The following is a 51,350-nucleotide window of genomic DNA, read 5'->3' on the forward strand; positions in this document are numbered from 1 at the left end:
AAATAATATATTTAAATTATATTAGATAATTATATAAAATTAAAGACTGCTGACACTTTGTCAGCAGTCTGAAAAAAAATTATAGGATGACCTATAATTTTTTTTGTTTAATATAAGTTTTTTTATTTTATTTATAAATATAAGTTATAAAATGTTATGTTTTTATAACTTTTTTGTAGAATAATAATGAAAATAATGGTATAATAAAACAAAAAATATGATAAATAGGAGGAGTTATTAATGGCTTTGTATAATTTAATTGAAAAGAAAAGAAGAGAGAAAAAAAGAAAATTAGTTAAAACTGCAACAGTTTCAACAATAGTTGGTGGAGCATTAGGAGTTTTATCAGGAGTATTATTGGCTCCTAAGTCAGGAAAAGAAACTAGAAATGATATAAAAGAAAAAGTAGATGAAGTTAAATCAATTACTGTAGAGCAAACAAAGAATTTAAAAAGTAATGTAGAAGAAGCTAAATCAAAAATAAAAGATTATTTAAAAGATAAAAAAGATGGTCTTAAAAAAGAAGAATTAGTAGAAGTTGTTGAAGATATAGAAGAAAGTGAAGAGTTATAGTAGGTAGAAAATGTATATTAGTTTAGATTTATTTTGTAAATTTATAATTTTTTCCTTGTTAATATTTGCATTAGTATATGGTGTTATTGTATTATTTAAGATAAATAAATTAATTAATTGTATTTTAAAACTAATAGAAAACAATAAAAATAATATTAATAATACATGTAGGGATTTACCTATCATAACGAAAAATATGAGTGAAATAACTGAAAATATTAAAGATATAAGTGAAGTGGCAACTGAATTTACAGCTGATGCTATTGTAACTAAAGAAAATATAGTTAATAATTATGAAATTTTAAAAGATATTTTAAATATAATTAAATCTATATTTCTAAAATAATTAATATATAAATTAAAATTAAAGGGCCTTATTAAGAGAGGCTCTTTTTATTTTTTAGGAAATTATATCTAGGGACAAGTTGCGGATAATTTTATTAGAGTATTAAAATTCGTAGTGTAAGAATTAGAGCTTTTATAATTTCCTTCCTTCAGTTTACAAAGAGATAAACATTGTATGAGGTTGACTTGGAGCGTATGCGACGGAGAAAGGAATATAATGTTTATCTCTTATTTTATATAGAGCAAATTAAATATATTTTTTACATTACGATAAGTTTATTATATAATATAAAATGAAAAGGATTTATAAAAGGGTGGATGTTATGGTAGAAATAGTTATATTATTAAAAGCATTATGTAAAGATACAGAATTGAGAGTAAGAGTTTTAGATGAAAATAACAATAAAATATTTGATAATTTACCCAACACAGAATCAAATATTACAAGAAAAATATGTATAAATGGAAGAAAATTGAAGATAACTTTAGAGCAAGATAATATTAAATTAATTCCAATGATTGAATATACATTAAATAAACTTATAGATAAAGAAAACGTTATCCAAGAGCTAATAGAAGGAAGAAAACAATGGGATTCTTTAGAGGATAATAACATAAAATATTCAACTAAATTATTACTTATAGAAGTTAATAATAAAAATGAGGCTTTTGAGATAGTGGAAAATACTTATGATAGAAATGAAGTTTATGTAGGAGAAATATACGATAGGATAATAGTTTTAGGAGATTTAGAAGATGAATTAGATCATGCTTTATCTTTAAAAGGAACTATAGATGAGGTATTAGGAGTAAAATCTAAAGTAAGTATATCAAAATTAGATAAAAGTTTTGAAGGATTTATTAAAGGATATAGAGGAGCTGTACAAGCTTTAGAAATTGGTAATAAATTCAAGATAAAGCCAGAAGTATATAATATAAATGAAATGTTTTTAGAAAAGGCAATATTTAATTTATCAAAGGAATATACTGATGATTTAATTAAAGAGTATAAGAATATATTTAATAAATTTAATTATGAGCTTATTCAAACATTAGAAGAGGTTTTAAAGTGTGATTTATCTCTTACCAAAGCAGCAAAGAATCTATATATACATAGAAATACTTTAATGTATAGAATAGAAAAAATAAAGAAAGAAACTGGATTTGATATACGTAATTTTAAGGAGGCAACATTTATATATATATTATATATGAATAGCAAAGCAAACGTATAAGATTACGAAGCAATCTTTAAATTGAGAATGTAGAATTAAGAATGTAAAATTGAGGATGTTTTGCATAGCAAAACTTAAATTATATTGGTGCAAGGCACCTTTTAATCAAAAATCCGAAGGATTTTTTTCCTTAATTCTTCATTCTTAATTTTTAATTTTTCATTATAAAATGTTCACATTTTTATATAAGGGGGTTAATTATGCCAATAAAAATTCCAAAAGAGTTACCAGCCTTTACGGTATTATCTAAAGAAAATATATTTGTAATGAATATAGAAAGAGCTAAAACCCAAGATATAAGACCTTTAAAAATAGCAATTTTAAATTTGATGCCAATGAAAATTCAGGCAGAAAACCAGCTTTTAAGGTATTTATCTAATACTCCAATACAAGTAGAGATTACTTTATTACAGACCAAAACATATACATCACAAAACACTCCTATAGAGCATTTAGAGAAATTTTATAATTACTTTGATGAAGTAAGGGATAAAAAGTTTGATGGATTAATTATAACTGGGGCACCTGTTGAAACTATGGATTATGAGGATGTAGATTATTGGGATGAATTAAAGGAAATTATGGAGTGGAGTAAAAATAATGTTTTTTCTACACTTCATATATGTTGGGGAGCTCAAGCAGCACTATATTACCATTACAATATAGTAAAAAAGATTTTAAAAAATAAGATTTTCGGAGTATTTGAACATAGGATAAATAAAGAAAAGGAAGATTTAACAAGAGGTCTTGATGATATATTTTATGCTCCTCATTCAAGGCATACAACAATATCTAAAGAGGATATCGAAAGAGTTAAAGAATTAGATATACTGTCTGAATCAGAAGAAGCAGGAGTATTTATAATTATAACTAAGGATAAAAGACAAATATTTATAACAGGTCACTTAGAGTATGATAGAGATACTTTAAAAAATGAATATTTAAGAGATTTAAATAAGGGGTTAAAAATAGATATCCCTAAAAATTATTTTCCAAAAGATAATATAAAAAATGAACCTTTAGTTAAGTGGAGGGGGAGTGCAAATATAGTATTTGGTAACTGGCTAAATTATTGTATTTATCAAAATACTCCATTTATGATTGAAAATATAAAATAATATTTAGTTATATATAGAATTACTTTTTATTTATATTGAAATTTTTCTTAATAAGTTATATTATTATATAAAATCATTATTAAAAAATAACTTTTATTGAAATATGGAGGTAGTAATGAAAAAATATTTTAATTTATCAACTTGTTATTTAATTTTAGGATTAATTATGGGAGTGTTCTATAGAGAGTTTACAAAACTTAATGGATTTGAAGGACAAACAGTTTTATCAGTTGTTCATACACATGCATTAACTTTAGGATTTATATTTTTTATTTTAGTTTTACTTTTAGAAAAAAACTTCAATATATCAAAAAATAAAGGCTTTAATGGATGGTTTATACTTTATAATGTTTCATTAGTATACGTATTAGCTACGTTAACTGCTAGAGGTATTTTACAAGTATTAGGTACTGATTTTGCTGGGTTAAGTCATATAGCAGGACTTGGACATGCTATTCTAGGCGTAGCATTAATTTGGTTTGTAATTATAGTAAATAAATCTTTAAAAAATTAATAAAAATTAACGTACATCTATAGGTATATGATTATTTGGAGTATATAACTAAATAATTCATAATTATATAGATGTACTTTTTTATTTTTTAGGAAATTATAAAATATTACCCTATAAATAAGTTTTTATAATTTCCTTCCTTCAGTTTTCAAAGAGATAAACATTGTATGACAGCGACTTGGAGCACATGGGACGGAGCAAGGAATATAATGTTTATCTATTTTTTTTATATTACTTTGAAATATTTAATAGGATAGTATATAGTTATATTATAAATCTTGTAAGATTAGGTGTGATAAGATGAAAGAATTAGTAAAAATTCAATTAGATAAAATGGATTTATTTAAAGGGGTAAGTGAAGAAGCTAAAAAGGAATTATCTGATTTTGGCGAGAGTAGATGCTTTATGAAGGGTAGCCATATATTTAGAGATAAAGAAAAAGTTAATAAAATTCATATTATATATAGTGGAAAAGTTGCGTTATATAAATTAAACGAATCAGCTCAAAAGAAAATAATTTTTATTTTAAATGAAAGTTCTATTATTAATGCAGTAGTTTTAGATGATTTAGCATCTTCTATAAACTGTGAGGTTTTTGAAAAAGCTGAAATATTATCTTTTGATAAAGTTAAGTTTGAAGAAGTAATGAAAAGTGATTTTGAATTAACTAAGATAGTTATATCTTCTTTAACTAAAAAAGTTAGACGATTATATAGGCAATTAAAAAACTCTACACCAATAAAAGTTGAAAAAAGAGTTGCTGCAAAACTTTGGAAGCTTTCTAAAGATTATGGAATTAAAGTTGAGAACGGGACTTTAATAGATTTAAATGTGAGCATAACTTATCTAGCAGATATGTTTGGAACTCCAAGAGAAACAATATCAAGAGCGTTGAAAATTTTACAAAAAAATGATTTGATAATTATGGAAAAGAAAAAAATAGTAGTTAGAGATAGAGATAAACTTTCACAATTTTTTAGGGGATGTTCTTAAAAAAAATTTGTGGAATATTTAACTATTTAAAAGTTTAAAAAAGTGTTAACAATTATTTAATTTTATTATATATATAGAAAAAAGTAAAAATCGTGATGAATATCACGGTTTTTATTTTTATAAAGAACTATAATTTATACATAAGATTGTTATAATAATAACAAATTAGGGAGATGAAATATTAAAGTTTTTAATAAAGAGTTTAATGCTGATTTTCAAAAAAGAAAAAATAAAGGCTAAGAGGTGTTAAAGATGGGATATAAACTTAAAGTAGAAGATTTCAATAAAGGATTAAGTGAATTAAGTAAAAAATATAAAATATATGCTCCAAAGATTTTTGAAGGACAAGGAAGATTTTCAGATACTGATATAGTAAGATATGGAGAAATATCTAAAGTTGAAGAAATAGAATTTGATAAGAAATCAGCTTTTTCATATAAAGAGGTTCTTCTTCCAATAACACAAACTTTATTTTTCTTTACAGAAAAGGAAGTAAAAGAACCAGATGTAGATGAAAAATCAATACTTGTATTTTTAAGAAGTTGTGATATTCATTCATTAAGAAGAATTGATGATATATATTTAAGAAACGGATTTGAAGATCCATATTATAAAAAATTAAGAGAAAAAGCGAAGTTTGTTCTTATAGGATGCGAGAAAAGCTTTGATAATTGTTTCTGTGTAAGCATGGGAAGTAATAAAACAGAAGAATATAATGCTTATGTAAAACAAGATGGTAATGATATTTATTTAGATATTAAAGATGAGGAATTTGTTGATATATTTGAAAAATTAAATAATGAAAAGTTAGATGTAAAACCAGATTTTGTTGAAGATAACAAAGTAAAAGTTAATATTCCAGATAATTTAGAGTTAAAAGTTATGAAATCTACTATGTGGAATGAGTATAGAGAAAGATGTATAGCATGTGGAAGATGTAATTTTGTTTGTCCGACGTGTACTTGCTTTACAATGCAAGATATATTCTATAAAGATAATGGAAAAGTAGGAGAAAGAAGAAGAGTTTGGGCATCTTGTCATGTTGATGGATATACAGATATGGCTGGAGGACATAGCTTCAGACAAGATAAAGGACAAAGAATGAGATTTAAAGTTCTTCATAAAGTACATGATTACAAAAAGAGATGGGGATACCATATGTGTGTTGGATGTGGTAGATGTGATGATATATGTCCAGAATATATTTCATTCTCAAATTGTGTAAATAAATTAGGAAAAGCTATGGATGAGGTGAATTCAAATGAATAAAAATGAATATATACCATTTATATCAGAAATATTAGAAGTTATAGAGCATACAGAAATAGAGTACACTTTTAGAATGGAGTTTAAAGGTGATGTAAAGCCAGGACAATTCTTTGAAGTATCATTACCTAAGTATGGAGAAGCTCCAATATCAGTAAGTGGAATTGGAGAAAACTATGTAGATTTAACTATAAGAAAAGTTGGTAAAGTAACTGATGAGATATTTAAAAACTATGTAGGTGATAAGCTATTCTTAAGAGGACCTTATGGAAATGGCTTTGATATAGAAAATTACAAAAATAAAGAAGTTATAGTAGTAGCAGGAGGAACTGGGCTTTCACCAGTTAAGGGAATAGTAGATTATTTCTCAAGCAATAAAGAAGACTGTAAGTCATTTACTTTAATATCAGGATTTAAATCTCCAAAGGATATTCTTTTTAAAGAGGATATAAAAACTTGGGAAAAGAATATGAACCTTATTTTAACTGTAGATGGAGCAGAAGAAGGATACAAAGGTAATGTTGGACTTGTTACAAAATATGTTCCAGAACTTGATATAAAAGATAAAGAAAATGTACAAGTAATTGTTGTAGGACCACCTATGATGATGAAATTTACAGTATTAGAATTCTTAAAACTTGGAATTAAAGAAGAAAACATATGGATTTCACAAGAAAGAAAAATGTGCTGTGGAATAGGTAAATGCGGACATTGTAAAATAGATGATACTTATATTTGTTTAGATGGACCGGTATTCAATTATGTAAAAGGAAAAGAATTAATAGATTAGGAGGAATACACTATGGATATAAATACTAAAAAGCTGAAAAAAAATGCCTTTAGAGTAACTAAAAATAGGGGAGTAACAGCTTCTAGAGTGAGAGTTCCAGGTGGATTCTTAAAGGCTGAATATTTAGGATTAATTCAAGAAATAGCAGACAAGTATGGTGATGGAACTGTACATTTAACAACAAGACAAGGATTCGAAATTCCAGGAATAGATATGGAAGATATTGCAGAAGTTAATTTATTACTTCAACCAATAATAGAAGGATTAGAAATAAATCAAGAAGTTCCAGGAAAGGGATATACAGCAGCAGGAACAAGAAATGTATCTGCATGTATAGGAAATAAAGTTTGTCCTTTTGCTAACTATCAAACAACTAATTTTGCAAAGAAAATTGAAAAAGCAATTTTCCCAAATGATCTTCATTTTAAAATAGCATTAACAGGTTGTCCAAATGACTGTATAAAGGCAAGAATGCATGACTTTGGTATTATAGGAATGACTGAACCACAATTTGATAAGGATAAATGTGTTTCATGTGGAGCTTGTGTTAAGGCTTGCAAAAAGAAATCTACAGCAGCTCTTCATCCAGAAAACTATAGACCAGTAAGAGATCATAGTAAATGTATAGGTTGTGGAGAATGTGTAATTAATTGTCCAACTGGTGCATGGACTAGAAGTAAAGAAAAATATTATAGATTAGCTATAATGGGTAGAACGGGAAAGAAAAATCCAAGACTTGCAGAAGATTTCATAGTTTGGGTTGATGAAGAAAGCATAATTAAAATAATTTTAAATACCTATAAATATGTAGAACAGTATATAGACAGAGATGCTCCAGGTGGAAAAGAGCATATTGGATATATAGTGGATAGAACAGGATTTATGGAATTTAAAAAGTGGGCTCTTGAAGGTGTAAACTTATCTGATAAGGCTATACTTAAAGATAACATCTACTGGAGTGGAATAAGATACTAATTATAAGTAAACACTTATAATTAAAATAAATATTACCTATTTGACAAAGTTTAGAATATATAGGTAAAATATAGTAGAAGAATTGATGAGTAGTTTAATAAAATTTTATAATAGAAATTAGATTATTTAAGTAATTTGCATTAAGGGGCTGTTTTCAGTCCCTTATTTGTTTTTATGATATAATTAAATAGTAATAATATAAATGAAAAAAATTATTAATAGCAGTATAATAAGGGTAAGATAACTTAAAGATATATGTAAAGTTTAGGAGTAATAATATGATTCAGCTTTTAGGTATAAAAAAACACACTAGTGTAGAAATAAGAGAAAAACTAACGTTATCTCCAAAAAAAAGAAAAGAATATACAAAAGAATTACTTAAATATTTTGATGAAATAATTATTTTAAGTACATGCAATAGAACAGAAATTTATTATAATGGATCTTTAAAGGGTGAGGAAAGCTTATTAAAGATTTTTGCAGTTTTAAATTGGGATATTAATCTTAAGGAGAACTGTTTTTACTTAGAAGAAGAAGATACTGTAAAGCACTTAATGGAAGTAGTCTGTGGATTCCATTCTAAAATATTAGGTGAAGATCAAATTTTAGGTCAAATAAAAGAAGCATATTCAGTAGCTATGGAGTTAAAGTCTATAAATAGTTACCTACAAAGATTATTTCAAGAGGCTATTACTTGTGGGAAAAAGTTTAGAACAGAAGGAAAATTATATGAAATTCCAGTATCATCAGCATCTATTGCAGTAGATAAAGCAATGAAAAATAATGCAAAGAATATTATGGTTATAGGATATGGAGAAGTAGGAAGTTTAGTAGTTAAATATGTACTCTCAAATAATATAGAAAAATTAGTTTTAGTAGTTAGAAATATAGAAAAAGTTAAAGATATAACAGATAAAAGAGTGATTATTACAACCTATGATGAGGGAAAGAAATCGATAAATGAAATGGATTGTGTAATATCCTGTACATCGGCTCCACATTTAATTATAGAAAAGAAACATATTAATGAATATGGAAAAGATATTATAATTTTTGACTTAGCGATGCCAAGAGATATAGATGAGAAAATAAAAGAATTTAAAAGAGTAAGACTTTATGATATTGATGAAATAAGTTCAATGGATGATGAAAATAAAAATTTAAGAAAAGAAAGAATGTTAAATTATAAATTCATTATTGAAAATTATATAAGAGACTTTTTTGAATGGAAGAATATTAGGGAAGTTTCTAAAGTAATAAGAGATATAAAGAGTAATAGTAATAAAGTAATAGAGGAAAGAGAAAAGACGCTTCAAAATAAATGTCACAATGAAAAAGACTTAGAAATTGCAAGAATGCTTATAAAAAGCACTTCTGATTATTATGTCAATAGAGCTATTGAGGTATTAAAAGAAGAGCAATTAAAGGGGCAAGGAGAAGAATGTGTAAAAATACTAGAAAAGATATTTCTAAAGAAGATATAGATTATACTTATCTTTCATTAATTTCTAAAAAACTTAATGTTGGAATAATAGGTGGAGGGAAAGTTGGATATATTAAATGTAAAAATTTCTTATCTAAAAAATGTAATGTAGAAGTATTATCTTTAAATTTTATCGATGAATTTAAAAGTTTGAGTAATGTTAAACTTATACATAATTCTTACTATAAAGAGTTTATAATGAATAAGCACTTGATAGTAATAGCTACTAATGATAAAAGTATAAATAATATAATTAAAAATGATTGTGAAGAGTTTTATAAAATATACATATTTGCAGAGGATTATCTAGAAAGTATGGCAATTGCTCCAGTACAAAGAAATTTAAAAAATATAAGTTTTGCGGTGAATACTAATCATGGAAATCCAAAGGGATCCCTTTTATTATCAGAAAAAATTATTGATACATTAAAGGATTATGATGAATTTATTGGATATTCTTCAACAATAAGAAATGAGGCAAAAATAATAAAAGAACATAAAAAAGATATAATTAATTTTGTTTGTAGTGAAGATTTTAAATATTTTTATGATAAGAAAAAAGATGAGATTATTATTGAAATGTTTTTTGGAAAAGAAATATTGAATAAACTATATAAAAAGTTGTAGGAGAAGTTTTATGGAGATTATTATAGCAACTAGAAAAAGTAAATTAGCTCAAGTGCAAACAGAAAGAGTGATGGAGCTTATTAAAGAAACAAATAATATAAATTCAAAAAAATTACTAGTAGTTACAGAAGGTGATAAAAGATTAGATGTAACTTTAGATAAAATAGGTGGCAAGGGATTATTTGTAAAGGAAATAGAATATGCACTATTAAATGGAGAAGCACATGCAGCTGTACATAGTATGAAGGATGTTCCATTTGAATTACCAGAAGGTTTTGAACTTATAGCCATTCCAGAAAGAGAAGATATTAGAGATGTTTTTGTTTCTAGAAATAATATTCATTTTGAAGAATTAAAAGAAGGAGCTATAATAGGAACAAGTAGTATAAGAAGAGCAGCGATGCTTAAAGAAATAAGAAAAGATATAAAAATTGTTCCTATAAGAGGAAATGTTCAAACAAGACTAGAAAAAATGAAAAATGAAAATATGGATGGTATAATTTTAGCAGCAGCAGGATTAAAAAGATTAAATATGGAAAATATCATTACTGATTATTTTGATCCTAAAGAATTCTTACCGGCTATAGGGCAAGGAGCATTAGGAATAGAAGCATTAATTAATGGAGAATATAACTCATATTTAAGAAAATTAGATAACAAAGATGTTAGAATATCTGTAGAAGCTGAAAGAAGCTTTATGAGAAAATTAAATGGTGGATGCCATAGTGTAATTGGTGTTTACTCAGAAGTTAAAAATAATGATTTATATATGATAGGTACTTTTGATGTTGGTGGAGGAAGAATAGTAAAGAAAGATATATTAGGAAATATAGAAGAAAATATTGAACTTGGAATTAAATTAGCTAATAAGATAATGAAAGGATAGTAAGATGAGTAAGGTTTATATTATTGGTACAGGGCCAGGAGATGAGGATTTATTAACAATAAAAGCAGTAGATGCGCTACAAAAATGTACAGCAGTTTTATATGACAGATTAGTTTCAAATAATATATTAAATTACTTAGATGAAAAATGCATAGTATATTATTGCGGTAAGGAGCCAGGATCTCATTACAAAACCCAAGAAGAAATAAATGAATCTTTAGTTAAATTAGCTAAAGAAGGCCATATAGTAGGAAGAATTAAAGGTGGAGATCCTTATGTTTTTGGAAGAGGTGGAGAAGAAGTTTTAGCACTTATAGATGAAAATATAGATTTTGAAGTTATTCCAGGTATTACATCTCCTATATCAGTTTTAAATTATGCTGGAATTCCTATTACTCAAAGAGGAATGGCTCAAAGCTTTCATATAATTACAGGAATGACAGCAGGCGTTTTAAATATTAATTGGGAAGCAGTTGCTAAAGAAAAAGGAACATTAGTATTTATGATGGGGCTTAATAACTTAGGCGAAATTATTAGAAATCTAGTAAGTAATGGAAAAGATGAGGATACTAAAGTTGCTGTTATAATGAGAGGAACATCTTCAAAGCAAAAGAAAGTTGTTGGAACAATAAAGGACATTGAAGAAAAAGTAGAAAAGGCAAAATTAAAATCTCCATGTATTATAGTAATGGGAGACGTTGTTTCATTAAATGATAAATTAAATTGGTATGAAAATAAACCTCTATTTGGATCAAATATTTGTGTAACAAGATCTAGAGAACAATCATCTAATTTAAAGAAAAAATTAAGGGATTTAGGTGCAGAAGTAACTGAAATAAACTCTATAAAAATTAAATCTACTAATGAAAATTTAAATGAAGTAAAAGATAAACTTGGAGAGTATGATCATATATTATTAACTTCAGTAAATGGAGTAGACTTATTTTTTGATTATATAATAGATAATAAGATAGATATAAGAAGTATAAAAGCAAAATTCTCAGTAGTAGGAAAAGCAACTAGGAAAGCTCTTGAAAAGAGAGGAATTCAAGCTTTTATTATGGCAAGAGAATTTGTAGGAGAAGGTTTATTTAATGCTTTAAAACCTTATTTAAAGAAAGGTGAAAAAGTATTATTACCTTGTTCATCAGGAAGTAGAAACTATTTAAAAGATGAAATTGAAAGCCTTGGGTTAATTGTAGATAGAGTTCATACTTATGACACTATTTGTGGAGAAGTTAAAAATAAAAGAGTATTTGATGAAGTAGATTTTATTCTATATACAAGTCCAAGTACTGTAAATAATATGATATCCTTATTTGGAGTAGATAAAATTAAGGGAAAGCAAAATATTGCAATAGGACCTCAAACATTTAAAGCGTTAAAAGAAAATAATGTAGAAAGTCATATGTGTAAAAAACATTCAGAAGATGGTTTCTTAGCTGAAATAGTAGAAATATATAAATTACATAAAGAAAGTAAAGGTGAATAATATGATTAAAAGGGGAAGAAGATTAAGAGCAAATTCAGCAATTAGAGATTTAGTAAGAGAAAATACATTAAGTTCTAAGGATTTTATTTTCCCAATTTTCGTTGTAGAAGGAGAGAATATAAAGGAAGAAATATCATCAATGAAAGGAAATTATCATTGGTCTTTAGATAGACTTCCTGAAATAATAAAAGAAGTTGAAGAGAATAATATTAGAGGAATTATTTTATTTGGAATTCCAAATGAAAAAGATGATTGTGCTTCAGAAAGCTATAAAGATGATGGAATTGTACAAAAGGCAATTAGAAAAATAAGAGAAGTTTCTAAGGATTTATATATAATTGCAGATGTTTGTATGTGCCAATATACTAGCCATGGTCATTGTGGAATATTAAGTGGTAATGAGGTAGATAATGATAAGTCTCTTGAAGTACTTGGAAAAATATCATTATCCTATGCAAAGGCAGGAGCACATATGGTAGCACCTTCTGACATGATGGATGGGAGAATTGGACATATAAGAGCTGTTTTAGATGAAAATGGATTTGAAAATGTAGCTATAATGAGTTATGCAGCTAAATATTCATCAGCTTTCTATGGACCATTTAGAGAAGCAGCTCATTCAGCACCACAGTTTGGAGACAGAAAAACTTATCAAATGGATCCAGCAAATTCAGATGAAGCATTAAAGGAAATAAAATGGGATATAAATGAAGGTGCAGATATAATTATGGTAAAACCAGCAATGTCTTATTTAGACATAATAAGTAAGGCTAAAGAGATAGTAGATGTTCCAATTTGTGCTTACAATGTAAGTGGTGAATTTGCAATGGTTAAGTCCGCAGCAGAAGCGGGACTAATAAATGAAAAAGCAGTTGCATTAGAAATGTTACTTTCCATGAAAAGAGCAGGTGCAGATATTATAATAACTTATTATGCTTTAGATGCAGTGAAATGGTTAAAGGAGAACTAAGCTATGAGAAATGAAGTAATATTCCATGAATCTAAAAAATATATGCCTGGTGGAGTAAATTCACCAGTTCGTTCTTATAAAAATACTGGTATGACACCTCCAATTATAAAAAGTGGAAAAGGAGCCATAATAGTAGATGAAGAGGGAAAAGCGTATGTGGATTTTGTTTTAGCTTGGGGTCCTATGCTTTTAGGACACTCTGATAAAGATGTAGTAAAAGCTATTAAAGAAACGTCAGAAAGTGCAATAGCTTTTGGAGCACCTACTGAATTAGAACTTATGATGGCAAAATTCCTATGTAAAAACTTAGAAAATATTGAAATGGTAAGAATGGTTAATTCAGGAACTGAAGCAACTATGAGTGCAATAAAGCTTGCAAGAGGATATACTAAGAAAAGTAAAATTGTAAAATTTGCAGGTTGTTATCATGGTCATTTTGATGGATTTTTAATAGAAGCTGGTTCAGGTGTTCTAACAAATGGAATACCAGGATCTTTAGGAGTTCCTGAAGAAAGTATAAAAAATACTTTAATAGCAAATTATAATGATAAAGAAAGTATTAAAGAAATATTTAATACATATGGTGATGATATAGCTGGAGTAATCATTGAGCCAGTTGCAGGAAATATGGGAGTTATTAAAGCAGAAGATGAATTTATGAATTTATTAAGAGAACTTTGTGATGAGTATAAAGCTTTATTAATTTTCGATGAGGTTATGAGTGGATTTAGAGTGTCTTTTGAAGGTGCTCAAAAATTATTTAAAGTTAAGCCAGATTTAATTACATATGCAAAAATAATGGGGGGAGGACTACCTTGTGGTGCATATGGTGGAAAAAGAGAAATAATGGAATGGTTATCTCCAGTAGGGGGAGTGTATCAAGCTGGAACTATGTCAGGAAATCCAATAGTTATGGCAGCTGGATTAGCTACTTTAAATAAAATAAAAAATAATAAAGAAGAATATTACAATAAGATTGAAGAACTAGGTAAATTATTAGAAGATGGAATGAAAGAAATAGCGAAAGAAAAATCTATTCCATTAACTATAAATAGATGTGGTGGAATGATGACCATTTTCTTTACAGAGTTAGAAAATGTTAAAAAATATGAAGATGTAAAAACTTGTGATGAAGAAATATTTAAGAAATATTTTAAACACATGATTAGTAGGGGAATTAATATACCACCATCTCAATATGAAGCTTTATTTTTAAGTGTTGCTCATACAGAAGAGGATATAAATAAATTTTTAGAAGCCTTTAAAGAATTTAATATTTAAAGGAGATGACTTTATGTCAAGTAAGGCAGTTATAATAGTTTCTTTTGGAACAGCTAATTTAGATGGGCTAAATTTCCTTGAGAAGTTTGAAGAGGAAGTAAGAAGTTCATTAAGTGAAAAGTATTACGTGTGTAAGGCTTTTACATCTAGTGCAATAGCAAATGTTTTATTAAATAAATATGGTAAAATAGTTCCAAGATTAGAAGAAGTATTGTTTAGTTTAGGAAATGAAGGATATAAAGAAGTATATATAAGGCCTTTACATATAATAGAAGGTAGTGAATTTTTATCAGTAAAAAATGTTATAAAAGAATATAATTATTCATTTTCTAAAATAAATTTAGGAAAACCTATCATGGGAAAGGATGAAAAAACTTTAATAGAAGGATGCAACCTAATAGCTAATTCTATAGAAAAGAATTTAGAAAAAAATAAGAGTATAGTTTTAGTAGGTCATGGTTCTAAAACTATAGATACTGAAAGTTATGATAGGCTAAAAGATACCTTTAATAAAAAAGGATTTAAAAGTGTATATATGGGAACATTGGAAGGAAAGATAAGAAAAGAAGATATATTAAAAAAGCTTTTAAAGGATAATATCAAAGAAGTTTTAATATCCCCAGTTCTTATGCTACCTGGAAATCATATAAAAAAAGATATATTAGGAGATAAAAATTCTTGGAAAGCCTTATTTGAAGAAAATAATATAAAAGTAAATTATACTTCAAAATCTCTTATAGAATATGATGAAATTAGAAAATTTTATATAGATAAAATTAAATCTTAATAAGAATAAAGTTTAATTTGCAAAAACTTAAGTTTCATTGTAAAATGTGATAGGTAAAAATAGAATAAACATAATAATTATTTTTAAAAAATTGACTATATAGTGGGGTGTATCATGTACAGTAAAGAAATTCATAATTTAGCCCATTCAGCAGAGGTTAAAAGTAATTTATTAAAGAGAAGTAAGGCTAGATATTTAGTTAGTGCTGCTTTGGGAAGTTTATTTGTAAGTTTAGGAGTTATGCTTATTTATACTATAGGTGGCATAATGCATCATAATGGAGTAGAAACTTACAAAATTTTAATGGGAGCATCTTTTGGTGTGGCTCTTAGCTTAGTTTTAATGGCTGGGGGAGACTTATTTACAAGTAATGCTATGATTATGACTATGGGAGCATTAGAAAAAACAGTTACCTGGATAGATGCAATTAAGATTTGGTTTGCAAGTTGGATTGGAAACATTTTGGGTGGAGTTCTTGGAGCAGTATTATTTGTTCAAGCAGGCTTAACAAGTGGTAAAAGCGATTATATTGGAGAATTTATAGTAAGCAATGCTTATACTAAAATTAACGCACCAGCAGGACAATTAATAATTAAAGGTATATTATGTAACATATTAGTTTGTTTAGCAGTATGGATGTGCTATAAGTTGAAAGAAGAAACAGCAAAAATATTAATGATATTCTGGTGTTTATTCACTTTTATAACAGCAGGATTCGAACATAGTGTAGCTAATATGGGATTCTTAGCTATGGGATATTTAATTGATCCATCAACAATAACTTTAGGTGGATATACATATAACGTAATATTAGTATCAATAGGAAACTTTATTGGAGGAGCTTTATTCTTAGCTTTACCATATTACTATATTACAAGTGGAAATAGAGAAAAGTAAAATATAATATTAGAAAAGTCCAGCAAAATCGATTTGCTGGACTTTATTTTTAAGAATTTTGTTAGAAATAGTATAGGTTATTTTAAAGTTTATATCTTATTATAAAAGTATAGATGGTATAATTTACATATGTTAGTAAATATAAAGGAGATAATTAATATTATGGGAAAATATAATGTTTTAGTAGTTGATGATGAAAAAGAAATAACAGATGCAATTGAAATATATTTAAAGAATGAAGATTTAAATATTATTAAAGCTTATGATGGAATAGAAGCATTAAATATAATTAAAGAACAAGAAATACATTTAGTTATTATGGATTTAATGATGCCTAAAATGGATGGAATGAGGGCTACTATAAATATAAGAGAAGAAAAAAATATACCAATAATCATTTTATCAGCTAAATCTCAGGATACAGATAAGATTTTAGGGTTAAATATTGGTGCAGATGATTATATAACCAAACCTTTTAATCCTTTAGAACTTATAGCTAGAGTTAAATCTCAATTAAGGAGATATGTTGATTTTGGGAATTTTGGAAAAGAAGATAATAATGATATTTTATCTTATGGAATTATAAAATTAGATAAAAGTAAAAAATTGTTAGAGGTAGATGGAAAAGAAATAAAAATAACTAAAACAGAGTATGGAATATTAGAACTACTTTTAAGTAATCCAGGAAGGGTATTTTCTTCAAAGGAAATATATGAAAGGGTATGGGAAGAACCTTGTTTCAATACAGATACAGTAATGGTACATGTAAGAAGGATAAGAGAAAAAATAGAAGTAGATCCTAAAAAGCCAAGATATATAAAAGTGGTATGGGGAGTAGGTTATAAGTTTGAAAAGTAAGATAGAAAGATTGAAATATTTAAGTTTTATAGTTTTAGCTATTATAACTATACTATTAATTTTTCTGTTTCCTAATTATAAAATTTTAATATTAATAATTGGAAGCTTAGTAATATCTAATATATTTATGTTTATGAAATTATTAAAAAATAATAATATGAGTTTTTTTATTTGGAGTGGAATTGAAAAATGGATAGATAATTTTACTAAAGAAGAAAAGGAAAGTCTTTTTATTAAAAGAGAAATATTTAATAAAGAAGAAATTAAAATACCTATAAATAGTCAGTATTTAAAGTTAGTAGATAAAATAAATTATATATCTTTGAATGTAAAAAAATCTGCTATAAATATCAAGAAAAATGAAAAAGTTAATATGGAGCTTATAAACAATTTAACAGATAAATTAAATAAACCATTAGAAGATATTCTCATAAATATAGATAAGATAAAATCAGAAGAGGATGATAATGAAGCAGTAAATATTTTAAAGACTAAATCTAATAATTTAAAAAAGTTAGTTGAAGAATTATTTGAAGCATCAAAGACTGCTACAGGAGATATGAAAGTAGAATTAGATGATATTGAAATAGTAGAATTTCTAAAACAAGCTATAGTGGAAGTAGAAGATAAAATATTTGATAAAAATCTAATTATTAGAAGTATTTTTCCAAAGGAAGAAGTATTTTTATCCTGTAGTGGAGAAATGTTATGGAGAGTATTTGAAATTCTTTTTGAAAATATTATAAAACACTCACTAGAAAATAGTAGGGTTTATTTGGAAGTAAAAAAAGAAGATAATAAGCTATATATAATTTTAAAGAATACTTCTAAAAAAGAATTAAATATAGAACCTAAAGATTTAGTACATATAATAAATAATAATAAAAGTGAAGATGTTTCAGGTCTTGGTTTAGAAATAGCAAAGAATTTAGTTTTATTACAAAATGGAGATTTTAAAATTGATATTGATGGAGATTTATTTAAAGTTATCATTAGTTTTAATATAAATAATAAAGCTAAAACTTCCTTAGATAAGGTGGTGAAGTAATGCTATTGGATAAAGTTTTACTTAAAAATAAGATACGATGGCTTAAGGATTATGAAGTTAAAAATTTAATATTAATAAATGAAAAAGTATTATTAGAAACAATTATAGGTAAAACATTAATTTTAATAAATTACTTTGTAGTAAGAAAATTAGTAAATACAACAGGAGGAGAATTCTTACCAAACTATAATACAGAAGGACCTAAATATATAGTTTTATTAACTTGGATAGTTTTTTCTATAATAGTGGCTATTTCATTAATTCAAATAGTTTTAAAATGTAGAATATATAATAAAAGTAACATGGAAGAATATGAAAAAAAGTTCTATAAAATTAAAGTGTTCGATAGATTTATTAATCTTGTTATGTATGTTATTTTCTATATGATTTTTTATCAAATTCTTTTTCAATTAACAATGAGTGGAATAGATATAAAGATTACTATATTAGTTTGGGTAATTATATTAAATTTAATAATTGCTACGTATCTTTATACTAGCCTTTTGAAGAATAAATTAATAATAAGAACTTTAAATTTAGTTTTAGATAAAACCATTAAGTATTTAGAAGAAAATAATATTAATAAGATAATAGAGCTTTTAGAGAATAATAAAAATAATTATGTAGTATTCAATGGACTTGAATTTAATATATTAAAGAAGGCTATATACGAAATTATTTCTATGTCAAAGGATATAGAAGATAAGGAAGCTATATCTAATATAAATAAAATTGATTTAATAACTAATATATCACATGATTTAAGAACACCTTTAACTTCAGTGCTTAATTATGTAGATTTTTTAAGTCAAGAAGACGTAGATAGTGAATGTAAAAAAGAATATTTAGATATTTTAGAAAGAAAAACTAATAGAATAAGTGTATTATTAAAGGATTTAAAAGACTCTATTATTGCAAATTCTAATACAATTAATTTAGACATAAAGGAAATAGATATAAAAGAAGTATTAAATCAAGCTTTACTTGAAGGAAATGAAAGATTAATAGAGAAAAAATTAAATATAAATATAAAACTTTATGTTAATTCTAAGGAAGTTGCTATTAAAGATAAAAGAAAGCTTATAATTACTGGAGATTATAATAAAATTCTTAGAATATATCAAAATCTAATATCTAATATTATAAAATACTCTTTAAGTCCATCAGATGTATTTATAGTAATTGAATATGATGAAAATAAAGTGAATAAAAGAAGCAATATTACCTTTATTAATAATATAAAAGAAAAAATAAATATAGATGCAGAAAGGTTATTAGAAAGGTTTATAAGAGGAGATATATCAAGAAGTACTGAGGGGTCAGGTCTTGGATTAGACATTGCAAAAGGTTTAACTGAATCACAAGGTGGAGAATTTAATATTGAAATAAAAGAAGAGAAGTTTATTGTAAGTGTAATTTTATAATTAAAATAAATTCTATCTTATAAATATTAAAGTGAGGTAATTTTTAAATAACCTCACTTTAATATTTTTTATATAAAATTACTAATAATAGTTTTAAACTTCAAATATCCAGCCTTCTGGTGCTTCAACATCACCAAATTGAATTCCACAAAGAATTCTGTAAAGTTCTTTTATAACAGGTCCAACTTCTTTTTCACTATGGAAAACATGAAGTTCATTTTTATATTCTATTCCTCCAATAGGAGTAATAACAGCTGCTGTGCCACAAGCACCAGCTTCTTTAAATTCATCTAAATTATCTACAAAAACATCTCTTTCATATACTGGCATATTTAAATAATCTCTAGCAATATCCATTAGGGAGTATTTGGTTATACTTGGAAGAATTGATGGTGATTTTGGTGTAACAAATTCATTGTTTTTAGTTATACCAAAGAAATTAGCAGCACCAACTTCTTCTATTTTAGTATGAGTTGCAGGATCAAGATAAATACAATCTGCAAATCCTTTTTTAGCAGCAATTAAATGAGGGTGTAATGAAGCTGCATAGTTTCCACCTACTTTTTGAGCTCCTGTTCCTTGTGGAGCAGCTCTATCATAATCTGCAATCATAAAGTTGCATGGTGCTAGGCCTTCTTTAAAATATGGACCTACAGGAACAGCAAATACACAGAATATGTATTCAGGGGCAGGTTTTACTCCTATATTATCACCAACTCCTATCATAAAAGGTCTTAAATATAATGTAGCACCAGTACCATATGGTGGAACATAATGTTCATTAGCTCTAACAACTTGCATACAAGCATCTATAAATTTTTCTTCTGGTATTTCTGGCATAAGTAATTTTTGAGTGCTTTCATTCATTCTTTTAGCATTTCTATCAACCCTAAATAATTGAATTTTACCATCTTTTCTTCTGTAAGCTTTTAATCCTTCAAAGCATTGTTGACCATAATGTAGAGCTGTAGAAGCTTCACTTATAGTTAACATATTATCTTCAGTAAGTTTACCTTCGTCCCATTTTCCATCTCTCCAAACTGATACATATCTATAATCAGTTTTAATATAACTAAAACCAAGGTTATTCCAATCAATATTAACATTTTTATCCATAAATACTTACCTCCCACATGGTTTTTATATTATTTTAACACTTGTTAATTAATTAATAAACTTTTTATGTGAAAAATATATAAATTTATTTAATATTGAAGTTTTTTCTAAAAAACTGTATAGTAGTATTAGGAAAAAAATCCAAAGATTACTTTTTATATTAATTTAAAAAAATACATAAAAGAAAGGATGTACATTAAATGCAAAAAGAAATTATTTCAACAACTAATGCTCCAGCAGCAATAGGACCTTATTCACAAGGAATTAAAATAGGAGATATGGTGTTTACATCTGGACAACTTCCAGTTAATCCAGCAACAGGTGAGGTTGTAACTGAAATTAAAGCAGCTACTAAACAATCTTTAGAAAACGTTAAAGCTGTTTTAGAACAAGCTGGTAGCAGTTTAGACAAAGTAGTTAAAGTAGTAGTATTTATTAAGGATATGAATGACTTTGCTCAAGTAAATGAAGTTTATGGACAATATTTCACTGAAAATGCACCAGCAAGAAGCTGTGTTGAAGTTGCAAGACTTCCTAAAGATTGCGTAGTAGAAATAGAAGCTGTTGCATCATTATAATTGTAAATAGGAGCCTTAGGCTCCTATTTTTAATTAAAAATGAAAAGTTAAGAATGAAGAAGTAAGGATGATGTAATTCGTTCCAAATTGCTAAAAATTATAATTTTTATGACTTTTTAAGTTCTGTTAAGTTATTCCAATATCTTTTTGGCATGGAGCGTTTTTGAAGTTTTAAATTGACTCTTTCTTTTATTGTTGTAGATTTAAAATAATCTCTCCATAAATTTTCAAATTCATCATTATGATTTTTTAATAAATTATATATATCATTATTCATTTCTGTAATTTCAAAGGTATCTTTATTATAGATAGAAGCTAAGTTTCTTTTAACATCATGAATAATCCAATACTCATTTTTAAATCTGTTTTGAAAGTGAGGAGAAATTAATTCAAGAATATTATTATCAGGCTCTATAGAAGAATATAAAAATTTATCATTAATTAATGAAAATCTAACAAAGCCTGTAAATCTATGAGATTCTAATTTTACACGTCTTTCTATTAAATCTAATTCTCTAACTTCATTTAAATGTAAATATTTATGTATATCACTACCTATTTTAAAAGCTAACTTTAAATATTTAAAACATAAAAGGCCTTTATCCTTATAATTAGATAAATGTAGTGTATATATTTTACTTAATGCATAAGGATCAATTTTACATACTATGGCATCCTTAACTTTGTTGTATTTAATTAAATCTGTTTCGATATAAACTTGTCTAGTTAACATATCTAAAGGAGTGGAGTCATCAGTTCCTATATAAATTATTTCTTCTTTAGAATAAAAAGCATAATATATTGCAGAGAGAAGTCCCTCAAAAGAATCTTCATAAATTAATTTTAACACTTAATCACCTCTTAAAATTCACCAGTAATAGATGTTATTTTATCCTTTGGAAGAAGGATTTGCTTAGGCTCTGGAAGTAGTATATTATTAGAAGAAATATATATATTATCGAAAAAAGATAATTGTGATGAGTTTTCATCATCAATTTTAGGCTTATCCATATAAAGGAGACGAGTTCTTATTTTTTCATCATTAAAGGAAACATCTCCATAATATTTTCCCTTGCAGGTAATAAAGTATTTAGCTCTTTTTAATACAACTCCAATTTTCTTTAAATCTTCAAAGGAAAGACTATGAACTTTTCTTGCAGTTAATATTCTTCTAGCAGAACGAACTCCAATTCCAGGAATTCTAAGTAATTCATCATAAGAAACTTTATTTACTTCCATTGGAAAGTTATTTATATTATTTAAAGCCCAAGAAGTTTTAGGATCAAAATTTAAATCAAAATTTTCATTTTCATCTTTTAATAGCTCTTTAGCTTTAAAGCCATAAAATCTTAAAAGCCAATCAGCTTGATAAAGTCTATGTTCCCTAACTAAAGGAGGATGGATTATATCAGGCAGTGCTTTTTCATTTTTAACTACAGGAACATAAGCAGAGTAATAAACTCTTTTTAAATTAAATTTATTATATAAATTCTCTGATAAATTTAAAATTTTAAAATCACTTTCTGGTGTAGCACCAACAATAAGTTGAGTACTTTGCCCACCAGGAACAAATAATGGGGTAGACTTTATCTTTTTCTTTAAATCTTTAGTTTCTAAAATATTATTTTTAATTGTATTCATAGGAGTTAATATATTTTCTTTAGTTTTTTGAGGAGCAAGAAGTTTTAAACTGGAAGAGGAGGGTAATTCTATATTAACACTCATTCTATCAACAAATTTACCTGCTTCTTTTATTAAAGCTTCATCTGCACCAGGAATAGCTTTTAAGTGAATATATCCATTAAAATTTTCTTCTAATCTTAATTTTTTAACTACTTTAAGTAATAATTCCATTGTATAATTAGGATTTTTAAAAATTGCAGAGCTTAAAAATAATCCTTCAATATAATTTCTTTTATAAAAATTAATAGTTAAATCAACAACTTCTTCAGGAGTAAATGCAGCTCTTTGAACATCTTTAGAAGAAGCATTTACACAGTATTTACAGTTATAAATACAATAATTTGTTAATAATATTTTTAAGAGAGAAATACATCTTCCATCAGCTGTGAAACTATGACATATTCCACTATTTGCTGCATTACCTAAGCCATCATTGATATTTTTTCTTTTAGAGCCAGATGAAGAACAAGAAACATCATATTTTGCAGCGGCTGAAAGTATATTAAGCTTTTCTTTTATATTCATATAATCACCTACAATAAGTATTTATAAATATTATACAGAACATATGTTCATAGTTCAATAGATTATTATAATTAATATATTTTACATATTCCTTCCTTCAGTTTTTAAGTGTTAAAGTATCATAGCAAGGTGACTTGGAGCGTATGCGACGGAACATGGATATGATACTTTAACACTTATTTATTAATTTTCCTATTAGTTAAAGTTAATACTATAAAATGCATAAAAGAATAAAAAAGATAATATTGGAAATTATAATAATAGAGAAGTGATAAAATAATTATATTTATAGGCAAAATAAAATATATATAATAATTGGGTATTTTTTACTTGCAAATAATTTTATTGTATCTATAATTATTGTTGGTAAATAATAATTATTAAATAAAGAAAGGAAGATAAAAATGAATAAATTAAAGAGAATATCTGTATTACTTTTTAGTATATTATTCACTGCATCACTTTTCGTAGGATGTAAAAATAATGATAAGAAAACTATTAATGTATTAAATTATGGAGAAAATATAGCCGATGGCTTAATTAAAGAATTTGAAGAAGAGTACAATGTAAAAGTAAATTATAAAACTTTTGATGATATGGAAACTATGTATATAGAAGTAGCTTCAGGAAAGACTAACTGGGATGCAGTTTTAGTAGCTGATTATATGGCAGATAGAATGATACAAGAAGGATTACTTCAAAAGATAAATAAAGATAATATTCCAAACTTAAGTGAAATGAGCGAAAATGACATGGGTCAGCCTTATGATCCGAGTAATGAATACACTGTACCATATATGAATGGAACTATAGGTATTATATATAATAAAGATTTAGTAGATGATACAGTTGATAGCTGGGATATAATGTGGAATGAAAAGTATAAAAAACAAATATTTGTTTTAGATGCTCAAAGAGATGCTATAGGAATGGCATTAAAAAAATTAGGCTATTCATTAAATACAACTAATGAAAAAGAGCTTGAAGAAGCTAAAAACTTATTAATAGAACAAAAGCCTTTAGTATTAAAATATGGTGCTGATGAAGTTAAGGATTTAATGACATCAGGAGAAGCAGCTATTGCTATGATATGGTCTGGGGAAGGTTTAACTTTAGCAGATGAAAATGAAAACTTAGAATATATAATACCAAAAGAAGGTGCAAATTACTGGTTAGATTCATGGGCAATTCCAACAAATGCAAATGATAAAGAAACTGCTGAAAAGTTTATTAACTTTGTAAGTAGCAAAGACAATGCTTATAAAATTGCAGAAGAAATAGGTTATACTACTCCAAATAAATTAGCAATGGAAGAGCAACCAGAGGAAGTAAGAAATAATGAAGCAGCATACATGCCAGAAGAAATTATGGAAAGATGCGAAGTTTATCAGTACTTACCTCAAGAAAAGCTAAGATTATATGAAGATGTTTGGAGTGCTGTAAAAACAGCAGATTAATTAGAAATTGATAAAAAAATATTAATATTACATTAAGTAAATAGAATAAATAAACTATTAATAGTATAATATTAATAACATCTATAAATAACATAGGAGTTGATTAGTATTATGGATAGAGTTATAGATTTTAATGAATTAAAAAATAGAGTCAATGATAAAGATATAGATAAGTTTGAATCTTATATGTATACTTTATATTATGATATGTCTTCAGGAAAATTAAATATGTCTGATTTTACCAAGAAGATAATGGAGTACATGGAAGAAAACAATATATCTCAAGATAAGTTTTTAAAAATGCAAACAAAGCTTATGGAGAGATATGGTTTTGATGCTTCAGGTATTGAAGAACAAATTAAGTCTTTAGGGTTAGACAATGTAATTCCAGGTGGTGGAGATATAGAAAAAATAAGAAAAAATATGAGTTTCCAAGAGAAATATAAAGATAGAATTAAAGTTTCAACAGTTAATAATTACTTTATAAAAAATGAAAAAAATAATGTGGATATAATAACTGATGGAGAAAAAATAATTCTAACTAGTGAAGGAAAAATAGATTTAAATGATTTAGAATTAAATGATTTCTTATGCTCTTATAAAAAGCTTATAGATAATAAAACTCTAAAAATTAATATTTGTGAAAATACTAAAGAATACGAATACTAGAATTGTTAAAAAAAATCTATTTATTTTCTTACATTATAGTTTATAATAAGTAAGGTATGATATTAATCATACCTTATTTTTGATTTTAAGTACTTCTATTAATTTTTTAATAATTTGAAAGTAATTAAATTAATAAATTAAAATTAAATAGGAGAATTTTTTACTAATAGATGTAATTTTCAGGAGGATAATAATGAGCGTATTAACAGTTAAAGATATGAGCCATGGTTTTGGTGATAGAGCAATATTTGAAGATGTGTCCTTTAGATTATTAAAAGGAGAACATGTTGGATTAATTGGTGCTAATGGTGAAGGTAAATCAACATTTATGAGTATAGTTACAAATAAACTTATGCCAGATGAAGGAAAAGTTATTTGGTCTAATAATGTTAGAGTTGGATATATGGATCAGCATGCAGCTTTAGAAAAAGGACAAAGCATTAGAGATGCTTTAAGAGATGCATTTAAATATCTTTTTGATTTAGAAACAGAAATGAATACTCTTTATGAAAAAATGGGAGATTGCACACCAGAAGAATTAGAAAAAATGCTTGAAAGAACAGCAGTTATTCAAGATCTTTTAGATCATAATGGATTTTATATAATAGATGCAAAAGTTGAGGAAGTAGCAAAGGGGCTTGGACTTTTAGATTTAGGATTAGATAGAGATGTAGATGATTTATCAGGAGGACAAAGAACAAAAATACTTTTAGGTAAGTTATTACTTCAAAATCCAGATATATTACTTTTAGATGAGCCTACTAATTATTTAGATGAAGAACATATTGAATGGCTTAAGAGATATCTTCAAAATTATGAAAATGCATTTATATTAATTTCTCATGATATACCATTCTTAAATTCAGTAGTTAATTTAATTTATCATGTTGAAGAAAGAAAGCTAACTAGATATGTTGGGGACTATAATGAATTTAAGAGATTATATGAAGAAAACAAAAAGAGATTAGAAGCAGCATATGAAAAGCAACAAAAAGAAATAGCTAGATTAGAAGATTTCGTTGCTAGAAATAAAGCAAATGTTGCAACCGCAAATATGGCTAAATCAAGACAAAAGAAATTAGATAAAATGGAAGTTATAGAACTTTCAAAAGAAAAACCAAAGCCAGAGTTTAACTTTAAACCAGCAAGAACATCAGGAAAAACTATTTTTGAAACTAAAGATTTAGTTATAGGATATGATTCACCATTAACTAAGCCTCTAAACTTATATATGGAAAGAGGTCAAAAAATAGCTTTAGTTGGTGCAAATGGACTTGGAAAAAGTACCTTATTAAAGAGTTTACTTGGAAAAATACAACCTTTAAGTGGAGAAGTACATTTAGGAGACTATCAACATATAGGATATTTTGAACAAGAAGATAGAGAAAAAAATACAAATACTTGTATAGAAGAAGTGTGGCAAGAATTTCCAAGTAAAACACAATACGAAATAAGAGCAGCCCTTGCAAAATGCGGATTAACAACTAAGCAATTAGAATCAAAAATAATGGTTTTATCAGGTGGAGAAGCAGCAAAGGTAAGATTATGTAAAATATTAAATACAGAAACAAACATATTAATCCTTGACGAGCCTACAAACCACTTAGATGTAGATGCAAAAGATGAATTAAAGAGAGCATTAAAAGAATATAAAGGATCAATTTTATTAGTATCTCACGAACCAGAATTCTATAGAGATGTAGTAACAGAAATATGGAATTGTGAAGAGTGGACTACTAAGATTGTGTAGTTAAATATTAAAAGAGTTAGCGTGAAAGCTAACTCTTTTTATAAAATATTACATAATTAATAGTTAATTCCTGCTGACTTTATGTTATTAATATCACCTTGAGAGCATGGAGTAATTGCATAAGTCATTTTGCAATTTGGACAAACGGTTACAAAAGTCTCCATTACCAATTCTTCTTCACATGAGCATTTTATTGGATAAGGAGTATTTAATTTTAAATCTGCTTTTCCTTTTTGTCTTAATCTATCAACAATAGCTTTTCCGTCTTTAGTATTTGTTCCACAACCACAACTCATAATTTGACCTCCTAAAATTTAAATTAATAGTATCTTAATATTAATTATATATAAAATATTAATTTAAGTATGTAACAATAGTTACCTAGGAGAGTTTTATTTATTTTGAGATAATTTATCAAAGCAAGATTTACACATGCAAGCTTTTCCTCTTTTTTCTTCTGGAACCATTTCTAAAATTTCTTTTGTAAATTTAACAGTATGGCACCAACATTCTTTTTGTCCAACTTGACAGTTGTTATATTCCCCACATATAGGACATGTTTTATTTGGTTTATGTTCGATCATTATATCACTCCTTAGTAAATAATATAACTTTAATATTACTATATAATAGTACTATAAATTATAAAATTTTTAAATGGAATCATACAAGGTTTGTTATTTCTTTGATTTTTTTATTGTCTTTACATAGATAGATATTTATGCAATAAATAATATATGGTAAGAAGAATTTTAATTTAAGTTATAAATAGAGATATATAGAAGTAAAAATGAGGTATTTGGATATGGCTATAAGTGTGAAAGAAATTCTAGCTAACGGAATGTTAGAATTATGTGAAATAAAATCTTTAGAAAAAATAACAATTAAAGAGCTTTTAATTAAAACTGGAGTTAGTCGTCAAACTTTCTATAATCATTTTTTAGATAAAAATGATTTAATTCAGTATATTTATTTAAGTAAGATAATACCTGAATACAGTGATAATCAAGTAGAGAATATGAACTTTCATGATTCTTTACTAGCTTCACTTAAAAGAATGAAAGAGTATCATAATTTTATGAAACAAGCTTGTTTAATAGATACTCAAAACTGTTTAAAAGATTATATATTTGAACATTGTAAAGAATTTGATTTAAATTGGCATCAAAAGCTTTATGGTAAAAAGGAAATGCCGAGTGCTTTACGTTTTGCAACTGAATATCATGCAATGGCATCAAGTAGTATGGTGCTATCTTGGATATTATCAGATATGCCTTCTTCTTGTGAGGAGATGGCAGAGTTAATTAATCAGCTTAGAAGTATAGGTATGGAAAAACTATTTAAGGATGGAGATATAGGAAAAAATCCATATATAAGATAGGTTGACATTTTTAAAAGAATGTCAAGATGTAGATTTTATTTTAGCTTTGTAAATTTTATTATTAGTTAATCCTTTTTATAATAAATTTATAAATGAAAGGTGGTAATATTAATGGAATATATAAGGCTTGGTAATTCAGATTTAAATGTATCTCGTATTTGTATGGGGTGTATGGGTTTTGGAGATTCGACAAAAGGTCAACATACATGGACATTAAATGAAGAGGAGTCTAGAAAAATAATTAAAAGAGGTTTAGAGCTAGGAGTGAATTTTTTTGATACTGCTATTGCATATCAAAGTGGAACTAGTGAAAAGTATTTAGGAAGAGCACTTAGAGATTATGCAAAAAGAGAAGAGGTAGTTGTGGCTACAAAATTTTTACCTCGTACAAAAGAGGAAATAAATAAAGGTATAAGTGGGCAACAACATATTGAAAATAGCCTTAATAAAAGTCTTGAGAACCTAGGTATGGATTATGTAGATTTATATATCTATCATATGTGGGATTATAATACTCCACTTTATGAAATTATGGATGGACTAAATAGAATGGTAAAGGCAGGCAAGGTTCGTTATATTGGTATTTCTAATTGTTTTGCATGGCAAATAGCAAAAGCAAATGCATTAGCAGAAAAATATGGATTTGCAAAGTTTATTTCTGTACAAGGACATTATAATCTTATTTTCAGAGAAGAAGAAAGAGAAATGGCCCCTTATTGTAAGGAAGAAAATATTGCAATGACTCCATATAGTGCGTTAGCTGGGGGAAGACTTTCTAAGTATCAAGGAGAAAAATCTAAGCGATTAGAAGAAGATAATTATGCAAAATCTAAATATGATGTTACAAAGGAAAAAGATGAGATAATAATTGATAGAGTAGCAGAATTAGCTAGAAAAAAAGGCGTAACTATGACTGAGATATCATTAGCTTGGTTACTAACTAAAGTGTCTTCACCAGTAGTTGGAGCAACAAAAATGCATCATATTGAAGGGGCTGCTATTGCCGTAGATGTAAATTTAACTGAGGATGAAATTTTATATTTAGAAGAAGCTTATGTTCCACATAGCTTAGTAGGAGTTATGGCGGAAAATAGAAGTAAATAAAAATATAATAAAGATGAACTAAAGTAGTTATAAATGTGTGAAGGTTGCTATGAAAAATATGATTCTATTTGCTATTTTCTTTGAATAAGAAAATAGAGAGAAAAGTATAATACGAAATAAGAACATCCCTTATAAATATGGATTAATAACTAAAATAATATAATCATTAATATTAAATATTTTAATATATTAAAATATATCCTGTAGAGTAGATATTATAAAAAAGTCTACTTTATAGGATTTTTATATTTATAATAGCTTTGTAAAGTTATATATAAATGTTATTTGAATAAAAATTATTTTTATCCGATATTTTATGTTTAAAATTAGTGATAAAATAGCAAAAAAAATTTTAAGAAAATTATAGAATAATTTAAGTTTTTTAGTATAATTATGTATAATTTTAGTATTAATGGAGGGATAATTTTTGAATAAAAAGAAGATTTCAAGGATAATAGCTGGAGCTTTAGCGGCTAATGTAGCTCTGAGTACTTTATCTGATGCTAAAACTGTTTCGGCTTTAGAGTTATCTGATGTATCTACAAGTTCTAATGATAAACCAAATAGTTCTGATTCATCTAATGAGTCGGGTGAACTTAGTAATTCAGGAGTTGATTCAAAGAAAACACTTAATGGTGTTTCAGTTGAACAAATGCAATCTGATTTTGAAAGTGTGGCGAATAATGCAGGGAATTCAAATGAAGGTATTAGTTTGTATAGTGAAGAGAGTGATGATGGTTCAACTAATAATTCAGTTGTAGACAATCACGATTCAAGTGCTGATTCATCTGATTATGCACAAGATACTTCTATTTATCTATCTGATTTAACTTATGATAGTTTAAGTTATCTTCAATGGAAAGCAGTTAAAATAAATAAGAGTTCATCAGGTGATAATATTCATCTATTAGTGAATGGTAAAGAAAAAGTGTTCACTAAGGGGATAGGTGTTGATACAGATGCTCAAGTTGTTTATGACATTAGTCAATACTCCAAAACACATACACACCTAGTTGGTTATTTAGGAGTTGACTATAGACAAAATGGTAAAGGTGATGGAGTTGACTTTACAATAGAGACTTCACAAGACGGTGAAACTTGGAAAACAATAGATGATGTAGGAGTTAAAAAAGCGTCTAATGAAGCTTACATGGTTTATGTAAAAGTTGAAGGTGCTAAATATGTTAGATTAAGTGCTATGTGTGGCCCTAATGATAATAGATCTTATGACCACGCTGTTTTTGCTAACATCAGATTAGTAGATTCTAGTTATGATCCTTCTACTGAAGAAAGTTATAATGGATTTATGACTGTAACTCAGTATGATGAAATTATATCTAAAAGAAGTGTAGAAGAGAATTATGATAGTTATAAGCAACAAGTACTAGAAAGAGAATTTGTTAGAAGAATTGGATATGATACTATATCAAGTCTAATAAACACTCAACCTGGTGTTAAAGAAGCTTTAAATTGGCTATTCTCTGATTTTAATTCTTTAGAGATGTTTATACAAGCTGGTGATTATTTTAGTGGTACTGGGTATAATGCTTTATTAGCCCTAGGTAAATTATATAATGAGTTTAAAGGTGATTTAGGTAATTTACAATACAAGAAGATGTTATTGGCTACTGCGGCTGCTTATTCTAAAGATTTAAAACCTTTCATGGTTGATTACGGCGGTAATTGTGTTGGTGCTAATCCCGTTGAAACTTATAAGAACTTCAAAAAGTTGTATGACGAAGATAGATTCGTAAGGAAGTCTGAATTTGAAAATTACAACATGGAATTAGTTCGTGCTGTAATGGATGCTAGAATTAATTACGATGAAATGATTTGGTTAAGAGATTACATAGACAAGAAGTATCCTCCTGATACTTCACTTAGTGACTGGAAAAGATATAATGGATATGGATATGCTGGATATGTTAATACTGGTTATGGACAAAGTAGATTCTATTCTGAAGAAAATAAAGATACTTGGAATAAGAAATATGGATTCCTAGATTATGGTATTAGCTATGGTAATACGAATTTATATCGTGCTTGGATGTTTATGGAGGCAGGTGCTATCTGTTGGGGACTTTCAGGATTGGGTATGGTTGTTAATGAACTTCAAGGTATACCTGCAATAGGTACTTATCAGCCAGGACACGAAGCCTATTTATTATATTCTGTGAATTCTCAAGGAAAAGGTATTTGGTCTATATCTGATGATATTGGTGGTTGGCAGTCTTCATTTACTAGATGGGGAAATACTATACAAACTGAGCATAGATTACCATTAGGATGGGGTCAAATGGAATATAACACTTTAAATAAAAGTGGTTATGCTAATAATACATCTTATATACTTTTAGCCCAAGACGCTATGAATGATTATTCTAATTACATGAAATCATTTTATTATAATCTGATAGCTAATAGTTATGATGTTGGAAGTGAAGAGTATAAAAAAGCTCTAGATTTATCTCTAGAATCTTATGATAAGAACCTAGATAGTATTTATGCTAAGTTTAAAATGTATAAATTAGATTCATCTACAACTGACAAGCAATGGTTCGAGTTTGCTCAAATGGTTGCAGATAAGTATACTTACTACCCTGCTCCAATGGTGGATTTATTGGATCTTATAAGAGCACAAATGAGTGATAGTACTCTTAAAGCCACTGTAGACATAATCGAAACTTCTACACTTACGAAGGCTAGTGTTGCTACACCTGCACAAAGTTTACAAAATAGTGCTTGTCAAAAAGTAGCTAAGTCGTTATTAGGTCAAGCAACTACTCCATTAGCAAGCTTCTCATTTGATGGTGAAAATGCTAATAAGATTATTATTAATGAGAGCTATGATAATTCTACAATACAAATAAGAGTTTCTCTAGATGGTGGTAATACATGGGAGAAATTTGAAGATGGCAAGGAGTTTACTATTAACCATGTAATAGAACTATCAGATGAACAAGTGAAGAAAATAAACTCAACTGATGACATTCTAGTAGGGTTAATGGGTACTGAAGAAAATTATACTATAGATATAAAAGATGGTTCTAAAATAACAACTAGTGTTCTTTATAAGAATGACGAAGAGAATAAGTTATTTGGTAACATATCTAATCTAGAGTATAGTGAAGATGGAGTTAATTGGTATACTTATACTTCTGATATCAGATTTCCTAGCACAGAAGACAGAGTAATTAAATTTAGATATAAGGCTTACGGTGTGTATCTTCAAGGTCCTTCAGATCAATTTACATTTAAAGCAGACAAAGATACAGATACTAAAAAATATATTACCATAGATCATTTATCTTTAGCTGGTTTTTCCACAGAACTTTCTAGTGATAAGGCTTCTAATGTTTTAAATGGTAATGGGAATAATGGATGGCATGCTGATGGAGGTAAAGAAGATACTTTATCTGATTCTAGATACCTAATAGTTAAGTTAGATAAAGTTAGATACATTTCTGCTTTAGAATATTATTCTGCATACAATAACGGTAAAGTTAAAAATGGTACAGTTTATACTAGCTTAGATGGAGTTAATTGGACTGAAGCTGGAAAGGCAACTGGTTGGGATAATAGTGCTACATTCAAGACTATAGACCTAACAAAATCAATGCCAGCAAGATATGTTAAATTTGTTGGTAATGAAACTTATGGTAGCCCTATTATGTCTTGTAGAATATTAAACTTGTATGAAGATACTACCCAAGAGTACAAAGCTGAAGCTAAAATAGATTATGTTACAAGTGATGATAAATTAACTGTTACTGCTAAATTGGTTTTACCTGAAGGTTGTAATGTTGTTGGTGATTCAGAACATGTATTTGACAGAAATGGTAAATTTATATTTAAGTTTACAGATGCAAATGGAGTAGAACAATCTATAACGGCAGAGGTTAATAATATTGACGAGAATCTTCCTAGAATGGATTATGAATTTGATTACCCTAGCATTACAAATAAAGATGTTACACTAACAGTAAATTCATTCTCTAAAGAAGGAGTTAGTGTTGTTGAAGTAGATGAGAATCCTAGCTTTGATGAACATGGTAATTATATAATTAAAGGTGATTCTAGTTCATCAACTGATTCGGAAGAAATAGTAGTTTTTTCAGATGATAGTGCTGATTCTAATGATTTAACTGACTTTAGTGATTCAAATTATTCAGGAGATGCTATTGAGTCTACTAAAACACTTTATAGCTACAAGTTTGAGAAGAACAAGACAGTAGTGTTTATCCTAGAAGATTCAGCTGGAGTAAGAAATTATATACCAGTTACTGTTGATTGGATAGATAAGGAAGCTCCAGAGTTTGATATAGTGTTTGATGTTGAAGACCCAACTTATGACCCAGTTATTGCTACTGTTACTGGTCTTGGAGAAGGAGAAACAGTTATTAGTGAAGGTGGAGGAACTCACAAATTTACTAAGAATGGTGAACATGAATTTATAGTTACTGATGAAGCTGGAAACATAACTAAGAAGATTGCTAAGGTTACTTGGATAAGAGAAAACAGCTCTGATAAAGATGAGAATTTAGATTCTGATTATGGAATAGAAGACACTAGAGACTTTGAAGTTGAGTTCAATTATGATTACTTAACTAATCAAGATGTTACAGCAACTCTAATAGGTTTAGATAGTACTGATAAAGTTGTTAGTCAAGGAGGAGAAACTCATACCTTTGTTAAGAATGGACAGTTCACATTTGTCATAGAAGATAAGTATGGTAATCAATTTGAAAAGATTGTAAAGGTTGATTGGATTGATAAAGATGCTCCAGTTTTTGAGATTAATTATAGTACTGAAGAACCTACTTATGATGAAGTAGTTGTTACTATAGTTGGGGTTAAAGATGATGAAGAGATAATAAGTGATGGTGGAGATACTCATGTATTTACTAAGAATGGAAGACATACATTTAAAGTAAAAGATAAAGCAGGTAATGTTACTGAGAAGGTTGCAGAAGTTACTTGGATTAGAGAGAACAGTTCAGATAAGGATGAGAACTTAGACCCTGATTATGGTATAGAAGATACACGTGATTTTGAGGTTAAGTTTAACTACGATAAGTGGACTAATCAAAATGTTATAGCAACTATAGAAGGATTAGACACTAGTGATCAAGTTATAAGTGATGGTGGAAATTCTCATGAGTTTGATACTAATGGGAAGTTTACTTTTGTAATAAGAGATAAATATGGTAATGAATTCAATAAAGAAGTAGAAGTAAATTGGATTGATAAAGATGCTCCTACTGCAAATATAGCTTTAGACTATTCTAAAGCACATGAAGGTATAGTGATAGCTAGACTTACTAATGTAAGTGAAAAAATAGAGATTACTACTGCTGAGAAATTAGATTATCATGAATTTAAAACTAATGGTAATTATACATTTACTTTTGTAGATGAAGCAGGAAATACTGGTGAAGTGACAGCTAATGTTGATTGGTTTAAATTCGAAGAAATTACTTCAATGGTTTCTTATGATGAAGTTTTCGAAAATGAATCTGTAGATAGTGAACCTAACAAGGTAATAGCTACTGTGGACATAGATGAAGAGAAAATGGAAGTACTTAATAACAATGGTTCTAACAAAGTAACATTTATTAAGAATGGTGTATTCCACCTTAAAGTTAGAATGAGAGATTCAGGGGAGGAATTCTATGTCATGGTTGAAGTTAATAGTTTATCAGAAACTGCTGATGAAGATGAAAGCCCTGTATTACCTCCTAGTGTTGAAGATGGCTCAACTGATACAGATGATTCAACTAATGATGGAAACTTAGGTGGAGATAACTCTACTGATCAAAATAATCCTGTAGTACCGCCAGTTGTTGGGGGAGATGGTTCAGATAATGGAAGTATATCAGATGGATCAATTGAACAAGCTCCAGTAGAAGATGGAGAAAATACTTCGAATGATGGAGACCTAGATAACTCAACTGCTGATGATTCAAGCATTGGAGATGCAGATGTATCTAATGATTCTGATAGCGATTTATCTAATGGTTCAGATATTGTAACTGTAGCTCCTCCAGTTACAACACCTCCAGTAACAAATCTAGACAATGGAAATACAGGTTCAGGTGGTAATGTTTCAGGAAGTGGCTCTAGTTCAGAAGGAAACTCTGGAAATGGAAACTCAGGTAATGGATATGGTAATTCTTCAAATAATAGTTTCTCAAATGTAGGATTAAATAGTAATAATATTGCATCAAATAATTTAAATTCAAATAATAATTCTATTGGATTTAATGGCTCTTATAATGAAAGATTAGAGGAGAGTGATTCTAATAAAGAATCTAATGTAACGCATAATGATGAAGAAGCTAATAGAGAGTCAGAAACTAATTCTTCTAGCGATTTAACAAATAGTGAAAATTCTTCCAAAGGTTCGGTTGAAGAAGATAATAGTCAAGAAAATAAAGTGAATAAGGGCGTAGTTGCTACAGTTATTGCTACTACTACTGCATCACTTAGCGTATTATATGTTTGGCTTAGAAGATTATTTGGATTAAAAAAATAGTTTATTAATTGAGGACGTTGTCTAATGTTGATTTATTCAACGTCCTTTGTTTAGTAAATTTATTTGGAGATTTAAATGCTTTTATAAAATAAAAGTGCAATTTGTATTTTAAATTTTTAGGTATAGTTATTGGCATGATAAATTAATTAAAGGAGTGATTTATTTTGAATAATTTAGATTTTAATAAAGATAATGTGTTAGTATGTGGTGAAGTAGATTCTTGTAAATCTTCATTTGTTCAGGATATTTATTATAATAGATTCTCAGAAGAGAAAGAGGTTTTTTTCTTTGATGAGTTTTTTAATGGAGTTGAATATAAACCAGAGAATCCTAGTCTAGGTGGAATAATTAAAATGAGAAATAATTCAATAGATGGGCTAAAGACTATTTTAATCAGTATAGTTATAGGTGGTAGAACAGGATTAACTTTAATAATTGATTTCTCTTTTGATATTTTAGTAGAAAATAATTGTTTAGATATGTTAAAGGATCTAACAAAATCAAGTAATGGATGCAATTTAATTATGACTTGTAGAGATTTTGAAGAATTAAAAGATTTTAATTTTGATCATATTTTAAGAGTTGATAATTAACTAATTTTAATTTATGTTTTAGAGTAGTGTTTTTAAAAAGTTATATAAATTTAAGTATTTATATTTTGAAAATATAAGTAACAAAGTATTTTAAAGTAAAATAAATTGGAAAATAAAACTTGTTGACATAATTCGACATAAGAATATATAATAATGCCGAGAAAACTAGTCCTTTAAATTTAGTACAGAGATACTAATAAGGTCGGAATATATACGGCAGATAAAATAATTAGATGTAGTAAATTATAGATATAAATTTACTATACCTAATTTTGAGTATTAACGACCTTTCTTAATAGAAGGGTCATTTTTATTTTATAAACAAGTACTGGTTTTCCTAAAGATAATATTTAGGAGGATATGAAAATGGAACAAAAGATAAGAGCAGAAGAAAGTATTAATGATCATGATTATGAGCTATCACATGTACATAGAAGGGATAAAAAAGGGTTCTTTTCAATGTTTGTGGTTATGCTTGGATTTACATTTTTTTCAGCAAGTATGCTTACAGGAGGAAATTTAGGGACGGGATTACCTCTTAAAGACTTCTTTATAGCAGTAATTATAGGTAATTTAATATTAGCTTGTTACACTGGAGCCTTAGCATATATAGGAGCTGATACAGGACTTTCAATGCATTTACTTGCTAGATATTCATTTGGGAAAAAAGGTTCATATTTAGCATCATTTATAACTAGTGTTACACAAATTGGTTGGTTTGGAGTTGGAATAGCAATGTTTGCAATACCTGTTGCAAATAGATTTAATATAAATTTATATTTACTAGTAGGTATCACAGGATTATTAATGACAGCAACGGCTTACTTTGGAATGAAGTCACTAACAATATTAAGTGCAATAGCAGTACCAGCAATAGCAGTCTTAGGTAGTACATCAGCAGCAATGGCAGCTAATTCAGTAGGTGGAGTTCAAGGATTAATGAATATTGAACCAACTAATAAAATGGCTTTAGTAACAGCAGTAACTTTATGTGTAGGTTCATTTATAAGTGGGGGAACTGCTACACCAGACTTTGCAAGATTTTCAAAAAATAAAAAAGTTGCTGTATCAACAACTGTTATAGCATTCTTTATAGGAAATTCATTAATGTTCTTATTTGGAGCAATAGGAGCAATGGTTACAGGAAACTCAGATATAGCAGATGTAATGTTCTCACAAGGTTTAATAATACCTGCAATATTAGTATTAGGACTTAATATTTGGACAACAAATGATAATGCAATATATACAGCAGGACTTGGTCTTTCTAATATAACTAAGTTACCTAAAAAGAAATTAGTAATTGTAAGTGGGTTAGTAGGAACTGTAGGAGCAATTTGGTTAAATAATAATTTTACGGCTTTCTTAACTTTTTTAAACTCAATGTTACCTCCAGTAGGTGGAATAATTATCGCTGATTTCTTCTTTATAAAGAAAAGAAAATATGATAACATTGAAAATACAAAATTCAAAGAAGTAAATTGGGTTGCTATAATAGCATTTTTAGCAGGGTTTATAGTAGCCAATGTTATAACAGTTGGAGTTATAGCATTAAATGCAATAATTACAACAATTTTAGTTTATGTAATAGGAACAAAAATAACTAATAAATAAGGTGATGATAATATGCTAATTAAAAATGTGAGACTTTTAGATAGAGAAGGATTATTTGATATAAGAATAGTAGATGGAAAGTTTAAAGAAATAGATAAAAATTTAAATGAATTAGAAAATGAAGAAATTATAGAAGGAAATGGAGCCTTAGCTTCAGCTCCTTTTATAGAACCACATATTCATTTAGATACAACTCTTACAGCTGGTGAGCCTAAATGGAATAAGAGTGGAACTCTTTTTGAAGGAATTGAAAGATGGTCAGAGAGAAAAGAGTTTTTAACTAAGGAAGATGTTAAAACTAGAGCAAAAAAAGCTATAGAATGGCAAGTAGCAAATGGAATTCAATTTATAAGAACTCATGTAGATGTTACGGATGAAAGCTTAATTGCATTAAAAGCAATGATAGAAGTAAGAGAGGAAGTAAAGAATTATGTTACATTACAAATAGTAGCATTTCCACAAGAAGGAATACTTTCATATCCTAATGGTTTAGAATTAGTAGAAGAAGCTATAAAGCTAGGAGCAGATGTAATAGGGGCAATACCTCACTTTGAATTTACAAGGGAGTATGGAGTAGAATCTATAAATAAGATTTTTGAATTAGCTAAAAAATATGATGTTTTAGTAGATGTTCACTGTGATGAAATAGATGATGAACAATCAAGATTTTTAGAAGTAGTGGCTGCAAGAGCTTTAGAAACAGGACTAAAAAATAAAGTAACAGCTAGTCATACTACTGCAATGGGATCTTATAATAATGCATACACATATAAGTTATTTAGATTATTAAAAATGTCTGGAATAAACTTTGTATCTAATCCTTTAGTAAATACACATCTTCAAGGAAGATTTGATACATATCCTAAGAGAAGAGGTATTACAAGAGTTAAAGAGCTTAATGAAGCAGGAATAAATGTATGTTTTGGACATGATGATATATTTGATCCATGGTACCCAATGGGGACAGGAAATATGTTAGAAGTAGTTCATTTTGGATTACATGTGTGTCAAATGATGGGATATGATGATATAAATGAATCTTTAAAATTTATATCAAGCAATAGTGCAAGAGCTTTAAATATTGAAGATAAATATGGAATAGAAATAGGTAAACCAGGTAATTTAATTTTATTAAATGCTGAAAGTGGTTATGATGCTGTTAGAAGAAGAGCTGAAGTTTTATATTCTATAAGAGAAGGAAAAGTTATAGCTAAAACCATTCCAAGTAAGGCATTTATAAATATAAATGAAGAAAAAGAAATTAATTTTAAAAAGTAGATTTATAAAAGAGCTAGATTAGATTCTAGCTCTTTTTTATTTTTTAGGAAATTATATATATGGAAAAAATGTAGATAATTTTATGAGAGTAGTAAAATTTGTAGTGTAAGAATTAGAATTTTAATAATTTCCTTCCTTCAGTTTGCAAAGAGATAAACATTGGGTGACGGAGACTTGGAGCGCATGCGACGGAGCAAGGAATATAATGTTTATCTCTTTTTTTATTTATAGTAAATAGAAGCCTTTTAATTGCAATACAAATATGTATCAAGAGATACTTTTTGTATTACCCTAACATGCCATAAACAAATACTAATTTTAAAAACTGTAAAATTAATACATAAGTGCATTAGTTTTTAATAAAGTAGTAGGAAAATAGGCTTTTTAAAACTAAAATTTTATAAAATATAGTGGAAATAATAAAGGAGAAAATATGAAAAAACAAGGCTATTAGTGAAATACAGAGGAAATATTATATATATATGAATTTTGGCGATGCTTGGCACATAACTTGCTTTTATAAATAGTAAATGAATGAGAGTTTAGGAGGATAAAGTGGATAAGGTAAAAACTATAGATAATGTAATAGAAAATATTAAAGATGGTATGGTTGTTATGATAGGTGGCTTTATGGGAGTTGGAACACCAGAATTTATAATTGATGCTATGATTGGAAAAAATGTAAAGTATTTAACTATTATAGCGAATGATAGTTCATTTCCTAATAAAGGTTTAGGTAGATTAATTGTTAATAAGCAAGTAAAGAAAATTATAACATCTCATATAGAATTAAATCCAGAAACAGGTAAACAAATGAATAGTGGTGAATTAGGTTTTAAATCTGGAAAAGGCTTTTTTGAATGGTCTAAAGAAGATATAGATAAATCTAATAAAGAACTTAGAGAATACTTAATTAAAGTAATTTACAATAAATAGAGAGTTTGATACTGTAGCTTTTTTGATATAAGTACATAATATAGTATTTGTACTTCCATCAAAATATAGAGTTATGGTATCTTCTTTTTTAGTCATAGAATTAGATATTTAGAAGGTTATATATAATGATCCTAGTTTATAAAAAATAGTTTCCATAAATTAATTTATTAAAAATTCATCTTTTAGGAAGAATATAATTAAGCATTATTTTGAAAGGATGATTTATATGGAAAAGGGAAAAATGGAATACTATAAAAATAAGCTTAATGAAGAAAAAAATAAAGTTAATGAAGTTATTAAACAATTAAATGATAATGGAATGACTAAATTTAATTCTGAAAGCGCCAGCGAATTATCATTTTATGATAATCATCCAGCTGACATGGGAAGTGAAAATTTTGAAGTGGAAAAGGGAAGAGCATTAGAGGCAAATGAAGCATCAATGTTATCTAAAATAAATGAAGCGCTTACAGCTGTAGAAGATGGAAGTTATGGAAAATGTAAAGTATGTGGTAAGGAGATTGATGAAGAAAGACTAGACTTTTTACCTTATGCAATAAATTGTATAAGCTGTGAAGATGTTATTAGTGATGTAAAAACTTATAATTCTAATCAGAGAGTAATAGAAGAAAGTGTAATTGGGAACCCATTTGGTCATAAATCTAGATATGGGGATAAAGATGAGGTAGAGTTTGATGAAGAAGATAGTTATCAAGCTGTAGGAAGATTTAATGAAGTAAAAAATTCACCTGAATATGACTATAGTTATAATGATGATAACAATTATGGTGATAATGATAGTAGTTACGTTGAAGAAATTGAAGGAATAAGTAACGAGCAATATAAAAATCAATTACCTGATTAGCACAGTATTTCTATATTAAAGTCATTAATTATAAGATTTTAAATAAAAACAGAAGATTTTAGTATGAAAATCTTCTGTTTTTATTACAATATATTAAAAAATTTTATTTAGTTTTAAAATTATACTCTGAAATCTTTATAATAATATTCCTTATCTCTATCTGTTATTTCTCTTAGGACTTTGCAAGGGTTTCCTACAGCAACAACATTTTCTGGAATATCTTTAGTTACAACACTACCAGCTCCTATAACAGAATTTCTTCCTATAGTTACACCAGGTAGTATAACTACATTAGAACCTATCCAAACATCGTCTTCAATTTTTACTGGAAATGAAAATTGCTCACCGTTTTTTCTAAGAGTAGGGTGAACAGGATGCCCTGTAACAGTTATAGTTACATTAGGTGCTATCATAACGTTATTTCCAATAAAGATTTCAATATCATCTACTAAAACAAGATTAAAATTAGCATAAAAATTATTACCAATATGAACATTTTTCCCATAAGCAACACGTAAAGGTGGTTCTATCCATATATTTTCACCAGCATGTCCAAATAACTTATGTAATATTTCTTTTCTTTTTTCTTCCTCGCTAGGTCTAGTATTATTATAATCATAAATTAATTCTTTACCTTTAAGTCTCTCTTTTATCAAATCTTCATAATTATCAATATAAATTAAACCTTTTCTCATCTTTTCTCGAATATCCATATAATACCTCCGTAATGTTTATATTTAAATACTAACATAGTTAAGAAGAAAATGGTAATAAGATTGATATTGTTTATATAAATAAAATAGAAGGTGATGTCTATACACCCCTTCTATTCCTTTAGAGAAATTGCTTTACCTACAGTTCCACCAAGCTTTTTCCAAAAATAATTATGTTCTTCTACAGCCTTAGAGAAATCATTATTTTCCCATCTATTAAGAACTTCTAGCAAATAATCTTTATCTGTATAATCAAATTTTTCAATAAAGCTTTTTAGAGATAATACATAGTCATTAGTTATTTCTATTTTTCCCCAGACTTGATTATCTGCTGCAATTATTTTTGTATTACTCATTCTATGAAGTATGTCATAAATATCATCAATAGAATAAGAAATATCTTCATTAACAACATCAGAATTATCCTTTGAAAGTTCTTTATCTAATTTTTTTATTTCAGATATATTAGATTTAGCTTTTAAATTACCAGAATCAATTTGTTTATAAACAAAAAATGAAAATATACTAATAGATATTAATGAAATAGTAGTCAATATTGTAATAAATATTCTATTTTTTAATAATACTTTTATATAAATTACCTCCTTAAATAGTAGTAACTTCATTATAATCCAAAATATGTAAAAATAAAAGGTCTATATTTATATCCGAACATGATTTTTAAATTAAATAAAGAATATATATTTATTAATTTATTTTGTTTAAATTTAGAAAAAATGTAGCGATTTAAATAAGACAAGTATAAAATTATAATATAGCTTATAATAAAGTTTTTAAAGATATAAAGGAGGAAGTAGATTGAAGAATGTAAAAGAAAAAATTTGTCCAGTTTGTGGTGAACAAATGAAAGTTTATGAATATGCTTATGATAATAATCAATATGGGAAAGAATACTATAAATGTAGTGAGTGTGGGCATAAAGAAAATACTATGAATTAGTAATTATATAAAATATGAAGTATAGATTGATATAAATATTTATTTATATTGTACATAAGAAATTATTAATATAAAATATAGTTAAAGTATAAATTTGGAAGGAATTTACTATGTATATGTTTGATTTATTTTCATTTATTTTTCCAATATTTTTTATAGTATTTATAGTTTTTTTTATATTTGCAATTATAAAGAGTATTCAGGAATGGAATTACAATAATAAACAACCTATTACACCAGTAGAAGCAACAATTGTATCAAAAAGAGCATCAGTATCACATAATAATCATGAGAATCATATGTCAACATCGACTACTTATTATACAACATTTGAATTTATTAATGGTGAAAGGTTAGAGCTTAAGATGTCAGGAAGAGAATATGGATTATTAGCAGAAGGTGATAAAGGTATATTATCTTTCCAAGGAACACGATTTATAGATTTTAAAAGAAAATAGAAATTACTAATTAAGTTGATAACTATAACAAGGAAATTATAAAAATATTTTTATAATTTCCTTTTTTATTTAGTTATTGCATTGAGTATTTTTGTTTAGTTTGTTGAATTTTTTGATTTTCAGCTTGTTCAGCTGGATACCATCCTTTAGACTCCATCTTTTTATATATTTCATGTTGAGTTTTTAAAGTTTCGCATAATAAATCATGAAAAACTTGGTGTATATTCTCTGTAGAAGATTCACTAGTACCATGTAAATATAAATCAGAAGCACCTTTAGTTAATTGAAGAATATTTTCTAATGAGCATTTATCATCCATTTTGTAACACTCCTTTTATAGTAGAGAATATAGTTTACCAAATAATTCTTTATGTTTAGCTTCATATTGTGTAATTAAAGTTTTTAACTCAGAATCTTGTAGTTTAGTAGCAGTTTCTTTACAAATAGTTTCCATAAATTTTTCGTGACCTAAACCATCAGTTATGTATAATAATTCTTTTTCTGTCATATAAAATCACCTCCTAAATTAGTATTAGTATAGGTAAGAAAATATATTCTTGTAAAAATAGCAACTCATAAATTAAAATATCTTATTTTTTAACAAAATTTGCTATCATTTCATATTATAAATCATATAGAAATAAACAATCTTTATGGAGGGTTAAATGAAAAGCAAATTAATTAAAATTGCTTCAATAATGGCTTTAGTAGGAATAACAACTTTAAGTTTAGTTTCTTGTACTAAGAAAACTGTCGATACAACAAAAGAATTAACAAAAATTAGGTTGAATGAAGTAGTAAGATCAGTATTTTATGCTCCTATGTACGTAGCAATAAATGAAGGATTTTTTGAAGAAGAAGGATTAGAAATAGACTTATCAACAGGTCAAGGTGCAGATAAAACAATGCAGCAAGTTCTAAGTAAAAATGCTGACATTGGATTCTGTGGACCTGAGCAAACTGTATACATTAATAATCAAGGTAGAGAGGATTATCCGGTTCTTTTTGCACAATTAACTCAAACAGATGGAGCTTTTTTAGTTGGAAGGGAAGCTAAAGAAGATTTTAAATGGTCTGATTTAAAGGGAGCTGAAATAATAGGTGGAAGGCCTGGTGGAGTTCCAGAAATGGCTTTTGAATATGCACTTAAATTAAATGGTTTAGATCCTAAAACTGATGTAAATATGGTAACTAATATTGATTTTACAGCTACATCAGGTGCTTTTAAAGCTGGAACAGGAGAGTATGTTACACTATTTGAACCAACAGCTTCCATGCTTGAAAAAGAAGGCACTGGAAAAATAATTACATCTATAGGTAGAGAGGTTGGAGATTTACCATACACTTGTTTTTTCGCCACTAAGTCTTATATGGATAAAAATCCAGAGATAATTCAAAGTTTTACTAATGCAATTTATAAAGGACAACAATGGGTTGAAACTCATAGTAATGAAGAAATAGCTGATTCAATAATTTCTTTCTTTCCAGGAACAGATAAAGATATTATTGTTTCTGTAGTTAAAAACTATAAAGAAATAGATGCTATTGCAACTAAACCTACAATAGAAGAAGAGGATTTAACAAGATTAATGGATGTTATAGAAAGCTATGATAGTAGTTTACTATCTGATAGGCCTGATTTTAACAAAATAGTTAATAATAGTTTTGCAGAAGAATCAATGAAAAAATAGCATTTAGTGGCTGCCCTTATGGGCAGCTATCTGTACATATAGAAAGGAGTTTTACAAATGAGTTTAATAAATATTTCAAATATTAGCTTAACCTATCATTCTTTAAAAACAGAAACAAAGGCTATAAACAATTTAAATTTTTCTATTGAAAAAGGAGAATTCGTAAGTATAATTGGACCATCAGGTTGTGGAAAATCAACCTTATTAAATATAATTAGTGGTTTATTAAAGCCATCAGAAGGACAAGTTATTTATAATGATGAGAATATTAAAAATAGATTAGATAAAATGGGATATATGTTTCAAAAAGACTATTTATTTGAATGGCTTTCAGTAATAAGTAATGTAATGCTTGGCCTTAAAATTAAAAAATTAGATACAGAAGAAAATATTAAAAGAGCAGAAGTTCTTTTAGAAAATTATCAATTAGGTAGATTTAAAAATCATAAGCCAGCAGAGTTATCAGGAGGTATGAGACAAAGGGTAGCTTTAATAAGAACATTAGCATTAAATCCAGATGTGTTACTTCTAGATGAACCTTTTTCTGCGTTAGATTATCAAACTAGATTAAAGGTTTGTGATGATGTAAAAGAAATAATAAAAAGAGAAAATAAAACTGCTATAATGGTAACCCATGATTTAGGAGAAGCTATATCTATTTCTGATAGAATAATAGTTCTTACTAAAAGACCAGCAGGAATAAAGCTTGATATAAAAATAGATTTTAAAAATAAGGAAGCAACTCCATTTCAAAGAAGAAAAGAAGCTGAGTTTAATGAATATTTTAATATATTATGGAAGGAGCTGGACATAGTTAATGAGTAATGAACATTTAGAATATATAAAAAAAGTTAAAAAGGAATTAATAAGCATTACTATGTTTAGAATTGCTATTCTAGTAATTTTTATAGCATTATGGGAAGTATTAGCTAGGTTAAATATATTAGATCCCTTTTTAACATCTAGTCCTAGTAGAATATTAAATTCTTTAATATCATTTATTAAAGAAGGAACTTTATTTAGTCACATACTAATAACTTGTTATGAAACTATTTTAGGATTTACATTAGGAACAGTACTCGGAGCTATAATTGCAATAATTTTATGGGCGTCTCCTTTCGTATCAAAGGTGTTAGATCCATACTTAGTAGTATTAAATGCATTACCTAAGGTTGCATTAGCTCCAATAGTAATATTTTGGGTTGGTAATGGAATGACGGCAATAATAGTTATAGCACTTCTTATATCAATAGTTACAACTATAATTACTGTTTTAACTGGATTTAATGAAGTGGATAAAGGTAAATTAAAACTTATGGAAACATTACAAGCATCCAAATTTCAAACACTTAAGTATTTAGTTTTTCCTGCTAATATCCAAGTTATAATATCGGCACTTAAAATAAATGTAGGTTTGTCTTGGGTTGGAGTTATTATGGGAGAGTTCTTAGTTGCAAGAAAAGGCTTAGGATTTTTAATTGTTTATGGTGGACAAATATCACAGTTAGATATGGTAATGATGAGTATTGTTATACTTTCGGTAATAGCTTTTATAATGTATAAGGCTGTATCAAAATTAGAAGAAAAATTAATAAATATAAATTAAGAAAATTAATAATACTACTAATACTGTCAAAATAGTATTAGTAGTATTAAAATGTAACAAAATATTAATTGTAAATATAGCGGATTTTTGTTAAAATCAAATATATATATGAAAACATATTAAATATGTTATTTTGGAGGGAGTTATGAAAGAAGTAAAAAGACTTTTTTCTAAGTTTAATATAGGTTTGAAATCGTTTTTTAAAAGATTTAATAATATATTTAAGCCGGTTTATAAAAGTTTAAAGAGTATATTAAAAAAAATAGGAGATAAATACAAAAAAGTAAATTCAAAAAATAAATATGTTGAACCAATAGTTGTTATAACAGCATCATGTCTTTTTGTACTTGCTATGATTTTAAGTATTAATTCATTTACAACTATAGAAGAAGTTAACATAACTAAAAATTCAGCGGAACAGCTATATTATCAAAATAAATATGATGAGGCTATAGAAGAATATAAAAAGATGCAAATTGAGGATAGTTGGCCAGAATGGACCGTAAAAATTGCTGATATATATTCTTTAATGGGAGAGATTGATAAATCTAATACTTTACTAAAAGAGGTTATTGTAAAAAGGGATAAAATAGTAAAAGAAGAAGGATATAATAAAGTAGTGGAAAAGGATATAGAATTAATAAATTCTATGTTATTCACATTTAATTTAAATGGACAATATGAAGATGCTATATCTTTTGGTGCTGATTATATTAGTGAATATGGAGAAAATAAAGACATATTAAAAACTATGTTTATGTCATGCATTGCTGAAGGTAATACTAATAAAGCAGAGGCAATTTTAGAAGAGTATTCAGTAGATGAAAAATCTGCTTATGATCTTTCAGTATTAGCTAATATGAACATAGTATTAGGGAAGTGGGATAGTGGTATAGAACTACTTAAAAAAGCATGGGGTTTAGATGAAAATGAATTAGAGATATATTATGTAATAGAAAGTGCATATGAATTTGATAAATCATCTTTAATTAAAGAGCTTGAAACTAAATCAAAGGATTTAAATGAAGATTCATATAAAGTTTTTTTAGCTCTTGCTTATTCGATGGAAAAGACTGAAGCAAATAAATCACTCGATTTAATCGATAAGTTAGAGCTTGAAGGAATAAATAATATTGGTACTGATTATGTAAAATATATAGCAAATAAAAATTTAAATAATAAAGAAGAAGCTGTTAAAAATTTAGATGATGCAATAGATAAACAAAAGAGTATTAATAAAGAATCCTATACGACATATTATTTATCATCATTAAGAGCAATAAATAATGGAAATTATGATGAAGCTTTGGTATATGCTAAAAAGAGTATTAATGCAAATGATAACTATTCAGAAAGTTATGGTATATTAATTCCTGAAATTTTAAAAAATAAAAATAATTTTAATCCTGTGGAAGTATATTATAGGGAAGCATTAAAAAGAGAACCTTTTAATTATAAAATAATAGTAAATTTAGCTGATTATTATAGCACATACGCATCTAATAATGATAAGGCTATAGATTATTATAATCTTGGATTAAGTTTTAATAATAATGAAATACTTTATAGTAAAATAGTAGATATATATATAAAAGATAATAAAATTGATGAAGCTATAGAGATTTTAGAAAATGCAATTGATATAAATGAGGATGATAAAGTTTATTATAGAACACTTGGTGCATTATATCTAGATAAAGGTATATATGAGGAAGGTATTGAGCTTACTCGTAAAGCATACTCAATGGATGAAAAAGATTCAATTGCATTAAATAATGCAGCTTGGTATTATATGGTTGTAGAAAATGATATATCAAGAGGATACGATAATATTAAGGCAGCGTATACAGAAATGTCAGCAGCATTAGATGAAGAAATAAAGGGAAAATTAATTGAGAATTACAATAATGCAAAAGTAATTTATGAAGAGTTCTTAAATGATAATGAGAAAGAATTTGATAAAAAAGGAATTAAATTAATTTATTAAAAGTGCTTTTTAGCACTTTTTTTATAAATAAAATAAAATTGCATAAGTATGGAGGGGTTTTATGAGAAAATATAAAAAAATCATATTAATTATAATTCTTGTTTTTATTATTTTTACATTATTTTTTAGAAATAAATTTAAAGATGAATTATATATAGAAAAATGGGATAACATCTACAATGATAATAATATTGAGTTTTTTTATAGTGATAAAGACGATGATAAGATAAAGATATTAAAACAAACTTATAATTTAGAGTCAAAGGTTAAAGAGGAAAGAGATTTAGTTAAAAAGGCAATTAAAGTTTCAGAAGTATTAAATGAAATAATAAGTTTTGATGATATAGAAAGTTCTGATAAAATAAATGGTTTTGATATTTTAAATGATAAAAATGGAAGTAAGAAAGCATCGGCTAGAGATCTTGGAATAATTTATAGAGATTTTCTTGCAAGTTTAGGATATACATCTAGACTTGGAGAATTTAAAAGATCTAATGTTTCATTTAATAAGGAAAAATCTTATTATGTAGTAGAATTTTGGAGTAAAGAATATAATAAATGGATAATGATAGATTTTATTGATAGAGGTTATTTTGATAATGGTGGATTTCCTTGTAGTTCAATGGAATTATTAGATATAGATGTAAGAAATTTAAATTATACAGGAAATAGTAAAAGAAGTGATTATATTCCAATGCTTAAGAAAGTTTTATATACCTATACAATAAGTATAGATAATACTTCAACTATGAAAAAAAGTAATAGTTATATAACTTATATAAAGAATGAAAATGATATAACTTTAAAGTTTAAGGGTAAATATTTACCACCAACAATATTTACTGAAAATAAAGATTTAATGAATAAAAATCCAATAGAAAATATAATTAAAGATGATGAAAAAGCTTATATAGTTATAATGAAGAAACAAGAAAAAAGCGAAGAAATTAATGAAAAGGAAAAATCCTTTATAATAGGAGGATTTAAGAATGGAAAGATATTGGATGAGTATTATATAAGTGAAAATAATGGAGAATTTATTAATGTTAGTAAATATAAAGATATTGTTATTTCAGAAGGAAATAATAATATTAAGTTATCACTAAATGGAACAGATGTGATAAGTAGTATTGAAATTAAATTTAAATAATGAAATTTTAAGTATTTATATAATGGACAGCTTTTATATATCAAGGTATAATAATTTTGTTGTAGGACAAGAAGTTATAAGGGAGGAAAAATAATGGGTTTAGATTTTATCTACATATTTAAAGCTATAATAATAGCTATAGTAGAAGGATTAACAGAGTTTGTACCAGTATCTTCAACTGGACATATGATCTTAGTAGGAAGTTTAATTGGATTTAGAACGGGAGCACCCGGAGCAGAGGAATTTGCTAAAATGTTTGAAGTTGTAATACAACTAGGAGCTATACTTGCAGTTGTTGTTTTATATTGGAATAAGTTATGGGGAGCAGTTGTAGAGTTTTTTACTTTTATATTTACATTAGGCAAAAAAGGTGAAAAAGGTTTTAAATTTGGAATGAACGTATTAATAGGTTCAATTCCAGCTTTAATAGTTGGATTAACTTTATATGATAATATAAAAGATTTATTTAAACCTTCAGCTGTAGTGGTTGGTTTTATAGTAGGTGGTATATTATTAATAGTGATAGAAAATAGATTTAGAAATAAAGTTTCTAAAAGAGGTAATATAGCAACTACAGATGTATTTGATATAACTCCAATACAAGCCTTAAAGGTTGGATTATTTCAAGTCTTAGCTATGTGGCCTGGTATGTCAAGAAGTGCATCTACTATAATGGGTGGATGGATTGCAGGACTTTCAACGCCTGTAGCTGCAGAATTTTCATTTTTCTTAGCTGTACCAGCTATGATAGGATCTTCTGCTATAGATTTATTTAATTATGATTTTTCACAAATGAATTCTACTTTTATAGTAGCGTTAATAGTAGGTTTTATAGTGGCATTTATAATATCAATAGTTGTTATGGATATGTTTGTAAGTTACTTAAAGAAGAAACCAATGAGAATATTTGCTATCTATAGAGTCATTGCAGGAATAGTATTATTTGCATTATCACTTGCAGGAATAGTAACTTTAACAATATAAAATTAGAATATTTAATAAAATATATTATAAATATAGATATAGATATAGGAAAGTTAAAATAATAGCTATCCTATATCTTTTTTAATGTATAGACCAGTTATAAAAAGTCAATACTTTTTTAAAAAATTCTTTTATTAAATAAGGGTATACTTAAG

48 protein-coding genes and 1 pseudogene are annotated in these 51,350 nt (G+C 26.9%); 40 read left to right on the forward strand and 9 right to left on the reverse strand.

Annotated features, from left to right (window positions below; all coding sequences use genetic code 11):
* Positions 1 to 240 precede the first annotated feature (240 nt).
* The 20 genes from H9660_RS06995 to H9660_RS07090 all read left to right on the forward strand — a co-directional run bounded on the left by H9660_RS06995 (position 241) and on the right by H9660_RS07090 (position 19,562).
* Positions 241 to 573, forward strand: a complete 333-nt coding sequence (locus H9660_RS06995; RefSeq protein WP_191749654.1) for a YtxH domain-containing protein — start codon at positions 241 to 243, stop codon at positions 571 to 573.
* A 10-nt stretch (positions 574 to 583) separates the two neighbouring features.
* Positions 584 to 919 (forward strand): hypothetical protein, encoded by a 336-nt coding sequence (locus H9660_RS16195; RefSeq protein ID WP_207729435.1) that lies wholly within the window; start codon positions 584 to 586, stop codon positions 917 to 919.
* A 322-nt stretch (positions 920 to 1,241) separates the two neighbouring features.
* Entirely contained in the window at positions 1,242 to 2,153 is a 912-nt protein-coding gene (locus H9660_RS07005) for a PucR family transcriptional regulator (protein ID WP_191749656.1), read from the forward strand.
* Between the two features lie 200 nt (positions 2,154 to 2,353).
* A complete protein-coding gene (gene metA, locus H9660_RS07010) occupies positions 2,354 to 3,271 on the forward strand; it encodes a homoserine O-acetyltransferase MetA (protein WP_191749657.1) in 918 nt (305 codons plus the stop codon).
* 115 nt (positions 3,272 to 3,386) lie between these two features.
* Positions 3,387 to 3,785, forward strand: a complete 399-nt coding sequence (locus tag H9660_RS07015; RefSeq protein ID WP_191749658.1) for a DUF2871 domain-containing protein — start codon at positions 3,387 to 3,389, stop codon at positions 3,783 to 3,785.
* A 300-nt stretch (positions 3,786 to 4,085) separates the two neighbouring features.
* A complete protein-coding gene (locus H9660_RS07020; protein WP_191749659.1) occupies positions 4,086 to 4,778 on the forward strand; it encodes a Crp/Fnr family transcriptional regulator in 693 nt (230 codons plus the stop codon).
* Between the two features lie 252 nt (positions 4,779 to 5,030).
* Entirely contained in the window at positions 5,031 to 6,047 is a 1,017-nt protein-coding gene (gene asrA / locus H9660_RS07025; protein ID WP_191749660.1) for an anaerobic sulfite reductase subunit AsrA, read from the forward strand.
* The gene (gene asrB / locus H9660_RS07030) at positions 6,040 to 6,834 is read left to right on the forward strand and encodes an anaerobic sulfite reductase subunit AsrB (RefSeq protein ID WP_191749661.1); all 795 of its coding nucleotides are present in this window, start codon (positions 6,040 to 6,042) and stop codon (positions 6,832 to 6,834) included. Before asrA ends, asrB begins: the two co-directional genes overlap by 8 nt.
* Before the next feature lie 12 nt (positions 6,835 to 6,846).
* Positions 6,847 to 7,809 carry a sulfite reductase subunit C gene (asrC, locus tag H9660_RS07035; protein WP_191749662.1) on the forward strand — a complete coding sequence of 321 codons (963 nt, stop codon included), beginning with the start codon at positions 6,847 to 6,849 and terminating at the stop codon, positions 7,807 to 7,809.
* A gap of 278 nt (positions 7,810 to 8,087) precedes the next feature.
* Positions 8,088 to 9,293: a glutamyl-tRNA reductase gene (hemA, locus tag H9660_RS07040; RefSeq protein ID WP_191749663.1), complete on the forward strand. Its 1,206-nt coding sequence runs from the start codon at positions 8,088 to 8,090 to the stop codon at positions 9,291 to 9,293.
* The gene (locus H9660_RS07045; protein ID WP_191749664.1) at positions 9,251 to 9,919 is read left to right on the forward strand and encodes an NAD(P)-dependent oxidoreductase; all 669 of its coding nucleotides are present in this window, start codon (positions 9,251 to 9,253) and stop codon (positions 9,917 to 9,919) included. Before hemA ends, H9660_RS07045 begins: the two co-directional genes overlap by 43 nt.
* A 10-nt stretch (positions 9,920 to 9,929) precedes the next feature.
* On the forward strand, positions 9,930 to 10,805 hold the full coding sequence (hemC, locus tag H9660_RS07050) for a hydroxymethylbilane synthase (protein ID WP_191749665.1): 876 nt from the start codon (positions 9,930 to 9,932) through the stop codon (positions 10,803 to 10,805).
* 4 nt (positions 10,806 to 10,809) lie between these two features.
* Positions 10,810 to 12,297, forward strand: a complete 1,488-nt coding sequence (gene cobA, locus H9660_RS07055; RefSeq protein ID WP_191749666.1) for a uroporphyrinogen-III C-methyltransferase — start codon at positions 10,810 to 10,812, stop codon at positions 12,295 to 12,297.
* Position 12,298: 1 nt separating this feature from the next.
* A complete protein-coding gene (gene hemB / locus H9660_RS07060) occupies positions 12,299 to 13,267 on the forward strand; it encodes a porphobilinogen synthase (protein ID WP_191749667.1) in 969 nt (322 codons plus the stop codon).
* A gap of 3 nt (positions 13,268 to 13,270) precedes the next feature.
* Positions 13,271 to 14,548 (forward strand): glutamate-1-semialdehyde 2,1-aminomutase, encoded by a 1,278-nt coding sequence (gene hemL / locus H9660_RS07065; protein ID WP_191749668.1) that lies wholly within the window; start codon positions 13,271 to 13,273, stop codon positions 14,546 to 14,548.
* A 13-nt stretch (positions 14,549 to 14,561) separates the two neighbouring features.
* Positions 14,562 to 15,335: a sirohydrochlorin cobaltochelatase gene (locus tag H9660_RS07070; RefSeq protein ID WP_191749669.1), complete on the forward strand. Its 774-nt coding sequence runs from the start codon at positions 14,562 to 14,564 to the stop codon at positions 15,333 to 15,335.
* Positions 15,336 to 15,449: 114 nt separating this feature from the next.
* Entirely contained in the window at positions 15,450 to 16,232 is a 783-nt protein-coding gene (locus H9660_RS07075) for a formate/nitrite transporter family protein (RefSeq protein WP_191749670.1), read from the forward strand.
* 162 nt (positions 16,233 to 16,394) lie between these two features.
* Positions 16,395 to 17,090 carry a response regulator transcription factor gene (locus tag H9660_RS07080; protein WP_191749671.1) on the forward strand — a complete coding sequence of 232 codons (696 nt, stop codon included), beginning with the start codon at positions 16,395 to 16,397 and terminating at the stop codon, positions 17,088 to 17,090.
* Positions 17,080 to 18,138 carry a sensor histidine kinase gene (locus H9660_RS07085; RefSeq protein ID WP_191749672.1) on the forward strand — a complete coding sequence of 353 codons (1,059 nt, stop codon included), beginning with the start codon at positions 17,080 to 17,082 and terminating at the stop codon, positions 18,136 to 18,138. Before H9660_RS07080 ends, H9660_RS07085 begins: the two co-directional genes overlap by 11 nt.
* Entirely contained in the window at positions 18,138 to 19,562 is a 1,425-nt protein-coding gene (locus H9660_RS07090) for a sensor histidine kinase (RefSeq protein ID WP_191749673.1), read from the forward strand. The genes H9660_RS07085 and H9660_RS07090 overlap by 1 nt, the downstream gene beginning before the upstream one ends.
* Before the next feature lie 93 nt (positions 19,563 to 19,655).
* Here H9660_RS07090 and H9660_RS07095 read toward each other — a convergent pair whose 3' ends face one another.
* The gene (locus H9660_RS07095) at positions 19,656 to 20,678 is read right to left on the reverse strand and encodes a branched-chain amino acid aminotransferase (RefSeq protein WP_191749674.1); all 1,023 of its coding nucleotides are present in this window, start codon (positions 20,676 to 20,678) and stop codon (positions 19,656 to 19,658) included.
* Between the two features lie 200 nt (positions 20,679 to 20,878).
* Here H9660_RS07095 and H9660_RS07100 point away from each other — a divergent pair, with 200 nt between their 5' ends.
* Complete coding sequence (locus tag H9660_RS07100; RefSeq protein WP_191749675.1) at positions 20,879 to 21,256, forward strand: RidA family protein; 378 nt, start codon at positions 20,879 to 20,881, stop codon at positions 21,254 to 21,256.
* 106 nt (positions 21,257 to 21,362) lie between these two features.
* Here the strand turns inward: H9660_RS07100 and H9660_RS07105 are convergent, their stop codons facing one another.
* Together H9660_RS07105 and H9660_RS07110 are read right to left on the reverse strand one after the other, a co-directional pair.
* The gene (locus tag H9660_RS07105) at positions 21,363 to 22,106 is read right to left on the reverse strand and encodes a TIGR03915 family putative DNA repair protein (RefSeq protein ID WP_191749676.1); all 744 of its coding nucleotides are present in this window, start codon (positions 22,104 to 22,106) and stop codon (positions 21,363 to 21,365) included.
* 11 nt (positions 22,107 to 22,117) lie between these two features.
* On the reverse strand, positions 22,118 to 23,464 hold the full coding sequence (locus tag H9660_RS07110) for a putative DNA modification/repair radical SAM protein (protein ID WP_191749677.1): 1,347 nt from the start codon (positions 23,462 to 23,464) through the stop codon (positions 22,118 to 22,120).
* Positions 23,465 to 23,868: 404 nt separating this feature from the next.
* On the opposite strand from H9660_RS07110, the gene H9660_RS07115 reads away from it, so the two are divergent.
* The 3 genes from H9660_RS07115 (at position 23,869) to H9660_RS07125 (ending at position 27,340) form a co-directional block, all read left to right on the forward strand.
* Complete coding sequence (locus H9660_RS07115; protein ID WP_191749678.1) at positions 23,869 to 24,921, forward strand: ABC transporter substrate-binding protein; 1,053 nt, start codon at positions 23,869 to 23,871, stop codon at positions 24,919 to 24,921.
* Positions 24,922 to 25,029: 108 nt separating this feature from the next.
* Entirely contained in the window at positions 25,030 to 25,590 is a 561-nt protein-coding gene (locus H9660_RS07120) for a DUF3867 family protein (RefSeq protein ID WP_191749701.1), read from the forward strand.
* Between the two features lie 193 nt (positions 25,591 to 25,783).
* Positions 25,784 to 27,340, forward strand: a complete 1,557-nt coding sequence (locus tag H9660_RS07125) for an ABC-F family ATP-binding cassette domain-containing protein (RefSeq protein WP_191749679.1) — start codon at positions 25,784 to 25,786, stop codon at positions 27,338 to 27,340.
* A 56-nt stretch (positions 27,341 to 27,396) separates the two neighbouring features.
* On the opposite strand, the gene H9660_RS07130 is transcribed toward H9660_RS07125, so the two are convergent.
* The gene (locus tag H9660_RS07130) at positions 27,397 to 27,636 is read right to left on the reverse strand and encodes a hypothetical protein (protein WP_191749680.1); all 240 of its coding nucleotides are present in this window, start codon (positions 27,634 to 27,636) and stop codon (positions 27,397 to 27,399) included.
* Between the two features lie 96 nt (positions 27,637 to 27,732).
* Complete coding sequence (locus tag H9660_RS07135; protein ID WP_191749681.1) at positions 27,733 to 27,924, reverse strand: cysteine-rich CWC family protein; 192 nt, start codon at positions 27,922 to 27,924, stop codon at positions 27,733 to 27,735.
* 221 nt (positions 27,925 to 28,145) lie between these two features.
* Between H9660_RS07135 and H9660_RS07140 the strand changes: the two genes are divergently transcribed.
* From H9660_RS07140 to H9660_RS07175, 8 genes and pseudogenes are all read left to right on the forward strand, one after another.
* Complete coding sequence (locus H9660_RS07140) at positions 28,146 to 28,721, forward strand: TetR/AcrR family transcriptional regulator C-terminal domain-containing protein (RefSeq protein WP_191749682.1); 576 nt, start codon at positions 28,146 to 28,148, stop codon at positions 28,719 to 28,721.
* Between the two features lie 111 nt (positions 28,722 to 28,832).
* A complete protein-coding gene (locus tag H9660_RS07145; protein WP_191749683.1) occupies positions 28,833 to 29,825 on the forward strand; it encodes an aldo/keto reductase in 993 nt (330 codons plus the stop codon).
* Positions 29,826 to 30,252: 427 nt separating this feature from the next.
* Positions 30,253 to 36,360, forward strand: coding sequence for a discoidin domain-containing protein (locus H9660_RS07150; RefSeq protein WP_191749684.1), 6,108 nt, complete (start codon positions 30,253 to 30,255; stop codon positions 36,358 to 36,360).
* Positions 36,361 to 36,524: 164 nt separating this feature from the next.
* The gene (locus tag H9660_RS07155) at positions 36,525 to 36,953 is read left to right on the forward strand and encodes a hypothetical protein (protein ID WP_191749685.1); all 429 of its coding nucleotides are present in this window, start codon (positions 36,525 to 36,527) and stop codon (positions 36,951 to 36,953) included.
* 366 nt (positions 36,954 to 37,319) lie between these two features.
* On the forward strand, positions 37,320 to 38,567 hold the full coding sequence (gene codB / locus H9660_RS07160; protein WP_207729437.1) for a cytosine permease: 1,248 nt from the start codon (positions 37,320 to 37,322) through the stop codon (positions 38,565 to 38,567).
* A 12-nt stretch (positions 38,568 to 38,579) separates the two neighbouring features.
* Positions 38,580 to 39,845: a cytosine deaminase gene (gene codA / locus H9660_RS07165; protein WP_191749686.1), complete on the forward strand. Its 1,266-nt coding sequence runs from the start codon at positions 38,580 to 38,582 to the stop codon at positions 39,843 to 39,845.
* Between the two features lie 555 nt (positions 39,846 to 40,400).
* Positions 40,401 to 40,676 (forward strand): annotated as a pseudogene (locus H9660_RS07170) (CoA-transferase); the annotation flags it as partial.
* 331 nt (positions 40,677 to 41,007) lie between these two features.
* Complete coding sequence (locus H9660_RS07175) at positions 41,008 to 41,646, forward strand: TraR/DksA C4-type zinc finger protein (RefSeq protein WP_191749688.1); 639 nt, start codon at positions 41,008 to 41,010, stop codon at positions 41,644 to 41,646.
* A gap of 119 nt (positions 41,647 to 41,765) precedes the next feature.
* Here the strand turns inward: H9660_RS07175 and H9660_RS07180 are convergent, their stop codons facing one another.
* Positions 41,766 to 42,359: a maltose acetyltransferase domain-containing protein gene (locus tag H9660_RS07180; RefSeq protein ID WP_191749689.1), complete on the reverse strand. Its 594-nt coding sequence runs from the start codon at positions 42,357 to 42,359 to the stop codon at positions 41,766 to 41,768.
* Positions 42,360 to 42,472: 113 nt separating this feature from the next.
* Positions 42,473 to 42,985 (reverse strand): DUF6241 domain-containing protein, encoded by a 513-nt coding sequence (locus H9660_RS07185; protein WP_191749690.1) that lies wholly within the window; start codon positions 42,983 to 42,985, stop codon positions 42,473 to 42,475.
* 193 nt (positions 42,986 to 43,178) lie between these two features.
* Here H9660_RS07185 and H9660_RS07190 point away from each other — a divergent pair, with 193 nt between their 5' ends.
* Positions 43,179 to 43,319 (forward strand): hypothetical protein, encoded by a 141-nt coding sequence (locus tag H9660_RS07190; RefSeq protein ID WP_191749691.1) that lies wholly within the window; start codon positions 43,179 to 43,181, stop codon positions 43,317 to 43,319.
* Between the two features lie 110 nt (positions 43,320 to 43,429).
* Complete coding sequence (locus H9660_RS07195) at positions 43,430 to 43,777, forward strand: DUF2500 domain-containing protein (protein ID WP_191749692.1); 348 nt, start codon at positions 43,430 to 43,432, stop codon at positions 43,775 to 43,777.
* Positions 43,778 to 43,850: 73 nt separating this feature from the next.
* Here H9660_RS07195 and H9660_RS07200 read toward each other — a convergent pair whose 3' ends face one another.
* Both H9660_RS07200 and H9660_RS07205 read right to left on the reverse strand, forming a co-directional pair.
* Complete coding sequence (locus tag H9660_RS07200; protein ID WP_191749693.1) at positions 43,851 to 44,096, reverse strand: spore coat protein; 246 nt, start codon at positions 44,094 to 44,096, stop codon at positions 43,851 to 43,853.
* Between the two features lie 15 nt (positions 44,097 to 44,111).
* Positions 44,112 to 44,285, reverse strand: coding sequence for a hypothetical protein (locus tag H9660_RS07205; RefSeq protein WP_191749694.1), 174 nt, complete (start codon positions 44,283 to 44,285; stop codon positions 44,112 to 44,114).
* A 157-nt stretch (positions 44,286 to 44,442) separates the two neighbouring features.
* On the opposite strand from H9660_RS07205, the gene H9660_RS07210 reads away from it, so the two are divergent.
* From H9660_RS07210 to H9660_RS07235, 6 genes are all read left to right on the forward strand, one after another.
* Positions 44,443 to 45,468, forward strand: a complete 1,026-nt coding sequence (locus H9660_RS07210; RefSeq protein WP_191749695.1) for an ABC transporter substrate-binding protein — start codon at positions 44,443 to 44,445, stop codon at positions 45,466 to 45,468.
* Between the two features lie 57 nt (positions 45,469 to 45,525).
* Complete coding sequence (locus H9660_RS07215) at positions 45,526 to 46,293, forward strand: ABC transporter ATP-binding protein (RefSeq protein WP_191749696.1); 768 nt, start codon at positions 45,526 to 45,528, stop codon at positions 46,291 to 46,293.
* Positions 46,286 to 47,074 (forward strand): ABC transporter permease, encoded by a 789-nt coding sequence (locus H9660_RS07220; RefSeq protein ID WP_191749697.1) that lies wholly within the window; start codon positions 46,286 to 46,288, stop codon positions 47,072 to 47,074. The genes H9660_RS07215 and H9660_RS07220 overlap by 8 nt, the downstream gene beginning before the upstream one ends.
* A 145-nt stretch (positions 47,075 to 47,219) precedes the next feature.
* Positions 47,220 to 49,061 (forward strand): tetratricopeptide repeat protein, encoded by a 1,842-nt coding sequence (locus H9660_RS07225; protein ID WP_191749698.1) that lies wholly within the window; start codon positions 47,220 to 47,222, stop codon positions 49,059 to 49,061.
* Positions 49,062 to 49,122: 61 nt separating this feature from the next.
* Positions 49,123 to 50,211, forward strand: a complete 1,089-nt coding sequence (locus H9660_RS07230; protein ID WP_191749699.1) for a hypothetical protein — start codon at positions 49,123 to 49,125, stop codon at positions 50,209 to 50,211.
* Positions 50,212 to 50,304: 93 nt separating this feature from the next.
* Positions 50,305 to 51,195, forward strand: a complete 891-nt coding sequence (locus tag H9660_RS07235) for an undecaprenyl-diphosphate phosphatase (RefSeq protein WP_191749700.1) — start codon at positions 50,305 to 50,307, stop codon at positions 51,193 to 51,195.
* Positions 51,196 to 51,350 lie beyond the last annotated feature (155 nt).

The sequence above is a fragment of the Clostridium gallinarum genome (assembly GCF_014836325.1).
Classification (GTDB): domain Bacteria; phylum Bacillota; class Clostridia; order Clostridiales; family Clostridiaceae; genus Clostridium; species Clostridium gallinarum.

Excerpts from the sequence above, each read along its gene's own strand:
- H9660_RS06995 (WP_191749654.1), top strand. The coding sequence starts at position 241 with ATGGCTTTGTATAATTTAATTGAAAAGAAAAGAAGAGAGAAAAAAAGA.
- H9660_RS16195 (WP_207729435.1), top strand. The coding sequence starts at position 584 with ATGTATATTAGTTTAGATTTATTTTGTAAATTTATAATTTTTTCCTTG.
- H9660_RS07005 (WP_191749656.1), top strand. The coding sequence starts at position 1,242 with ATGGTAGAAATAGTTATATTATTAAAAGCATTATGTAAAGATACAGAA.
- metA (WP_191749657.1), top strand. The coding sequence starts at position 2,354 with ATGCCAATAAAAATTCCAAAAGAGTTACCAGCCTTTACGGTATTATCT.
- H9660_RS07015 (WP_191749658.1), top strand. The coding sequence starts at position 3,387 with ATGAAAAAATATTTTAATTTATCAACTTGTTATTTAATTTTAGGATTA.
- H9660_RS07020 (WP_191749659.1), top strand. The coding sequence starts at position 4,086 with ATGAAAGAATTAGTAAAAATTCAATTAGATAAAATGGATTTATTTAAA.
- asrA (WP_191749660.1), top strand. The coding sequence starts at position 5,031 with ATGGGATATAAACTTAAAGTAGAAGATTTCAATAAAGGATTAAGTGAA.
- asrB (WP_191749661.1), top strand. The coding sequence starts at position 6,040 with ATGAATAAAAATGAATATATACCATTTATATCAGAAATATTAGAAGTT.
- asrC (WP_191749662.1), top strand. The coding sequence starts at position 6,847 with ATGGATATAAATACTAAAAAGCTGAAAAAAAATGCCTTTAGAGTAACT.
- hemA (WP_191749663.1), top strand. The coding sequence starts at position 8,088 with ATGATTCAGCTTTTAGGTATAAAAAAACACACTAGTGTAGAAATAAGA.
- H9660_RS07045 (WP_191749664.1), top strand. The coding sequence starts at position 9,251 with ATGTGTAAAAATACTAGAAAAGATATTTCTAAAGAAGATATAGATTAT.
- hemC (WP_191749665.1), top strand. The coding sequence starts at position 9,930 with ATGGAGATTATTATAGCAACTAGAAAAAGTAAATTAGCTCAAGTGCAA.
- cobA (WP_191749666.1), top strand. The coding sequence starts at position 10,810 with ATGAGTAAGGTTTATATTATTGGTACAGGGCCAGGAGATGAGGATTTA.
- hemB (WP_191749667.1), top strand. The coding sequence starts at position 12,299 with ATGATTAAAAGGGGAAGAAGATTAAGAGCAAATTCAGCAATTAGAGAT.
- hemL (WP_191749668.1), top strand. The coding sequence starts at position 13,271 with ATGAGAAATGAAGTAATATTCCATGAATCTAAAAAATATATGCCTGGT.
- H9660_RS07070 (WP_191749669.1), top strand. The coding sequence starts at position 14,562 with ATGTCAAGTAAGGCAGTTATAATAGTTTCTTTTGGAACAGCTAATTTA.
- H9660_RS07075 (WP_191749670.1), top strand. The coding sequence starts at position 15,450 with ATGTACAGTAAAGAAATTCATAATTTAGCCCATTCAGCAGAGGTTAAA.
- H9660_RS07080 (WP_191749671.1), top strand. The coding sequence starts at position 16,395 with ATGGGAAAATATAATGTTTTAGTAGTTGATGATGAAAAAGAAATAACA.
- H9660_RS07090 (WP_191749673.1), top strand. The coding sequence starts at position 18,138 with ATGCTATTGGATAAAGTTTTACTTAAAAATAAGATACGATGGCTTAAG.
- H9660_RS07095 (WP_191749674.1), bottom strand. The coding sequence starts at position 20,678 with ATGGATAAAAATGTTAATATTGATTGGAATAACCTTGGTTTTAGTTAT.
- H9660_RS07100 (WP_191749675.1), top strand. The coding sequence starts at position 20,879 with ATGCAAAAAGAAATTATTTCAACAACTAATGCTCCAGCAGCAATAGGA.
- H9660_RS07110 (WP_191749677.1), bottom strand. The coding sequence starts at position 23,464 with ATGAATATAAAAGAAAAGCTTAATATACTTTCAGCCGCTGCAAAATAT.
- H9660_RS07115 (WP_191749678.1), top strand. The coding sequence starts at position 23,869 with ATGAATAAATTAAAGAGAATATCTGTATTACTTTTTAGTATATTATTC.
- H9660_RS07125 (WP_191749679.1), top strand. The coding sequence starts at position 25,784 with ATGAGCGTATTAACAGTTAAAGATATGAGCCATGGTTTTGGTGATAGA.
- H9660_RS07130 (WP_191749680.1), bottom strand. The coding sequence starts at position 27,636 with ATGAGTTGTGGTTGTGGAACAAATACTAAAGACGGAAAAGCTATTGTT.
- H9660_RS07135 (WP_191749681.1), bottom strand. The coding sequence starts at position 27,924 with ATGATCGAACATAAACCAAATAAAACATGTCCTATATGTGGGGAATAT.
- H9660_RS07140 (WP_191749682.1), top strand. The coding sequence starts at position 28,146 with ATGGCTATAAGTGTGAAAGAAATTCTAGCTAACGGAATGTTAGAATTA.
- H9660_RS07145 (WP_191749683.1), top strand. The coding sequence starts at position 28,833 with ATGGAATATATAAGGCTTGGTAATTCAGATTTAAATGTATCTCGTATT.
- codB (WP_207729437.1), top strand. The coding sequence starts at position 37,320 with ATGGAACAAAAGATAAGAGCAGAAGAAAGTATTAATGATCATGATTAT.
- codA (WP_191749686.1), top strand. The coding sequence starts at position 38,580 with ATGCTAATTAAAAATGTGAGACTTTTAGATAGAGAAGGATTATTTGAT.
- H9660_RS07175 (WP_191749688.1), top strand. The coding sequence starts at position 41,008 with ATGGAAAAGGGAAAAATGGAATACTATAAAAATAAGCTTAATGAAGAA.
- H9660_RS07180 (WP_191749689.1), bottom strand. The coding sequence starts at position 42,359 with ATGGATATTCGAGAAAAGATGAGAAAAGGTTTAATTTATATTGATAAT.
- H9660_RS07185 (WP_191749690.1), bottom strand. The coding sequence starts at position 42,985 with ATGAAGTTACTACTATTTAAGGAGGTAATTTATATAAAAGTATTATTA.
- H9660_RS07195 (WP_191749692.1), top strand. The coding sequence starts at position 43,430 with ATGTATATGTTTGATTTATTTTCATTTATTTTTCCAATATTTTTTATA.
- H9660_RS07200 (WP_191749693.1), bottom strand. The coding sequence starts at position 44,096 with ATGGATGATAAATGCTCATTAGAAAATATTCTTCAATTAACTAAAGGT.
- H9660_RS07205 (WP_191749694.1), bottom strand. The coding sequence starts at position 44,285 with ATGACAGAAAAAGAATTATTATACATAACTGATGGTTTAGGTCACGAA.
- H9660_RS07210 (WP_191749695.1), top strand. The coding sequence starts at position 44,443 with ATGAAAAGCAAATTAATTAAAATTGCTTCAATAATGGCTTTAGTAGGA.
- H9660_RS07215 (WP_191749696.1), top strand. The coding sequence starts at position 45,526 with ATGAGTTTAATAAATATTTCAAATATTAGCTTAACCTATCATTCTTTA.
- H9660_RS07220 (WP_191749697.1), top strand. The coding sequence starts at position 46,286 with ATGAGTAATGAACATTTAGAATATATAAAAAAAGTTAAAAAGGAATTA.
- H9660_RS07225 (WP_191749698.1), top strand. The coding sequence starts at position 47,220 with ATGAAAGAAGTAAAAAGACTTTTTTCTAAGTTTAATATAGGTTTGAAA.
- H9660_RS07230 (WP_191749699.1), top strand. The coding sequence starts at position 49,123 with ATGAGAAAATATAAAAAAATCATATTAATTATAATTCTTGTTTTTATT.
- H9660_RS07235 (WP_191749700.1), top strand. The coding sequence starts at position 50,305 with ATGGGTTTAGATTTTATCTACATATTTAAAGCTATAATAATAGCTATA.